This is a genomic window from Ruegeria sp. F5, from assembly GCF_056533845.1.
In genome coordinates this window covers 57672-114317 of the sequence record NZ_JBQFOU010000013.1, presented here as the reverse complement: position 1 = coordinate 114317, position 56646 = coordinate 57672, and the positions used below count along the sequence as shown (strand labels likewise).

Below are 56646 nucleotides of genomic sequence, written 5' to 3'. Positions count from 1 at the left end.
CTCGATATCGATCTCGACAGGGCGGCCGCCGACCTTGACCTGCAGGCGCGGATAGCCCTCGTCCCTTTTCTCTTTCGCCAGCCTGGCAATGTCATCCGGCGCCCCGATGCCGGTGGCATAGTAGGAGGGCACCCGATCCGTCTGCGCCCCGCCCAGCAGGTCCGCGACATTGACGCCCAGCTTCCTGCCGATCAGGTCATGCGCCGCGATATCGATGGCCGCCTTGGCATAATTGTGACCGTTCAGCAGGCTGTTCATCTTGTGAGTCAGCGCCACCGGCCAGAGATCGGCCCCGATCAGCCCCTTCGCCATCTCGGTCAGCGCGGCCAGTGCCCCTTTTGCATGCGCCTCGGCATAGGTCGGGCCGACCGGGCAGGTCTCGCCCCAGCCCACGGTGCCGCTGTCGTCTGTCAGTTTGACCAGCGTTGTCTCCAGCGCCCGGACCTCGGCATTGGCCATGGTGTAGGGACCGTTTTTGACCGGCAGTTCATGGGCGTAGATGTGGATTTCCTTGATCTTCACGTCCGTTCCTTTTGTCGTCCTGCCGGTTGATCCGGTTTAATGAATATTCGCAGCCCCAAGCAGCGCCCGGGCGCAGCGCAGCGTCGCCGCCGAGGCCTGCCTGACCCCGATCAGGCGCGCGGTTTCCGTCAGCCCCTCGTGCAGGACGAACAGGGCTTCCGCCAGAGCGTCGGCATCGCAGCCGGCGTCGACCTTCAGCAGCCGCGCGCGGAACATGTCCCGGACATGCGCCTTGTGAATCTCGACAGCGTCGCGGATCGGTTCGCTTTCAGGATAAGCCGCCAGAGCGTTGCGAAACAGGCATCCGGTGTTGGATACTTCAACTAGCCAGTCCGACAGGCGGACAAGCACATGCAGCACATGATCCGCGCCTTCGGCATCATCGTGACCGATCCAGTCCGAATAAGCGACATCCCGGTGGGTCAACGCCCCGATCACCATCGCCTCGCGGCTGGGAAAATATTTGTACAGGGTCCGAAGCGAGACATTGGCACCAACGCGCAACGCTTCGACACCCTGGGTTGCAAAACCCATTTCGGAAAACTGACGGTCAAGATTCTCGGCAATCTGCGTTTGTGTATCATTCATAGAGGCCAGGGTAGAGCGATCGCTCTACCAATCTTGCCAGTTTGCGACACCACTGTCTGCGCAACGACAAGGCGCTGAATTGAAACCGTCTTTCAGCAGTCCGGCCCAATTCGAAATGTCACCAACGTTGCAATCGAAAACGTCATTGTTATGATTCCCCCCGTTACGATTTGCCTTGGTTATTAGGGTCAGGACCCATTGATTTCCGTTTTGCGGCGTGATTCACGGTTCAAAAACGAGCGGTGAAAACGAGCGGTGAACATGTCTGATCTCTTATGGCTTACGGATGCGCAAATGGCGCGTCTGGAGCCCTTCTTCCCGAAGCCCTACGGCAAGCCGCGCGTCGATGACAGGCGTGTGTTGAGCGGGATTATCTTCATCAATCGCAATGGTTTGCGGTAGCGGGATGCCCCTGCTGCCTATGGACCGCACAAGACGCTGTACAATCGATGGAAACGGTGGAGCGACATGGGCATCTTCGCGCGAATGATGGCCGGCCCGGCCGCCGAGCACGGCGAACAGAAGACTGTGATGATCGACGCGACCTATCTGAAAGCTCACCGGACAGCGACCAGCATGGGCGTCAAAAGGGGGGCGTGGACGCCTGATTGGTCGAACCAAGGGCGGCATGAACACCAAACTGCACGCCATCTGCGACAGTCAGGGACGCCCGCTGAACCTGTTTATAACCGCAGGACATATCAGCGACTACATCGGTGCTCGGGCTCTGTTCAGCGGCATACCGAATGTCGATTGGCTACTCGGAGATCGCGGATACGATGCCGATTGGTTCCGAGAAGCGTTACAAGACAAAGGGATACGCGCTTGTATCCCCGGTCGGAAGCAGCGCAAGACAACGGTGAAGTACGACAAGCGCCGATACAAACGCCGCAACCGGATCGAGATCATGTTTGGCAGGCTCAAGGATTGGCGCCGTGCGGAAACCCGTTACGACAGGTGCCCGAAAGTCTTCCTCTCAGCAATCGCCCTCGCAGCTCTCGTCATCTATTGGCTATGAGCCCTGAACCTAACGGGGTGTCACGCCCGACGCGGCACGAGATCGCAGCCGGTGGCGCGGCGATCCGGACGTGTTGCAATACGGTTTTGCATCATTCCTCTTTTTCCCCGGTTTCCGAAAAGGCGACAAGTGCGTTCGCGACAAAAAGGCCTGCAAGCGACAAAAATTATCGCTGCAGGCCCGAAAGCCGCCGGTTCAAAAGACCGTCGGGTTGGGATTGCGCCACTATTCGTACCACCAGCGTTCGTGGGTTTTGGCACCATCCGTTTCCCACTACGCGACGCACTGCCATTCAGCCGTCTGCTGCGCCCCTGAACTGCAAACGGTGTGTCGGACAGGAGGCCACTTTATGCTTTAAGTCTAAAACATTTAATCTTGAAATATTTTGCCGCGCGTGTACGCTCCCAACAATCAGATTCAGGCGCAGGAGCCTGCGGCTTTTGAACGGGAGGGTGCCATGCCTATTGCTTGTCTGGGCGGTGATCGTGGTGTTGGGCGATGCCTCGACCATCCCGTGGTCGGCCGAAAACGCCTTGCGCGCGGCGACCCGGGCCGGGATGGGTGTGATCCGGGTATGAATATGGATGGCAAACATATGAGCGTTCCGGTCGACAGTCGCCCCGCGATGCCGAACACCGAAACCGGCAAGGTTCAGCGCTTTCGGCTAGGGTTGGACGGATGACCGGTCAAACTGAATATCAGGACCACGATGGAGGCAACGTAATGAAGCCCAAAGTGATTCACCCCGAAGGATGGGCGCGTGCCCTTGGTTACGCCAACGGCATGCTGATGCCGGATGGAACCCTGCATGTGGGCGGGCAGATCGGTTGGGACAAGGACAAGAAATTCGCCAGCGGCGGCTTTATCGGGCAGATGGAACAGGTCCTGACCAACATCGCCGAGATTGTCCGCGCGGCGGGCGGCGATGTCACCGATATCGGGCGCCTGACCTGGTATGTGAAGGACAAGCGCGAATACGTGACCAGGCAACGGGAAATTGGCCAGACCTATCAGCGTATCTTTGGCAAGCATTACCCCGCCATGTCCCTGCTGTTCATCAAGGATTTTGTCGAGGACGAGGCCCTGATCGAGATCGAGGCCACCGCCTATATCGCACCTGCAGAGTGACAGGCACCGGCGTGCGCCAATCGGCTGGGGGCAGTGATTGCCTGTGCGTCTGTTGCAGGATGGTCGCGACCCGGACCATGACCTTCAGAACCGGACTTAGTACCCTCTACCAGATCGGCGGGGTCGTCGCCCAGATGACCCGGCATTTCCCGTTGCCAAGGTTGCGGAACCGGTGCGGAAGCTTGCTTTCGAAGTGAAACGAGTCGCCCTCGTTCAGCGTATAGGCGCGGCCGTCGATCAGCAATTCCAGGCAGCCTTCAATCACGACGCCGCATTCTTCGCCCGCATGTGAAAAAGGTTCGTCGCCGGATCCGCCGAACTGGTCCAGTTCAAGATCCATGACCTGAAGCTCGCCTTCGTCATGCGCCGTCAGAAAGGATTTCATCATCCCCTTGCCGCTCAGATCGATGGATCTGCGGCGGTTGGCGCGCACGATATAGCCGTCGTCATGGGCCGGGCCGCCTTCTTCGCCGCCGAACAGATACAAGACCTGCACCTGCAAGGCGGAACTGATCGCGCGCAGCACCCGGACGGAGGGCGAAGAGATGCCGCGTTCGATCTGACTGAGCAGACCGACCGATATCCCCGCCGCGTCGGACACCTGTGCCAGCGACAGGCCAAGCTCCTTGCGCCGGTCGCGTATGGTGCGGCCCAGATGCCGATCCTCGTCCGTCGGCGCGTGCTCGGTCGGTTCTGCGTGATCTGCGGTGTGTGACATGGCGATGATGTACCGGTTGCTTCCAGAGTGCTGCCCGTTCAACCTATCGGCTGGAATTGTTCATGTCCATGAAAATGGATTGATAATTGACGTCAATACAAGGCTAACCATTGGTTATCGCCTCCTGATTTCAAATATGTGAAAATTTTGTTGACGTATATTCACTTTCCTATAGCGTTCCCCGTGAACCTTTCATAGGCGGCATATCCATGGTGCTGATAAGAAAGGTACAATCCAGCTGGGAGAATTTTTATACACGTGAATAAACTCGTCGCCCTGGCCGCGTCAGCCTATCTGTCCCTGGGCGCCGCCGCCCTTGCCGAGACCCTGAATGTGGGTGTGACAACAACCGGTGTTCCCTTCACCTTCGTCGACACGTAAACGCAGGAACCGACCGGCGCGATGGTCGATATCGCCAATGCGATCGGGTCGGAAATCGGGGTCGATATCAACTTTGAGATCACCGCCTTTTCCGCACTTATTCCCGCCCCGAACACCGGCAAGATCGACCTGATCTCGGCCGGGATGCTGATCACCGACAGGCGCGCGCAGGTCGTGGATTTCTCGGAAAGCCCCTACAGCTATGGCGATGCCATGTTCGTGGCGGCGGATAACCCCGAGAATTACACCCGCGACGATCTGGCCGGCGAAGTGATCGGGGCGCAGGTTGGAACGGTATATGCCGACGCGCTGACCGAAATCGGCGGGTTTGGCGAAATCAAACTGTATGACTCGATTGCCGACATCATGCGTGACGTTCAGCTGGGCCGGATCAAGGCCGGGTTCGTCGATGGCCCGATCGTGGGTTATCAAAATTTCCAGAACCCCGATCTGGGTGTCCGGCTGGTCGAAGGATACGAGCCGATGAAACCGGGCAATGTCGGTCTGACCGTGGACAAAGGCAATGCCGAATTGCTGGGCCAGGTGAACGCGGCGCTGGTCAAGATGCAGGACAACGGAGAGCTGCAGGCCATCTTCGGCAAATACGGTCTGTAACAGGCTACCCGGAAATGACGGCGGCGGTCGCGGCGGAAAAACGCTGCGGCCGTCATCGCAGCAGGACCAAATACCAATGTCTTCCTTCTTTGAGCGCTCGGTCGAGTATATGCCGCTGTTGTGGAGCGGCCTGAAACTGACGATTGCCGTCACCATTCTGGCGCTGATCCTGTCAACGCTGCTGGGGCTGTTCTGGGCGCTGCTCAGAACCTCGGGCATCCCGGCGCTGGCCAAGGCCATCCGCTATCTGACCGAGTTCATCCGCGGCATCCCGATCCTGGTGGTGCTGTTCTACATCTACTTCGTCATGCCCGAGATCGGCATCGACCTGACTGCGTTTCAGGCCGGGGTGATCGGATTGGCGCTGACCTATTCCTGCTATATCGGCGAGACCTTCCGGGCCGGGATCGAGGCGGTGGATCGCGGCCAGATCGAAGCGGCGAAATCCATCGGGATGAAACATGGCATGATGATGCGCCGGGTCGTGCTACCGCAGGCGTTCCGGATCATCCTGCCGCCCTACGGCAACAACACGATCACGCTGCTCAAGGACAGTTCGCAGGTCTCGGTGATTTCGGTCGCGGAACTGACCATGCGGGGCAAGACCCTGGCGTCGTCGACCTTTGACAACATGACCGTATTCACGCTGGTGGCGTTCCTCTACCTCTGCCTGACCATCCCCCTGAACATCGCCATCCGGCGGGTCGAAGCCAAGCTGGACGGCGCGAAATGATCGAATTCAACAACGTACACAAGTCCTTTGGCCCGCTCGACGTTCTGAAAGGCGTCAATGCCAAGGTTGACGCGGGCGAGGTCGTCTGTCTGATCGGTCCGTCCGGGTCGGGCAAATCCACGATGCTGCGCTGCGTCAACGGGCTGGAATCCTACGAGGCCGGCGATCTTTTCATCGACGGGCAGCGCGTGGACGTCTCGTCCCCCGCGATCCACGGCTTGCGGGCGCAGGTGTCCATGGTGTTCCAGCGGTTCAACCTGTTTCCGCACCGCACCGCGCTTGAAAACGTCATGGAGGGTCCGGTCTACGTTCTGAAACAGGACAAGGCCGAGGTGCGCGACCGCGCCATTGCCCTGCTGGAACGGGTCGGTCTGGCTGAAAAGATCGACGCCTATCCGGCCTCGCTGTCCAGCGGCCAGCAACAGCGGGTTGCCATCGCCCGCGCCCTTGCCATGCAGCCCCGTGCCATTTTGCTGGACGAACCGACCTCGGCGCTGGATCCCGAGATGGTGGGTGAGGTTCTGCAGGTCATGCGCTCGCTGGCCGAGGAACACATGACCATGCTGGTGGTGACCCACGAGATTCAGTTCGCGCGCGAAGTCGCCGACCGGGTTCTGTTTCTGGACAAGGGGCAGATCGCCGAACAGGGACCGGCAAAAGAGGTGCTGCACAACCCCTCGCATCCCCGCACCCGCGATTTCCTCAGACGGGTCACGCACCCGGAAGCGGGGTAGGACCGTGGCCCCACACGCCGCGGCCGTTTTTTGAACCGACAGACATTAGGGCAACAGCATGATCAGCCTTTCCGGCATCAAGGACCTGAGCACCGTTCAGGTCGCCGACTTCGCAGCGAAACCCACAACTTTGACCGACGGCCAGCGCGAAGCCAAAGCGCCGTTGCACAGCTCGCCCACGGGCGGCACGAAAATCGGCATTTGGGAATGCACGCCCGGAGAATTCACCGCAGACCGGGCGGATGTTGCCGAATACTGCCATATCCTTTCGGGCTCGGCGACGGTCACGGATGCGGATGGCGGGCATTCCGTCACGCTGGGCCCGGACGACTTTCTGATCCTGCCGAAAGGGTGGAAAGGCAGCTGGATTGTTCACGAACATGTCCGAAAGCTGTATTTCCTGATCGAAGACAAAAACTGACCCGCCGCGCCACCCGCCTGAGACCGAACCCGCCATGCACCCTTCCATCTGGTCTGCCACCGCAAACCCGGCGTCACAGTTCCCGGCCCTGAGCGGCGATCACAGAACCGACGTCGCGGTGATCGGCGCGGGGTATACCGGCCTGTCCTGCGCGCTGGCGCTGGCGGAAGCCGGGGCTTCGGTCATCGTGGTCGATGCCGAACAGCCCGGTTTCGGGGCCAGCGGGCGCAACGGCGGTCAGGTCATTCCCGGCCTGAAATACGACCCCGACACGCTGGACCGCCGGTTTGGCGAGGCGACAGCCGACTTTGTCGGGAAAGCGGCCGATCATGTCTTTGAGGTGATCGAAAAGCATCGGATCGCCTGTGATCCGCGCCGGAAAGGGTGGATTCAGACCACCGTCAAGACCTCGCATATCGCGACCCTGCAAAGCCGGATGGAACAATGGGTCCGCCGTGGAACCGCCGCCGAATGGCTGGATGCCGAGGCGGTCGCTCGGCAGACCGGCGCAAGCGGATTTGTGTCGGGGTGGAAGGATTTGCGCGCCGGATGCGTCCACCCGCTCAACTACGCGATGGGGCTGGCCGAGGCGGTTTCCAGGGCCGGTGGCCGTGTTCACGGCAACAGCGCCGTCAGCGGCATAAAGCGGGATGGCGGGCGCGCAGGGGCACATCACCTGCGATCAGGTCGTGCTGGCCACCAATGGCTATTCCGGCCACCTGTGGCCCGGGCTGCGGCAAACCATGGTGCCTGCAAACAGTTTTCAGGTCGCCACCACTCCGCTGCCGGATGAGGTCAGCCGGACAATCCTGCCGCAGGGCGCGGTGGTGTCGGACACCCGGCGGCTGGCCAATTACTTCCGCATCGGTCCGGGCAACCGTCTGATGGTGGGGGGCCGGGGCCATTTCGCCGAACCGGGCGGGCCGGCCTCTTACCGGCGCATCCGGGCGGATCTCGAACATCTGTTTCCCATGCTGCGGGATCAGAAACTGGAATTCACCTGGTCCGGCCGCGCCGCGATGACGCTGGATCATCTGCCGCATGTCTACCACCCCCGCGCCCGGCGTCACTGCCGCGCTGGGGTATAACGGTCGCGGCCTTGCCCTTGGCAGCGCATTGGGCGCCGCAATTGGGCGGCATCTGGCGACACCATCCGTTCCCCTGCCGCTGCCGGTGGACCCGATCAAAAAGCTGCCCCTGCACCGGCTGCACCCGATCTACGGAACAGCCGCGATCTGGTACTTCCGCCTGCGCGACGCGCTTGAGCGTTAAATTGCACGCCGTGCCCGCCGCAATGACGGGTGCGGCCTTTTGATCAGCCGCGTTGCAGGCGCGTGGTGATTTCCGACAGGCGCGACCACGATTGCAGCGTGACCGGCAGGGCCAGCGCGGATTCGGCGAACTCCCATGTATAGCTGACAATCGAGAAGATCGCGCCCGGTGTCGCCTCAAGATTTTGCGTTGCAAACCAAAGGTTGAACAGGATCAGGCCGATAAGCAGGATGAAGATCACCCCATACAGGACCGCCTCGGTATCCGAGAGTTTCACTTCGTGTTGGCGCAGCCGTTTGAGGTGAACCAGAATAGGGCGGTCCTTGCGTTGCTCCAAGATGCTGACCTGCTGCTCCATCTGATGATTCAGGGCCCGGTTCCATTCCCAGAACGTCGTGTGGAACAGGGCGTAGACGGTCAGCATGGCAATCAGGGCACCGCAGGCCGACAGGGCCAAGACCGGCGAGAAATAAAACAGCAGGATTGCGGATATGACGAACTGCACGACACCTGCGATTGCCGTGGGCAGGACGTCCTCGAGAAAATTGGCCAGCTCCCGCCCCATTCCGACGCGGGCGTTCAGCGAGGATACGGGCAGGGTCGAAAACCGGGATGCAAGCGCCTTGCCCAATTCAACGCGGATCGTGCCATAGACCCGCGTGTCATAGATCCGGCGGATCACGCCGATTAGGGTCAGAACAGCCATAAGTGCCCCGAGATGGACAAGGGGTATGACATTCCCGTCGAGCAGCCCATCGATGGCAAAACCCATATAAAGCGGGATCATGACGGTCAGCCCGGTCTCGGACAGGATCAGGCCCCACGTCACACCGACGCGCCGGCGAAACACGCTGAGCAGCGTACCAATCGTCAGTTTTTGATCTTTCAGCATCTGGGTTACTGGCCGTTGCGATTGCGAAGGTTGTCGGGATGCGGGGCACTGGTCGGGCCGAGGCCGTGCGGACGGGGCGTTTCGGTCATGCTCAGACCTGCTGCCGCAGGAGGGGTTTGACGCGAGGTTCGGATTATGCGTTTTTCCTTTTCGGTTCTGTATCTGTGGGGAGGGGTCTGAAAACGGCGATCACATCCTCGGTGATTGCGACCAGCACCGGCACCAGCAGCAGCATCAGGGCGGTGCCGAAGAGCTCGCCAAAGGCCAGAGAGATCGCCGCCGGGATCAGATATTGCGCCTGTTCCGAGGTTTCGGTGAGCAGCGGCAGCAGGCCGATCACGGTCGTCGCCGTCGTCAGAAAGATGGCCTTGAACCGTCCGATGCCCGCACCGTGCAAGGCCAGATCCACGGGCTGGCCTTCCTCCCGGTTCTGGTTGTAGCGTGTGATCATCACCAGGCTGTCATTCACGATCACACCGGTCAGCGCCAGCATTCCGAAGAAGGAAAACAGCGACAGCGAAACCCCCATGATCAGGTGGCCGACCGCAGCAGCGATAAATCCGAACGGAACGATGGCCAGAATGACGAAGGGCTGCCAGTAGCTTTTGAGCGGCACCGCCATCAGCACATAGATCAGCACCGCCGCCAGCAGCAGCGCGCGTTTCAGCCCGTCGCTGATATCTGCCATCTCCTCCAGCTCTCCGGCGGGCAGGACGGTGACGCTAGGATATTTCGCGCGCAGTTCGGGGACCAGTTGTTCGAAAACGGCCTGACCGACCTCTTCCGGGGCGACGCGGTCGCGGTCGATGGAAGCCGCGACGATATTCATCCGCTTGCCATCGCGGCGATTGACGATGCCCGAGGCGTAGGCCCCTTCGATTTCGGCGACCGTCTCGAGCGGCACCCAGGAGCCAGATGCGCTGCGCAAGCGGGTTTGCATCAGATCGGACACCGCATCGCGGTTTTCACGCGCGTTCCGCACGACCACCCGTATTTCAGACCCGTCCCGCCTGACCTTGGTCACCTCGGCACCGCCGAACCCATAGCCGATCTGACGGGCCAGGCTGTCGGCGTTGAACCCCAAATGGCGCGCGTCCGGGCGCAGGCGCAATCGCAGCTCGGGCTGCCCCCCGACCAGCCCGTCGCGGATATTTGCAACGCCCTCGATTTCAGACAGAAAGGCTTTTATCTCGGCGCTGGCATCCTGCAACAGGTCTTCGTCTTTCGAGGCCAGCCGGATGCGGAACCCACCGGCCAGCGATTCCGATCCGGTGAATTCCAGCTCGGTCGCGCCTTCGACCTCGCCCACCCGGTCGCGCCATGCGCGCACCACGTTCAGGATGGGCACATCCGGGCGCTCGGCAACCGGGATCATCTCGGCATAGATCTGCGCGCTGCCGGCGCTGTTGATGATGGTAAAAACCGTCTGGACGGGCGGCGTGGTCATGCCCGCGTCCCGGGCCAGTTCGGCGTTCAGATCGTTCAGATTGCGTTCAATTCGATCCACGTTGGCGCGGGTCAGGCTGAACGGCGCGCGGGCGTCCATTTCCAGATTGACGGTGATGATCTGCCCCGGCACTTCGGGGAAAAACACCGTCCGGACCTTGCCCTTGTACATCAAGCCAAGCCCCAGCGTCGCGGCGGCAACAAACAGGATCAGCACCGCATAGCGGTGGCGCAAGGCGGCCACCAGAACGGGCTGATAAAGCCGGTCCCGGACCCAGTTCAAACCGCCCTGCGCCCCGTCCTGCACGCGACCCCACAGACGGGTGATCAGATATCGCCGCTGCTGCCGCATCGGGGTATGCGCCAGATGGGCGGGCAGGATGAATTTGCTTTCGATAAGCGAGAAGATCAGCGCCAGAATCACGATACCCGAAAACCCGGCCAGCACCTTGCCCAGCGGGTTGTCGATCAGCAGCATCGGGAAGAAGGCAGCGATGGTGGTCAATACGCCAAACACCGTGGCGATGGCCACGCGGTTGACGCCGCGCTCGGTGTCCTTGATCGGGTCGTGGCCCTTCCGGCGTTCTTCGAAAACGCTTTCGCCAACAACGACGGCGTCATCGACAAGGATGCCCAGGGCGACGATCAGGCCGAATGTGGTGACATCGTTCAGCGAATAATCCACCCATTTCGACCCCGCGACGGCAATCGCCCCCATGACCGAGATCGGTATGCCCATTGCCACCCAGAAGGCCAGCCGCACGTTCAAGAACACCGACAGCATCAGCGTGACAAGGATCAGCCCCTGCACGCCGTTTGACCGCAGCAGCGCCAGCCGGTCCGAGATATAGCCGGCGCTGTCCCCCCAGACATCGATGTAAACCTGCGACGGCAACTGGCGGCTGAACCCATCCACCGTGCCGCGCACCACGTCGCTGATCTGCAGCAGGTTTTCCTTCTGCCCGACCAGAACCTCCATCCCTACGGTTGGTTTGCCATTCAGCCGAAACAGGTACTCGCCATCTTCAAACCCATCCTCGATCCGGGCGATATCGCCCAATGGCACAACAGAGCCGTCGGCGCGCTGGATGACGGGCAGGTCCGCATATTCCGGCGCGTATCTCGCCCGGTCATCGGCCCGCAGAAAGATGGTGCCGCCATCGGTGCGCAGATGCCCGGCCTGAAAGGTCAGCGAGTTTTCCTCGATGGCGCGGGTCACGTCTGCCACGGTCAGGCCATAGTGGCGCAGCACCGCCGGGTCGATTTCGATGCGCAGCTCTCGTGGAATCAGGCCCCAGATTTGCAGGCGGGACAGGTCCGGCTGTGCCAGCAGCTCTTCTTTCAGGCGCTGCGCCAGGTTTTGCAATGTGGCCGGGTCGGTTTCGCCATAGAGGTTCAGATAGAGCGCCGGGAAATCAAACCCCGAAGCCTCGATCACCGGGCGGCGGGCGCTGTCGGGCAGGTCGGTCAGCCCATCGATCCGAATGCGCACCCGGTCCAAAACGGCCTGCAGATCCTCGCCCCCGGCCCGGCGGACCGTGACAAGGCTGAGGTCGTTCTGGGATTGCGAGGTGACATTGCGCACGCCTTCCAGCCCTTCAAGAGCCTGCTCGACCTTTTGCGTGATCAACTCGTCCACCTGTTCAGCCGTCGCGTCCGGAAACTCGATCGCGATTGTCACGCTTTCGGGCGGGATGCGCGGAAAGCCCTCGATCCGAATGGTCAACAGCGTCTGAACGCCCAGGAACAGGATCAGCGCCATCATTAGATTTGCGGCGACGGGGTTGCGGATGAACCAAGAGGTCAGGACATGCATGGCTCAGCCCTCAACCGCTTGCGGCGTGACCTGCTGGCCGGGCAGAAAAGAGGCCAAAGGCGTTCTGGCAACGCGCCATGGCCCGGGCCCTTCGGGGGCAGAGATCGTGATGGTGCCTTCGTTGCGGAAAAGAATGGTCGGGGTGATCCTTTGCAGATGTCCGTCGTCATTCACCAGCCAAACGGTCCCGGCGCGGGTCAGGGTGCTTTCAGGCAGGGTCAGCGCATTCCCAATGGCTCTCCCCGGCAGACGAACCCTCAGAAAATCTCCGGCCAGTATCCGGTCATCGGGAGTTGCCACATCCAGAAACACACGCACCTGTCGCGTGTCCTGATCCAAGAACCCGCCGCCGCGACGTACCTGCGCCTGACCCAGAATGGCACCGGCGCGATCAAGCAGCTCTGCCGTTTTGCCCGAGATCGGGTGATCCAGCAGCGCCCAATCCGCCTGACTGAACCCGGCCACCAATTCGATATGCCGGTTATCCGAAAGATGTATAAGCGCTTCACCCGGAGCGACCGTCTGGCCAAGGCTGGCAAAGCGGCGGGTGACAAAACCCGAAAACGGCGCGGTGACATCCGCATCGGCCAATTCATTGCGCGCCGCATTCAGACGCGCTTTGGCCGTCGCAACGGATTTTTCCGCAATGCGCAGCTGCGGCAGGTTCAGCGCCAGATCGTTGGGGGGCTCCACACCGTCCCGTTTGAATTGCCGCCGTGCAACCGTAACATTGTTCTGCGCCCGCAACAGCGCCAGTTCCGCCTCTTCCAATTCCATTTCCGCTGCGGCCACGGCGCTTTGATAGGGGGCGTTTTCGATTGAAAACAAAAGCGCGCCGCGCGTCACCTTGGACCCGGCCAGCGCGGCTTCGTGCACTTTGACAATGCGCCCGGATACGGCTGCGCGCAGCTCGGCATCCCATCGCGGCCGAACCGCAGCAAAGGCCGAGACCTGCGCCTGCACCGTTTCCGGCGCAACCGTGACGACCGAGACCACCGGCGGCGGCGCAGGGCCCCGGGACGCGTTCACATCGATGGTATCTTCGGTGTCGAACAACACGACGACAACCGCGATCAGCAGTGCCAGTGACACTGCGATCCAAAGCCATCGGCGGGTTGGGTTTTGCGGGTTTTCAGGCGCGTTGTCCGTCATGGTTCCTAGATTTCCTGCACAATCGAATCCGCATCGGCTTGCGGTGGGTGATGAGATGTCATATACTATGAACGATCGTTCGTTCAATATTGAAAAGCAAAAAATGTCAAAATCCGAAAACACTCAGGGCTCCTCACGGCAGAGGGCGACGGCCAAGCGGCGCAATCAGATATTGGAAGCCGCCGTCATTTGCTTTCTGGAAAAGGGCTATCATCAGACCGGCGTGCGGGACATTGCGGCCAAAGCGGGGGTCAGCCTTGGAAATCTCTACAACCACTTTCGCGGAAAACACGATGTGCTGGTGGAAATCGCAATGCTGGAACGGCGTGATCTGGAACAGTTCCTTGGCATTCTGACCTCGGGCGCATCGGCACCCGAGGTCTTGAAGACATTCATCAACGCTTATGCCAACTACCTGGCTGCACCGGAAAACGTCATCCTGACACTGGAAATTTCCAGCGAAGCCATTCGTCAGCCCGATATTGCCCAACTGTTTGTGGAAAACCAGGCGCTGCTGACCGATGCGCTGGAAGCCGTCATAAAGCGCGGGATCACAGACGGAGACCTGCGCGCTGTTCCGGATTCCCTGCAGGCTGCGCAAATGATGATCGAGGTGCTTGAGGGCAGCGCCTATCGCAGCGTTCTGTCAGAAGTACCGATGACCGGGATCATCGGCTGCGTGGAGGATTTCATTTTGCATTCCCTGTTGGCGCGCCGATGACCGGATCGATGTGACCGATCCCGGTTGATCACTGGCGCTCGATCAGCCGGTTCCTGCAGCGTTGCGAGCCGCGTTATTTTCTGCGCAGAACGACGATAAGGTGCCAGACTTCACAGGCGTATCTGTTCGTTTCCTGCTCATAGAGTTGCGCAAGGCGAGCGTAGAATTCTGTCATGAGCTGATCGAGCTGTTCTGAACCTTCACAATTGTGGCCGAACAGATGCGTTCTTAACGTGGAATCGCCAAAGGCCCGGATATACCCGACATATTTTTGGGCATAGGTGCGGGGGTCGCCGATATAGTCTTCGAAGATGTCACCGGCTTTGATCGGGGCGGGTTCGACGCTGATGCGGCAGATGCCGAACTCGGTCCTCAGCTCGGTGTTGTCTTCCAGAGCCTGGCGCGCCTCGGCTTCGGTCATGAACCAGAGCGAAAACAGAAACGACCCCAGGCTTTCGGGGCTGATCAGGCCATCCTCGGCCATAGTTTGTGCAACAACCTGAATCGCGCGGTATATGCCGCGCCCGGACGCGGCGTTCTCGTTCTTCTCGGACGGGTCGGGGACCGAGCCGAGCGTTCCGACAACAAGATATCCCCCGCCGCGCAGTTCCCGGGCGCGATGCAGCAGGAACCGGGTCCAGTCCCTTTGCGCGATCCGGTCGACAACATCCCGCGCATCCCCTTGCAGATCGGCAAACCAGACGGTTCCGGCCGAATCCAGTTGAATACCCCGGCTCAGCCAATGGCTTGCGAAAACGCATGTCCCCAGGGAAACCGATGCGGGGGATGTGACCTGATCGTAAAAGGATCCGATGGCGGCTTCGGTGCGGATATCTTTGGCGATGTGTTGGTAACCATCAGGGCCCGAAACCAGTTTGAACAGGGTGTTCCAGTCGTTGCCAACCTGATCGGAATGGCACACGACAATCGGAGTCTCGTTAAATGTCTCCTGACAGGCCGCGATCACCGGTTTGACCATCTCGATGGAGTTGACACCCGGCCCGCACCCGTAATCCACGATCCTGAACTCGGCGCCGGGCGGGTCCATCGAAGCCACCAGTTCCCGAACAAGCGGCGACAACAGACGCACCAGCTGCAGCTGCGCCGAGGAGTTTTCGTTGTAATCCAGCATGCCTTCGGTCGATTTTCCCGATTGCTGTTCCGTGTTGGTCATTGTTCTGGTCCTCACGTCGAACCGGGCCATCAAATGTCAGAACAATACGGGTCCGGCAGCGACTTGTCAGGTGAATCCGCGGGCGACGTTCACGGAAGCAGGGTAGGGGTCGTTTGAGTACGAGAATTCAGCCATTCATGGTTGGCAAATCTGCGACGCCCTTTCCTGACCCTGTTCCGCCGTCGTCAATCCTGCCCCGGACCGGAAATCGACCTGAGAAAAGCAGCACTTGTTTCATCGGACGGAAAGAACAGTTCGATCTTCAGATCGTCCAGCGTCACATCCGTGACGGTGCTGAATTGCGCGACGGTGCCGAACATTGAAATCCGCTGGTCTCCAAAACGATAGATCGCCGGGACGGTGGGCCCAAAGGCCCTGTCACTATGGGCTTTCGCCCAGGTCGCAAGCGCCTGTGCTGCCGCGTCCAGTTCGGGCAGCCCTCCGGCATTGGCGCTTTCCGAACGCAGCCTGAGCATCATGTGATGCGCAACCTCGGGCCAGTTTTCGACAAGTTCCGCCATGACCGGGCTGGTCAGAAGCGACAGCAGGCTTTGCCCGGTTTCGACCCCCAGCGGCGCAAAAAGCAGTTCGGCGGGCCGGTTGAGCCGGACGATCCTCCAGACCCGGTCCAGCACCATCCCCGGAAAGGGGTCATGCCGTTTCAGCGTCCATTCGACGGCGTCGCGGATCGGTGCCATGGCGGCATCATCAAGGGGGGTCGCGGCAAAGCGGGCCGCGAAGCCTTCGGCGCGCATCATCTGGTTTCTGGCCTCGACCGGGATGTCCATGACGTCGGACAAGTGAAGGATCATGTCCGGGCTGGGCCGGGACCGGCCGGTTTCGAGAAACGAGATGTGGCGCGCGCTGACATCCGCCTCGGTCGCCAGATCAAGCTGGCTCATCCTGCGGCGTTTTCGCCATTCCTTCAACAAACTGGGATAGGGGCTCATGGCGCGAGTTTAGCAATCGCCTGAACGGAAATCACTTACCTCTGACGTAATTGATCTGCATACGCCCCGGGTAGCATGAAGGGCGGGCTTCAAAGGAGGACATCATGACCCAACAACAATCCGCCATGCGTCTGTCCGGCATAGTTCTGGTCGTCATCGGGGTACTGTTTGTACTCACCGCATTGCCCGCTTTGCACGGTCCCGCGCATGTCTTGCTGACAGTGGCCTACTGGCCGTTCTATACCATTCCGTCAGGCCTGCCGATCCCGTCGCCCTTGCTGCTGGCGATTGTCGGCGGCCTGACCGCCGGGTTGGGCGCGATGCAGTGGGCATTGGGAACTTACGTCGCACCCGTTTCCCCCTCGGCGGCGGCCAAAGTTGCGAAGATGGCGGCGTGGGTCTGGTTTTGCACGGACAGCGCCGGATCCGTTCTTGCCGGCGCACCGGCCAATGTTGCCTTGAACCTTTCCTTCCTGCTGCTGATCCTGCTGTCCAGCCGGTTGCAGCCGGAAAGCGATCTGGACAAGACCTGACGTTGCCGGTCGGGGCTGGACCGGGTCGCCGGCTTGCCAAATAGCCGGTTCGTCCCTATCGTCGACCGCACGGTCACATTCAACAACGGGAGGGCACGAGCTGAACATGCGTATCATCCGCCGACTTCAGCATGGCCCGCGTTTTGCCCTGCAGATCCGTTTGCAGGGCTGACCCGAGACAAACCTTATCGACGGTCTGCCCATAGCCGCGCTGCGGCCATACCTTTGTGACCCGAGATAACCTATGACCCTTCTCAACATCTCTGCTTTGGGCGTGACCCTTGGCGAACCGCTTTTTTCTGGCCTCAACCTGACAATCGCAAAATCCAACCGGATCGGGTTGGTTGCCGCAAACGGACGCGGCAAATCCACCTTGCTGGCCTGTCTGGCGGGCGAGCATGACCCGACCAGCGGCGACATCACCCGCGCCCGTGGCCTGCGGGTCGGATATGTGAAACAATATGTCCCGCGGCAGGCGCAAGCGCTGACGCTGTATGACTACGTGCGGGCGGCGCTTCCGGGGGATCAGGCGGACTACGAAAGCTGGCGCGTCGATGTGGTGCTGGATGACCTCGGCGTGCCCCATGAGCTGCAGCACAGGCCCCTGTCCGACCTGAGCGGGGGCTGGCAGCGCACGGCGATGCTGGCGGCGGTTTGGATCAATGAACCGGACATGTTGCTGCTGGATGAGCCGACCAACCATCTGGATCTGAACCGCATTGCCCTGCTGGAACGCTGGCTGGCGGCGCTGCCACGGGAAACGCCTGCGCTGATCACCTCGCATGACCGGGCGTTTCTGGATGCCACGACCAACCGCACGCTGTTCCTGCGTCCGGAAAATTCGCGTTCGTTTCCGCTGCCCTATTCCGCCGCCCGGGCCGCGCTTGACGCGGCAGATGCGGCGGATGAAAGGCGGCTGGCCAATGATATGAACAAGGCCCGGCAGCTGCGCCGACAGGCGGCGGCGCTGAAAAATGTCGGGATCAACTCGGGGTCAGATCTGTTGCTGACCAAGACCAAACAGCTAACCGACCGCGCCAACCGGCTGGAGGCCGCGGCCAGACCGGTCCACCGCGAACGCTCGGCGGGCGATATCCGGCTGGGCAACAGCGGCACCCATGCCAAGGCGCTGATCACGCTGGATGATCTGGCGGTCGAGACACCGGATGGGCGGCTGCTTTACCGGACGGGCCATAAGTGGATTGCTCGGGGCGACCGCATCGTTTTTTTGGGCAGGAACGGGGCAGGGAAAACCCGGCTGGTCCGGATGATCCAGCAGGCCCTGACCAGTGCGGATGACAGGGTCAAATGCGCGCCCTCGGTTGTTCCGGCGATCTCCGATCAGCATCTGAGCCAGCTGGACAAGGGCGAAACGCCGCTAGGTCTGGTGACCGCCGGATTCGACATCGGCGATCAACGCGCGCGGGCGGTTCTGGCCGGGGCGGGCATCATTTTTCAGATGCAGAGCACTAAGATAGCCGCGCTGTCGGGCGGACAGAAGGCCCGGCTGGCGATGCTGATGCTGCGGCTTGAAAACCCCAATTTCTACCTGCTGGACGAGCCGACAAACCATCTGGATATCGACGGGCAGGAGGCGCTGGAGGCCGAGCTGATCGCCCACGGCGCGTCCTGTTTGCTGGTCAGCCACGACCGCAGTTTCCTGCGCAACGTGGGCAACCGCTATTGGTGGATCAACGGGCGGAAGCTGGAGGAAGTCGACAGCCCTGAGGCGTTTCTGACCGCTGCGGCCAGTGAAGGGCAGGGGGGTTGAACGAACGTATCGGTTGGTGGCGGCATGGCCCCGCGACGGGACGCCACGGTTTGAGGGGGTCATGTGCGGGGGGATCCCTTGTGCTTGCTGTATATGTTATGATATTACGTTGCAAATTGATTACCCAACCGCCAAAAAAGCGAGATATCCCCCAGCCATGACCGATACCCGTCTTCCCGTCACCGTCCTGTCCGGCTTTCTCGGCGCTGGCAAAACCACCCTTCTGAACCGCGTCCTAAACAACCGCGAAGGCCGGCGCGTCGCCGTCATCGTCAATGACATGTCCGAGGTGAATATCGACGCCGACCTCGTGCGGGCGGAAACCGAACTCAGCCGCACCGACGAGACATTGGTTGAGATGTCCAACGGCTGCATCTGCTGCACTCTGCGCGATGATCTGCTGGCCGAGGTGCGGCGGCTGGCGGCGGAAGGCCGGTTCGATTACCTGCTGATCGAATCCACGGGGATCTCGGAACCTCTGCCCGTCGCGGCGACCTTTGATTTTCGCGACGAAGATGGTGACAGCCTGTCGGATGTCGCCCGTCTCGATACGATGGTGACCGTCGTGGATGCGGTGAACCTGCTCAGGGACTTCTCGAGCCACGATTTCCTGCATGACCGGGGCGAGACGCTGGGTGAAGAAGACGAGCGGACACTGGTGCACCTTCTGACGGATCAGATCGAATTTGCCGATGTGGTCGTGCTCAACAAGGTCAGTGATGCCGGGCCCGAGCGGACCGATGCCGCCCGCAAGATCATTCGCAGCCTGAATGCGGATGCGAAGATAATCGAAACCAACCACTCCGACGTGGCCAGCGACGCCATTCTGGACACCGGGCTGTTCGATTTCGAAGCGGCCCATCAGCATCCGATGTGGGCAAAAGAGCTTTACGGCTTTGCGGATCATGTTCCGGAAACCGAAGAATACGGTGTTTCCTCATTCGTCTATCGCGCCCGCCAACCCTTCAAGCCCGAGAAAATTCTGGCTTTGCTGAACGGCGACCTGCCGGGCGTGATCCGGGCCAAGGGGCATTTCTGGATCGCGACACGGCCTCAATGGGTTGCGGAATTCTCGCTCGCGGGCGCGCTGTCGAGCGTTCAGCCAATCGGCACCTGGTGGGCCTCGGTTCCGGAAAGCCGGTGGCCGGAACACTCGTCTGTCCTCAGCTATATCAAACAGCATTGGTCGGACCCCTGGGGTGATCGCAGGCAAGAGCTGGTCTTTATCGGCGCGGGCATCGACTGGCCGCCGCTGAAATCGCGGCTTGATGCCTGTTTGCTGCCCGAAACCGTCGCTTCGGGCCCAGACTCGCTGCCGACTGATTTGCCGGACCCGTTCCCGCTCTGGCGTCGGGTGGAGGATGCCGCATGACCTTTGTGAGCGCCAACATCGAACAATCAACCGCTAGCGTCGGCATTGCCGACACGGCTGAGGGTCTGGCCCGGATCGGAACGCCCGGATGCGCGGCGGCGATCTGGCGACGCCAGCTCAGCCCCGCGTTTCAGAAATGGATCAATGCGCTCGACCCGTCACATCTGCCCAGAGGGCGCCTGATCCTGCGCCCCGCCGCCATTCCCGGGGCGGTACGGCACCTGTGCGATATCGCAGCTATGTACACCACGCCCGAACGCGGCTGGCTGGAAAACGATATCGCCGATCTGGCCACAAGCTTTGCCGGGATCATGCGCGCGCCGTATCTGCGGCTTCGTCTGGATGCGATCAGCACAAATGCCTGCCGCAAGTTCCATATCGACGCGATCTCGGCGCGCCTGATCTGCACCTACCGGGGCACGGGCACGCAATACGGGATTTCGCGCGATGGCCAGGACCCGAAGCGGATCTTCACCGTCGCGACCGGAGCCCCGATGGTCATGCGTGGCACGCTGTGGCCGGTGAACCCGCCATCGGGTCTGTTGCACCGGTCTCCGCCAATCGCGGGCTCGGGTGAAACCCGTCTGGTTCTTGTGCTCGATCCCGTTCACGATCCGGAAGACGCCGATTGATGCGGTGAAACCCGGTCAGGCAAAGCGGCGCTGCCCTACCCGATGCCCGTATGCGCGGCCAGAGCGTCGCGCATACGGGCGTTGAGCGCTTTATCCACCGGTCCCGAGTTGCCACAGGATCGCTAGCGCCAGCACCGTCATGGTCAGGGTTGTGAGCGCCGCGCCAATCGCGCGCCCTTTGCCCTCGGCCGAGGCGCGCAGGCTGAAATAGTGGATCAGGCGGGCCAGCAGCAGCACGCCGCCGCACAGGGCCACAAGCCAGGGCTCGGTTCCCGTAACCTCGGCCCCGGCAAGGGCCAGCAGGGCCAGCGGGACATATTCGATGAAGTTGCCATGCGCCCGCATCAGGCGCAGCAGCCCTTCATCCTCGCCATGCAGCAAGGGAATGCCGGTTCTGGCGCGCCTTACCCCGACGGCCATCGCCATCGGAATGCTCATCAGGACAAACACCGCCGTCACGGCCAGCGCGATAGAGGGGAGTTGTTGCATCTGATTGTTCCTTCCAGACTGCGCTCAGGACGCCATGCTTTCATAGGTGATCAGCGCGAACCGCGCCCCCTGCGGGTCGGTCAGCGTGGCCATGCGCCCGACGCCGGACATGTCCATCGCCGGTTGGACAACGGCGGCCCCCTGCGCCTCGGCTTTGGCGACGCTGGCATCCACGTCGGCCACGGTGAAGAAGATTGTCCAGCTTCCACTGTCCTCGGGCATCGGGGAAAAGCCGCCAATGGCGGTTTCGCCCACCACTGCCGCCGAATAGCTTGACCCGTCCTGCATCGGCATGTCGTTGATCGCCCAGCCCAGCACCGCCTGGTAGAAAGCTTTGGCCTTGCCCTGATCCGGTCCAGAATGTCCGATCCAGCCGGAATTGCCGACAGTGGTCATCTCAAGAATACTCATGTGTATCTCCCTTGGTTGCGCCCCGCCCCGTGCGGGTCTGATCCAAGGACGCGCGAGGGGGGCGGTATCCCTACACGCCGCCCAGTTCTTTTTTGCTGATCCCGATTTTGTCCATGATCGCAACGCGTTCAGGGTCCGTGGGGGCGAGGGTCAGCGCGGTTTCAAAGGCTGCAATCGCGGGTCTGTGGTCACCTGCTTGCTGCAACAGCCCGCCGCGCATGGTGTGAAACCAACGATAAGCGGATAGATCCGCTTCCAGAGCCTCCATCGCTTTCAACGCATGGCGCGGACCCCGCAGCTTGGCCTGCGCCGCGATCTGGTTGAGCCGGATCACAGGGGTTGGCTGCAGCGCGTATAGGGCGGCATAGTGGGCTTCGATCACGGCCCAGTCCGTGTCGTCGACCGAGGCAGCATGGGCATGGGCCGCAGCCACCGCAGCCTGAATGATATAGACGCCGCGATGGCCGATCCGCTGGGCCTTTTGCAACAGGGTCGTCGCCTCGGCAATGTTTGTGCGGTCCCAGAGGTTCCGGTCCTGATCGTCGAGCGCGACAAGCTTGCCGCCCGCGTCAATCCGTGCAGCCCGCCGCGCGTGCTGGAACAACAGAAGCGCCAGCAGGGCGGCCTGCTCGCCCATCGCCGGGAACAACGCCACAAGCAGGCGGGCGAGGCGGATCGCCTCTTCACATAATGTAACCTTCATTTGCCCGGGGCCGGCCGAGGTTGACCACCCTTCGCTGAACATCAGGTAAATCATCAGCGACACTTTACCCAGCCGCGCGCCACGCTCAGCCGGGCTGGGGGTTTCGAAAGCGACCGGGCTGGCTGCAATCTTCTTTTTGGCGCGCGTGATCCGCTGTTCCATGGTCTTGGGCCGGATCAGAAATCCGCTGGCGATCTCATCGACGCTCAGGCCCAGAACCACGCGCAGCGCTATGGCGATCTGGTCGCGTCGATCCAGTTCCGGATGGCAGCAGATGAAAAGCAGCCGCAGAACATCGTCGCGCATCTCGTCCGGGTCAGGCGTTTCGGCGGGCATCGGCTGAAACTCTGCCGTATGGCGCGACAGGATGGCGGCCCGGCGTTGCGACTTGCGCAGATGGTCGAGCGCCGAGTTGCGCGCCGTCGTCAGAAGCCACGCCAGCGGATCGCGGGGCGCGCCGTCCCGCGGCCAAACCGTCAGCGCCTTCAGGCAGGCGTCGGCAAAGGCCTCTTCCGCCGTGTCGATATCCCGAAACACCCGCGTCAGCGCTGCGATGGCCCGTGGGCGTTGTTGCGAAAATGTGGCCTCGAGCCAGTCCGACATTGGCTATTCCGATGAAAGGACACCCCCGGCCCAGGCGACGGGCCGCACTTCCAGCCGTGCAACGGGCGACGAGATCATCTTGGCATATTCCAAAGCCTCATCAAGGTCTTTGAATTCGGCGGCGTAGAACCCGAGGAAATTCTCTTTTGTTTCGGAAAACGGCCCGTCAGTGATCAGCGGCGCCGCGCCCTCGGCGGTGGCGGGTTCGACCATCACGGCCGAGGTGGGCGGCATCAGCTTCATCGTCACAAACTCACCCCGGTCCTGTAAAGCCGATTGCAGTGCCCCGTGGCCCGACATCACCTCGTCCTGGCGATCTTCGGGCAGCGCTTCAAACACACCGGCTTCGCCATAAATCGTGATTGCGTAGATCATCTTTCCCTCCGTGCATGGATCGCATGGTGCAAGGACGCACGAAGACATGCAAATCCGACAAAGGGGGTGTTGCCGCGGACCGTCGTAAAGTCGCGCGGCTGGGTTCTTCGGTTCAGTAGGATGAAATTGCGGGGGCAATTCAGTTTGAGGATGAACCCAACCCGGTAACAAACTGGTAAGATGCCTCGACCAGATCGAATACGACCTCCAGTTCCTCGGGGTTTGCCGGGGTGAAGATCATGACAAATCCGCCCCAGCCAGGTCTTTGATCCGCCCATGGATGGCTGACGGCCCAGCCTTTTTCAGCCGCCACTTTCGCGAGCGCCGGTGACAGCGCGGCATGCAGGCTGCCATCGGGGTGGATATGGGCAAACTCGCGACCGCCCACAATGACATCCGGCCGCGCCAGCGCCGTGTCTTCGGTGATCCAGAAGCCCAAAGCGCCGGGCAGCGAGACGACCGTTGGCCTGATCTCGACCCCGGGCAGGTCCGATACCCTGTTCAGAAGCGCCTCGGACAATTCCGGATCCGGCTGGACGCCGATCTGAACATGCGGGACGCCATTAGTCGTGCGCGGAACCGGCGTTTCACGGGCTGGCAGATTGGGAAGGTCGGCCAACCCATGCGATGCCCCGCTTACGCAGGCGATGGTCGCCAGACTGAGAAGGTGGCGCAGTTTCATGGTCGATCTCCCTTCGGGCGGCTTGGGCCATGATAGACCCGATTGCTCGGAACCGGAACGGGCCGGAGTGCCGGATTACCGGCCAGCAAGCTGTTGCAGCGCCCCCGCCCAGTCTTCGACATGGTACGAGCGGATGATCTTGCCGTCGTCCAGTTCGTGGATATCGATCGTCATGATGTCAAAGCTGCGCCCCTGTCCGTCGACACCGAACATCGGTCCGGCGGGCGTGCCGGTGGCGCGGCTGCGGACGGTCACGAAGTCGCCCGCCTGATGCATGGCCTGCACCGACCATTCGAGGTCGGGAATGAGTTTCCCGAACCCGCCGATCTGACCCAGAAAGGCTTCGCTGGATTCGCTGAACCCGGAATAGTCGCCAATGCTTTCCCAATTGTCTGCGACCGAGGCCTGAAAGGCGGCCACGTGGTCTTGTGACGTTGGATTGCTCAGCAAGTCGTAGAAGATTTGGACGGTCGCTGTGTCGTCCGCCAGTGCTCCGCCTGCGATTGACGCGAATGCGGCGCTCAGCGCCAGGGTCTTGAGGGTCATAACATGCTCCGGGCTTCGGGTGAGGGGGGTTATCCCGCTTGCACACAAGGTATTTTCGCTGCACTGTTTTGGGAATTGGCTGAAATCCGAAGATATAGTTCCGCAAAACAGAACAATGATCGATCATCTCAAGCACATGGCCGTCTTTGCCCGCGTGGTCGACGAAGGATCGTTCCGGGCCGCCGCGAAAAGCATCGGCGTGGCGCCGTCGCGGATCAGCGAGACGGTGACGGACCTGGAGAACTTTCTGGGTGTCACCCTGTTGTACCGCACCACGCGGAAGATCGCGCTGACCAATGAAGGGCGCGTGTTCTATACCCGCGTGGTGGACATGATCCGCAGCGCCGAAACCGGATTGAATGAGTTGAACACCCTGACGCTGGAACCTGCCGGCGCGCTGCGGGTCTCGGTGCCTGCTTTCATGTCATCGTCGCAGCTTTTGACCGCGATGGGCGCGTTTGCGCGGAAACACCCGAATGTGGCGCTGTCCCTGTCCTTTACCGATCATCCTGTCGATCTGTTGGAGGACGGGTTTGATCTGATTATCCGGGTAGGCTGGCTGGATGACAGCGCGATGATGTCCCGGAAACTGGGTGAAATTGACCGGGCTCTGGTTTCGGGCAGCGAATATGCGGCATCCCGGCCAAAGCCTGGGCACCCTGGTGATTTGGACGGTTGGGATTGGATCAGCTATGCGCAGCGGTCTGATATCATTGAGTTTATCGGGAAAAAAGGACAGACCGTGAAAGTGGCGGGCGAGGCGCGGGTTCAGGTCGATAACGTGGATGCCTTGCACCACCTGACGCAGCAGAACCTTGGAATCACCGTGCTGCCCCGGTACCTGGCCGAACGCGGCCTGAGATCGGGAAGTTTCGTGGAACTTCTGCCCGGCTGGAGGCTCCGCCCACTTGGGATCTACGCGGTATGGCCCGACCAGTCGCGGCGCGAGAACCTGACGGTTCATTTCGTGCGGTATCTGGCGGCGGCCTATCCCGGTTGAGCCGGAACAGACCGGTCGTGGCATTTGCAACCACCCCCCTGATGGCAAAAGCTGCCAAAAAGGAACTTACGACACCACCGGAAGCTCAAGCGTAAGGCTCGCCCCCCGCCGGGCACGATTGATTGAGACCTGCCCACCGTGGCGTTGTGCGACCGCCGAGACGATCGACAACCCCAAGCCGCTTCCATCGGACGGCTCCAGTTGCGAAAACCGTCCAAAGGCGGTTTCGCTATGCTCGGGGGACAGGCCCTTGCCATCGTCGGTCACCGTCAAGGATACCGTGTCGGTCTTGCGCAGAACGGTCACCGACACCGCGCTCAGGTCTTTACCCCCATGCTTGAGCGCATTGTCGAGAAGGTTCTTGATGGCCTCGCTCAGGAAAACCCTGTCGCCGGACACCGGAATCGCCATGTCCGGCTTGTCGAGTCCAAATTCGATACCTTTGGCAAGAAAATGAACGCCCATATCGGTGCAGACATCTTCGACGATGTCACGAAAATCGAACTCCTCGATCCGGTCCAGATGGGTCGGGTTGCGCAAGCGTTCCAGCGACAGCAATTGCTCTGCCACATTCGCCGACCCCTTTGCCGCGACCACCAGATCCGCGATGCGCCTGTCCCTGTCGGTGTCGGTTTTTGCGTTCCGAAGGGCCTCGGCCATGGACTGTACGGCTGCTGCCGGATTGCGGAGTTGATGGGCGGCTTCGGATATGAACGTCTGGTGCGCGGTGATGCTGCGTTCCACCTGCCCGAACAGCCGGTTCAGGGTCTTGACGATGCCCTGAGCCTCAAGCGGGACCGACCGCCTGATCTCGCTCAGGTCATCGGGGGAGCGCAGTTCGATGGCATGCTGCAAATCCAGCAGGGGCCGCAGACCGCGCGCGACGCCGAACCAGACGACGATGGCAAGTGTCGCCAGCAGGATGCCCATCAGGATCGCCGCGCGGATCGATAGCTGGCTGGCAAACGCATTGCGGTCGGCCATGCGCTGCCAGGCGGTGACGGTTGCATCCCCTTCCAGATTTTCCAGCGTCACCCGTTCCGTCATTCTGAGCACGCGCACCGGCTCGGTCCGATAGACAGCCTGAAAGAAAAATGGCGTATACGGGTCTTGCTGGTCCAGTCCTGCCGAGGTCGGGGGATAGGCATAGCCCGTCACGTAGATACCGCCCGGGCCGGTGACGTGATAGAAAATCTCGCCCCCCGAAGCGTCGCGGATCATGTTGCGGGTCGATGGCAGCAAGGCATCGCCGCCCGAGATGGCGACATCGCGGGAAATCGCCAGACCCGCCGACAGCAGGCTGTCGTCAAAAAGTTCCTGCGCGGTCCGTTGGGCGACCGAGAAGCGCCACAGCCCCAGCAGGATCGCCAGCAAGACCAGCGGCGTCAGGATCAGAACAAACAGCCTGAGCCGGAGCGAGCCGAGATGGATCACTGTTCCACCTCGAGCAGATAGCCAAGGCCGCGGGCGGTCTTGATCCTGATGCCCAGGTCCTGCAGCCGTTTGCGCAACCGCGACACATGCGGTTCCACGGCAGAGGGTTCGACATCCGCGCCAACGCCATAGACATAATCGGTCAGCTGGTTTTTCGGCACGATCCGTCCCCGGCGCTCCAACAGGCATTCAAGCACGGCCATTTCCCGGCGCGGAATATCCAGAACCTCGCCCCGGACACTGACCTGACGGGCGGTGCGGTCGAACTCCAGATCCCCGAGTGTTTCGCGCGCGCCGTAATCCAGCTGTTTGCGGCGCGACAGCGCCCGGATGCGCGCCTCGAGCTCGTCCATTTCGAAGGGTTTGACCAGGTAATCGTCCGCCCCCATGTCCAGCCCGGACACCCGGTCGCTGGTTTCGGTCCGTGCGGTCAGCAGGATCACTGGCGCGCCGTCGCCCCGGTTGCGCAGGGATCGCAGGATCTCAAGCCCGGACCGGCCCGGCAGGTTGATATCCAGAACGATCAGATCCGCGCCTTCCTGCTGCAGATACAGATGCGCCGCGTCGCCATCGGTCAACACGTCGGCGGCATGGCCCCGGTCGCGCAGACGATAGGCGATGGCGTTGGCGAGGGGTTCATTATCCTCGACGATGACGATCCGCATCCGCTCTCCTGCAAGTTTCACGCAAGGTTGGCGTTCCATGATTGCCAGATGGGAGGGGGAATCAACCCCGCAGTTCTATTTGCATCCACAGTGGCGCCAGTCGCGTTGCCGTGGTTGTCTGGTCAACAGGGAGGAACCAATGACCATTTCCAATTTCACCCGTCGCGCCGTCGTGGGGCTGATCGCCGCCGCCGGTATCGCCGCGCCCGCTGCCGCTGAAGTTGATTTCTCGGGCAAGACCATCGAATGGGTCATCCCGTTCTCGGAAACGGGCGGGTCGGCCAAATGGGCCAATTTCTTCGCGCCGCTTCTGTCCGAGGCGCTGCCGGGGCAACCGACCGTGGTGGTGAAATTCATGCCCGGTGCCGGTTCGACCAAGGGAGCCAACTGGTTCCAGGAGCAGGAGCACGACGATGGCACCCTGCTGTTCGGCACCTCCGGTTCGACCCAGTTCCCTTATCTGCTGAGCGATCCGCGCGTGCGCTATGAATATAACGACTGGATTCCGGTTATGGCATCGGGAACCGGTGGTGTCGCCTATCTGAACGCTGAGGATGGCGCAAAGTTTGATGGCTCGGCCAATGCGCTGAAAGACACCAACTTCATCTACGGCTCGCAGGGCGCAACCCGTCTGGACCTTGTGCCGCTGCTGGCCTGGCAGATGCTGGGCATGAATGTGGAACCGGTCTTTGGCATCAAGGGCCGCGGTGACGGCCGCCTGATGTTCGAGCGTGGCGAAGCCAATATCGACTATCAGACCTCCTCGGGCTATCTGGGCGGTTCGGCCCCGCTGGTCGAGGCCGGTCAGGCCGTGCCGATGATGACATGGGGCGCGCTGGATGCCGATGGCAACATCGTGCGCGACCCGACATTCCCGGATATCCCGACCTTCAAAGAGGTCTGCGAAGCCACCGATGGCTGCGAAACAAGCGGTGAGGCATGGGATGCGTGGAAAGCCTTTTTCGTCGCGGGTTTCCCGGTGCAGAAACTGGCCTTCCTGCCCGGTGACACACCGCCAGAGGTCGTCGATGCCTACACCGCCGCTTTCCAGGCCGTGACTGAGCGTGGCGACTTTGCCGATATCTCGTCCAAGCGCGTGGGTAAATATCCGGTGTTTGTCGGCGATGGGTCCAAATCGGCGCTGCAGACGGCGACCAATGTGGACGACAACGCCAAGCAATATGTCCTGAACTGGCTGAAAGAGGCTTACGGCGTCGAGCTGAACTAAGCCGACACGCCGTAGCGCGTGCCCCAAACGAAGGGCGCGCGATTTTCTGCACACAAGACAAACAATGAAAGGCGGCCGCTATGGAGGTTTTCGCCACCGCTCTACCTGCGCTCAGCGACGCGTGGGGTCTGATCCTGCAACCTGTCGTTCTGGGCTACCTTATTCTCGGCGTCGTGATGGGTCTGGCCGTGGGCGTCTTTCCGGGGCTGGGCGGCATCGCCGGTCTGTCCCTGTTGCTGCCTTTCATGTTCGGGATGGACCCGATCCTGGGTCTGGCGCTGATGATCGGGATGGTTGCCGTTGTGCCCACCTCGGACACGTTCGCCTCGGTCCTGATGGGGATACCCGGCAGTTCCGCCTCGCAGGCGACGGTGCTCGACGGTTTCCCGATGGCGAAAAAGGGCGAGGCCGCGCGGGCGCTGTCGGCGGCCTTTTCCTCGTCCCTGTTCGGCGGTCTGGTGGGTGCGACCTTCCTGACCATGTTTATCCTGATCGCGCGGCCCATCGTTCTGGCCTTCGGTCTGCCCGAGATGTTGATGATCACCATTCTCGGCCTGTCGATGGTTGCCATCCTCGCCGGGCGCATCCCGCTGAAAGGCGTCGCCGCCGCCGGTCTGGGCCTGATGGTCGGCACGATTGGCGAAGCCGATGCGGGCGGATCGCTGCGGATGGCGACCTATGACATTCCCTATCTGACGGACGGTCTGAAACTGGTCATCGTCGGTCTGGGCATCTTTGCGGTACCCGAGATCGTCTCGCTGCTGCGGCAGGACCGGTCGATTGCCAAAGGGGCCTCGCTGGGGGCCGGATGGCTGGACGGGGTCAAGGACTGGGCCGCCAATATATGGCTGTCGGTCCGTTGTTCGATCATTGGCGTGGTTGTGGGCGTCATACCCGGCCTCGGCGGCTCTGTTGTCGACTGGATCGCCTACGGCCATTCAGTGCAGTCCACCAAAGACAAAAGCAATTTCGGCAAGGGCGAAGTGCGGGGCGTGATCGGGCCGGAAAGCTCGAACAACGCCAAAGAGGGCGGCGGGCTGGTGCCGACGCTGCTGTTCGGCATCCCCGGCTCGGGCTCGATGGCGATCTTCATCGGCGCGGTGGCCCTGTTGGGGTCCGGCGATATCGAGGTCGGCCCGAGCATGCTGAAAGACAACCTCGACATCACCTATTCCATCGTCTGGCTGCTGGCGCTGGCCAATGTCGTGGGCACCATCCTGTGCATCGCGGCCTCGGGCGGGATCGCCAAGCTGACCACGATCCGCTTCACCTATCTGGCGCCGTTCCTGTTCATGCTGATCAGCTTTGCCGCCTTCCAGTCGGGGCAAAACTTCGAAGACCTTCTGGCCCTGTTCGTGATCGGCCTGATCGGCATCTTCCTGCGCCGGTTCGACTGGTCGCGCCCGGCCTTCCTGATTGGGTTCGTGCTGTCCAACCCGGTTGAGAAATTCACCAATCAGGCGTTCCAGATCGCCTCATTCCGGTTCCGCAAGAGCTTTGGCGAAGGTATGGAGTATGTCTTCAGCCCCATCGTCATCGTGCTGATCGTGGTCACGGTTGTCTCGGTCATTCTGGGTATTCGTCAGGCCAAGATGATCATGGCCGAAGGCGACGTGCAGGCCGGGCACAAACGCGCGCCGCTGGTCTTCCTGCTGGTGATCATGGCCTATCTGATCGTCGCCTTGGTGAACGCCAACATGATCCCCGACTACAACATGACCGACAAGATCATCCCGTTGGTGATCGGCAGCGTCTCGCTGTTCTGCTGCGTGATCCTGTTGATCCAGATGATGCGGCGGCCCGAGGGCGATGCGATCTTCGCCGACAAGGAAATCGCAGGCGAGGACGCCAGCGCCCCCCACGGTCTGTGGACCACGCTGGCCTGGTTCGCGAGCCTGATCGCGGCCACATGGGTCGTCGGCTTCATCCTTGCGCTGCTGGGCTTCCTGATCGCCTTCTTCCGCATTCGCGCCGGGTCCAGCTGGCAGATGACCCTGATCCTGACCGCCTGCGGTATTGGCTTCATGTGCGTCATGGCAGGCGCGCTGAACCGGGATTTCCCACCGGGGCTGTTGCAGGACATGGTCGATCTGCCGTGGCCGCTGAAATGAGCCGTGCCATGACGCAAACCGCAATCCCCTATATCTTCATGCGTGGCGGCACCTCGCGCGGACCCTATTTCCGCAGGTCCGATCTGCCCGGGGATCAGGGGGTTCTGGCCGACGTCCTGATCGCCGCGGTCGGGGCCGGTCACCCGCTGAATATCGACGGGATCGGCGGCGGCGCGGCGGTGACAACCAAGGTGGCGATGCTGTCGGTCAGCGGTGATGACTGGGCGGATATCGACTATTTCTTCGCCCAGGTTTCGGTCGAGGAAAAGCTGGTGGATTTCAAACCGACCTGCGGCAACATCCTGTCCGGGGTTGGCCCGGCCGCAATCGAGATGGGTCTGATCCGGCCCAACGGGGATCAGACCGAAATCCGCATCCGCGCTGTCAATACAGGCGCACAGGTTGTCGCCCAGGTGCAGACGCCGGGCGGTGAGCTGACCTATGACGGGGGTGCCGAAATCGCCGGTGTTCCGGGGCACGCCGCGCCGGTGCAGCTGAGCTTCATGGGGGTTGTCGGATCATCGACCGGGGCCTTTCTGCCCACCGGACATCTGCGCGACACAGTTCAGGGGGTCGAACTGACTTGCATGGATGTCGCCATGCCGATGGCCATCGCCCGCGCGGCCGATTTTGGCCTGACCGGGTATGAAAGCGCGGAAGAGCTGGACGCCAACCGCGCCTTCTTTGACCGGATGGAGGCCATTCGGATCGAGGCGGGGCAGTTGATGGGCATGGGCGATGTCTCTCAGTCGGTCACGCCCAAGTTCGGGCTTCTTGCCCCAGCCCGGGACGGAGGTACGATTGCTGTCAGGTATTTCATGCCGTGGAAAACGCACCCGACAATGGCGGTCACCGGCGCGCAATGCATGGCGTCCTGCGCCCTGACGCCCGGAACCGTCGCGGACGGGCTGCTGAACCGGGGCAACGCGCGGCCGGCACAGGTGGTTCTGGAACATGCCTCGGGGACCATCGAGGTTCTGGTGGATTTCTCGACCGACACGGGGTTTTCGCTGAATTCAGCCGGTCTGATACGCACCGCGCGCAAGCTGGCGGACGGGCATATCTATGTCCCGAGCAGCGTCTGGAACGGGAGTTGATTGGCATCCGTCAATTCGGTATACTAAGGTATACAATAAGGAGGCCCTTATGACGGACTATTCTGAATGCCTCGACATCGCCCGGCAGGAGCTCAAGCTGGCACAGGCCGCGCTGCGGCGGGACATGGCGCAGTACCCGACACCGATTGCCGGATGCGACGCGCAGTTCAATCATCTGCTGGATCAAAGCGAACGGGTTCGCAACGCGCTGGCCGCCCTTGAAGCGCCAAATTTTGTTCCGACACCAAGAAACCTGACCCCCGGGCGGAGCATCGAAAGCCGATGAAGGTTCACATTCTGGATGACTGGTTCGACACGCTGCGCGGTTTGCCCTGCTTTGCGAAGCTTGTCGAACATGAGGTGACGGTCTGGACCGATCACGTCGAAGACCCCGCCAAACTGGCCTCGAGGTTGCAGGAGGCCGAGGCGGTGGTTCTGTTCCGCGAGCGCACCAAAGTGACGCGGGACCTGCTTGCGGGCCTGCCCAATCTGAAACTGATCAGCCAGCGCAGTGTTTACCCTCATGTCGACGTGCAGGCCTGTTCGGATCATGGCGTGCTGCTGTGCTCGAACATGCATGCGGGCACTCCGTCCTATGCGGCGGCCGAGTTGACCTGGGCGCTGATCATGGCCGGGATGCGCGATTTGCCGGGGCAGATGGCCTCGGTCAAGGCGGGGCGCTGGCAGGCCGGGGTCGGCAAGACGCTGCGCGGGCGGCAGCTGGGGCTTTACGGTTATGGCCGCATCGCCCGCGCGGTTGCGGGCTATGCCGATGCGTTTGGGATGAATGTGATCTGGTGGTCCTCGGAGGACGGCCGGGCGCGGGCGCAGGCCGACGGTATGCAGGTCGCACCCAGCCGTCAGGATTTCTTTGCGGACAGCGATGTGGTCTCGGTCCATGTGCGCCTGAAACCGGACACGCGCGGGATCATCGCCGCGTCGGATTTCGCGCAGATGCAGCCGGGCGCGCTGTTCGTCAACACCTCACGGGCCGGGCTGATCGCACCGGGTGCCTTGCTCGAGGCGCTCGATGCCGAGCGCCCCGGCAAAGCGGCGATTGACGTCTTCGACGCCGAGCCGCTGACCGATCCGAACGATCCGCTGCTGTCGCATCCCAACCTGATCGCGACGCCGCATATCGGTTTCGTGACCGAGGACGAGTTCGACCTGCAATTCGCCGACATTTTCGATCAGGTGAATGCCTACGCCAAGGGCGCGCCGATCCACATGATCAATCCCGAGGTTTGGACCGGCGCGTAACCGGACGGGCCACTCCGGCTGCGACAGCGGTCACAGGCATGATCCGCATCCAAGGCCGGGGAAACCCGGAACGATCCCGCGCGCCTGCGGGGCCGGGTGTTACGGCCCGAATCACTTTCCCGGAATATAAGGCGGTCTGTTTCTGGAAGTTCCGGATTCCGGCGGTTTTGATGGTGTTGACTCCCCATGTATCCATATGTATACAATCGGACGCAACGAAAGCTTGAACCCGACCGCGCGGTCGATGAAACCCAGTAGGTAGACAGGATATGGCCCCCCAAAAGGAAGCTTACGATATCGCTGTGATCGGCGGCGGCAACGCGGCCCTCTGCGCCGCGATGACCGCCGCCGAGGCCGGTGCCCGCGTTCTGATCCTTGAAACGGCGCCGAAACCCTATCGCGGGGGCAACTCTCGCCACACCCGCAACTTTCGCTGCATGCACGGCGCGCCTTTGGGTCCGCTGATCGAGGCATACAGCGAAGACGAATACCTCTCGGACCTGCTAAAGGTCACGGGGGGCAAAACGGATGAACATCTGGCGCGCTTGGCAATCCGCACCTCGGAAGAATGCCTGCCATGGATGGAGGCGCACGGGGTTCGGTTTCAGCCATCGCTTTCGGGCACATTGTCGCTGGCACGCACCAACGCGTTCTTCATGGGGGGCGGGAAATCTCTGGTGAACGCCTATTACCGAACGGCGGCGGGTCTGGGCGTGGATGTGCTGTATGAAGCGGCGGTCACGCATCTGGAGCTGAATGGCGATCAGATCGACTGGGTGGACTATACCTATGAAGGGCAAACCCACCGGATCACGCCCAAGGCCGTCATCGTCGCCTCGGGCGGGTTTCAGGCCGACACCGACTGGCTGACTCGCGCCTGGGGCGCGCCTGCAAAGAACTTCCTGATCCGGGGCACCCCCTACAACCGGGGCGTGGTGCTGGCCGACCTTCTGGATCAAGGGGTCCAAAGCGTCGGCGATCCGACCCAGTGCCACGCCGTCGCCATCGACGGGCGCGCGCCGAAATTCGATGGCGGCATTGTCACCCGGCTGGACTGCGTGCCGTTTTCCATCGTCGTTAACAAGGATGCCGAGCGGTTCTATGACGAGGGCGAAGATGTCTGGCCGAAACGCTACGCGATCTGGGGGCGTCTGGTGGCGGCCCAGCCGGATCAGGTGGGCTATGTGATCATCGATGCCAAGTCGCTGAACCTGTTCATGCCCTCGGTCTTTCCGCCGCTGAAAGCCGATACTCTGGACGAACTGGCGGGAATGCTGGACCTGCCCGCCGACAAACTGACGGCCACCGTCAGTGAATTCAACGAAGCCTGCGGCGACACCAGCGGGTTCCACCCGACCGAACTGGACGGTGTTTCGACCTCGGGCCTGACCCCGCCCAAGACCAACTGGGCCCGCCCGATCACAAAGCCGCCCTTCTATGGCTACTCGCTGCGCACCGGCGTGACCTTTACCTATCTGGGGCTGAAGGTCGACGACACGGCGCAATGTTCGACCCCGGGCGGCAAGATCAAGAACCTTTGGGCGGCGGGAGAAACCATGGCCGGGTCGATCCTTGGGCAAGGGTATCTGGCCGGGTTCGGCATGACCATCGGAACCGTTTTTGGACGCATCGCAGGACGTGAGGCCGCCGCTTATGCAAACTGAACTGATACAGGAAGCCCGCCGTCAGGCCGAGATCTGCAACGCCTGCCGCTATTGCGAGGGCTATTGCTCGGTCTTTCCATCCCTGCATGCGGAACGCGCGTTTTCGGATGGTGATATCACCCAACTCGCCAACCTCTGCCACAACTGCCGGGGCTGCTATTACGCCTGCCAGTACACGGCACCGCATGAGTTCGATCTGAACCTGCCCAAGGCCCTGGCCGAGGTGCGGCGCGACGGTTGGGAAAGCTTCGCGTGGCCGCAGCCGTTGGCGCGCCGGTTTCACACCCATGGCGGGGCCATAGCGCTGGCGCTTGTGATCGGGTTTGCCCTGCTGTTCTGGGCCATCCGCGCCATCGGATCGAGCGGAGGTCAGGGGTTCTACGCCGTCCTGTCCCACAATGCGATGGTCGCGATCTTTGCACCCGCGTTCCTGCTGCCGCTTTTCAGCATCGGCATCAGCCTGCGGCGCTACTGGGCCGAGGTCGGCGGCAATCCCATCCAAATGGCAGACCTGACCGCCGCTCTCAAACGCGCGGGCAAGATGCAGGATCTGGCCGCAGGCCATGGTGAGGGCTGCAACTTCGAGGACGAAGACCGGTTCAGTCAGGCGCGACGTCATATTCATCACGCCATCATGTATGGCTTCCTGCTGTGCGTCGCATCGACCTCGGTCGCGACGGTCATGCATTATGGCTTAGGATTGCACGCGCCCTACGGGTTCTGGTCCTTGCCCAAACTGTTCGGGATTTCCGGCGGGCTGTTGCTGACAGTGGGTTGTGGCGCCATGGCCCTGCTCAAGCAGAAATCCGACCGCGAGCTTGGCGATCCGTCAGCCTGGGGCGGGGATATCGGGTTCATCCTGTTGCTCGGCTTTGTCGGGTTCAGCGGATTGGTTCTCTATGCCCTCGGCTCAACACCGTTGATGCCCGCGCTGCTTGCCATTCATCTCGGATCAGTCCTGACGTTTTTCCTGCTGACGCCCTACACCAAGATGGCGCACGGGTTTTACCGGTTGGCGGCCCTGATCAGGGATGCGCAGCGCAAGCGGGGCTGACATGCCGAACGGACACACTGAGGGGGCCCTACGCGCTGGCGTTGGATTTCCGGACCGTACTGCCGGGTATTAGCCGGAAACCGACATCTTTTGTGGATTTCACCGGCTCGTTGTTGATCTGTGCCAGCACCATCTCGGCAGCGATCTGGCCGATTTTCAGATGTGGCACGGCAATCGAGGTCAAACGGTAGGGCTGGATCGCTGAGATCGGCAGGTCGCCCCAGCCCGCGATGCCGATATCGTCCGGCACCCGCAGCCCGATCTTCTGCGCATATTGCAGGCCGCCAATCGCCATGTTGTCGTTTTGATAGAAAATCACCTCGATATCCCGGTGCGCGGCCAAAAGCTGCTCGGTCCCGTAGAACCCAGTATAGAATCCGGGGGTGTCCTTGAGAAGCAGCTGTTTCTCAAGCTGCCCGTTTGCATCTTCGATGGCTTTTGAGAACCCCTGCAGACGCGCCGTTGCAGCATTGGCAACGTCATGGGATGTGCCGACATAACCGAATTTCCGATAGCCCATCCCGGCAAGATAGCGGCCCATGCTGTAGCCGCTGTCAAAGTGGTTCAGGCCGACACACATATCCAGAGGGCTTGAATTGAAGTCCCAGATCTCGACCAGAGGAATGCCCGCGCCGCGCAGCATCTGAATGGCCTTGGGGCTATGAGAGCGGCCGGTTACGATCAATCCGGCCGGCTGCCAGGACAGCACTGTTTCGATCCACTTTTCCTCGTGATCGATTTCATGCTCGGTCAGGCCCAGAACGGTTTGATGGCCAAACGCGCCCAGCTTGCGGTCGATGCCTTCCAGAACCTGCGCGAAGATTTCGTTGCCCAGTTCGGGGATGCTGACACCTACAAATGTCGACTTCTTGTCGCCCGCAAACACCGTCGCCAAACGATTCGGCAGGTAACCCAAACGGTCGACTTCGGCCATCACCTTGGCACGGGTCTTTTCCGAAAATCCGCCTTCGTCGCGCAGGACCCGGCTTGCCGTCATCTTGGAAACGCCTGCGGCCCTTGCAACCTCGGCAAGGCTTATTTTATTGTTTTTATTGTATTTTTCCGGATCGCTGCTCATTTACGTTACGGGTAACTCTTTTTTATTGACATCCGAGTGGCCTGCAAGAATGCTAACGTAACGTTACGGGTAACTCAAGGCGCTGTTGAGGAGCAGCAGAGTTACCGCGATCTGGGAGGTGGCCTCGGTGCCCGGCACTGCACAAAACAATCTCTTCTTTGACGGTATAAAGAAGCATTTCGGAGGCACCTATGCCCTACGCGACGTGTCGCTGAACATCGAGCGTGGTGAAATCGTCGCTTTGCTGGGTGAAAACGGGGCCGGGAAATCCACACTGATCAAGATACTCGGCGGCATCCACAAGGCGGACGAAGGACGCGTTCTGATCGACGGTCATCCCTACGAGCACCGGCCAGGCGGTTTCGGTGAACGTCAGTCGGTGGCCTTCATCCATCAGGATCTGGGCATGATCGAATGGATGACGGTGGCGGAAAACATCGCGCTGGCACTGGGATATGCGCGCAAAAGCGGGCTGATCAACTGGAAATCCGTCGAAGGTTTCGCGCAACAGGCACTGGACAAGGTCGGATGTGAATTTGACCCCAGCACGCGGGTACAGGACCTGTCGCGGACCGAGAAATCGCTGGTTGCCATCGCACGAGCGCTGGCGGTGGATTGCGACTATCTGGTTCTGGACGAACCCACAGCATCTTTGCCTGCAGATGAGGTCGAACGGCTGTTCGAGGCACTGCGCCCCCTCAAGGAGCAGGGTGTCGGGATGATCTATGTCTCGCACCGTCTGGATGAGATTTTCCGAATCGCGGACCGCGTCGCCGTGTTGCGCGACGGCGAGATGGTCGGGCTGCGCAGCATTGATCACACCACCCCCGAGGAGTTGGTCTATATGATTGTCGGTCGCAAGACGCGGCAGGTGATGAAACCCGACACGCCCCCGGGCGATACGATTTTGCAGGTGTCCGGCCTGAATATGGAGGCCGCACATAATGTCAGCTTCCAGCTTCAGGCCCGCGAGATCGTGGGTCTGGTTGGCCTCCGCGGGGCCGGGCACGAGCATGTCTCGCGCGCGCTGTTCGGGTCCGAGATGTTCAACGGCGAGATCACGTTGCATGGCGAAAGCCCCGATCTGTCATCACCGCAGACGGCCATGGCGTCAGGCATCGGTCTGGTCGCGCGCGACCGGACCGAGGAATCGGTGGCCATGTCGCTGACCATTCGCGAGAACACGTTTCTGAACCCGGCGGCTATCGGGCGCTCGCTGCTGTCTTTCATGAGCACCCGCGCGGAAACCGAAAGCGCTGCCCGGATCGGCAAGGGGGTCGCCCTGTCGCCCAATGACCAGAGCATGGCCATCGAAAGCCTGTCGGGCGGCAATCAGCAAAAGGTCGTGATCGGACGCTGGCTGGAAACAAAGCGCAAGCTGCTGATTTGCGAAGACCCGACCGCCGGAGTGGATGTGGGGGCCAAGGCCGAAATCTATGCCTTGCTGAACCGCGCCATGGAAGAGGGCGTGGGCATCATCGTTGTCTCGACCGATTTCGAAGAGGTCGCCGCGATCTGCCACCGCGCCATCGTGTTCAGTCAGGGCCAAATCGTGAGCGAATTGTCGGGCACGGAACTGACCACTGAAAACCTCATACAGGCTGCCTCGGCCTCGAGCGCCGTGGCGAGTTAAGGAAAACGAATATGCAATCGCTTGAATCCAACGCGCTGGAACCCACCAAGGCCGAATTGAAAAACGCCTCGCTGAAAACGCGCATTCTGCGGTTTCTGCCGGTCTATGGTCTGGTTCTGCTGACTGCGTTCCTTATCATCCTGTTCTCGATCCTGCTGCCCAACACCTTTCCGACGATGCTGAACCTGCGGGCGATCATCTCGGACAAGGCGATCATTGCGCTGTTGTCGCTTGGGGCGATGATCCCGATGGCGGCGGGCCGGATCGACCTGACGGTGGGGTATGGGATCGTGCTTTGGCACATTCTGGCGATTTCCCTGCAGACCATGTTCGGCATTCCGTGGCCCATCGCCGTGGCCATCGTTCTGTCACTGGGCCTGCTGACAGGGTTCCTGAACGGGCTGCTGGTCGAGGTCGCCAAGATCGACAGCTTCATCGCCACGCTGGGCACTGGCACCGTTTTGTATGCGCTGGCCCTGTGGCACACAGGCGGCCGTCAGATGGTGGGCGCATTGCCCGAAAGCTTCTATGCCATCAACGGCACCTTTGTTTTCGGCCTGCCGATCACCGGGTTCTACGTGCTGGCGATTACCGTGGCGATGTGGCTGATCCTGGAATACACGCCCATCGGTCGATACCTCTATGCGATTGGCGCCAACCAACGCGCCGCGCAGCTGAACGGTATACCGACGCGCAAATTCGTCATCGGCGCTTTCATGTCATCGGGCCTGATCACCGCCTTTGCCGGGGTGCTCTTGGCCTCGAAACTTCGGATCGGGCAAGCCTCGGTCGGTTTGGAATTCCTGTTGCCTGCTTTGGTCGGGGCCTTTCTGGGGTCAACAACCATCAAGCCGGGACGTGTGAATGTCTGGGGAACAGTCGTGGGTGTCGCGATCCTGGCTGTTGGTATCTCGGGCATTCAACAATTCGGTGGATCCTTCTGGGTCGAGCCGATGTTCAACGGTGTCACGCTTCTGATCGCAATCGGCATTGCCGGTTACGCCCAGCGGCGCAAGGGCGCCAGCAAGTAAAAGCATAAGGGAGGAGATTATGCTGAAACGGACGTTCATGGCGGTATCCGCCGCTGCCCTTCTGACCGGTCTGGGGATGCCAGCGATGGCCGAGACCGCCTTTGACGGGCCAACCGCGGGGCCAACCGCGGCCGAGGGAAAATCGATTGTTGTCGTCGCCGCCGACCTGAAGAACGGCGGCATTCTGGGCGTGACCAACGGCGTGGAAGAGGCCGTGGACACCATCGGCTGGGAGGTCCGCGTGCTGGACGGCGCAGGTTCGATTCAGGGCCGCACAGGGGCGATTGGTCAGGCGCTGGCCTTGCAGCCGGACGGGATCATCATCAACGGCTTTGACGCAGTCGAACAGCAGGCCGCGCTGGAAGGCGTGGTCGAGGCCGGTATCCCGATTGTCGCATGGCACTCGGGTCCAAAGATCGGCTGCGATGCGCCGGGCGGTATATTCGCCAATGTCTCGACCGACGCGATGACCGTGTCCGAGGTGGCTGCGGAATGGGCGATGGAGGATGGCGGTGACGAGGTCGGTGCGATTATCTTCACCGACTCGACCTATCAGATCGCCATCGACAAGGCCGACCGCATCAAGGAAACCATTGAAGCCGCAGGCGGCACGGTGCTGGAATATGTCGATACGCCCATCGCAGACACCTCGGCTCGGATGGGGCCGCTGACCACCAGCCTGTTGCAGAAATACGGGGATCAGTGGACGCATGCGCTGGCGATCAATGACCTTTACTTCGACTTCATGGGTCCGGCGCTGGCCGCCGCTGGCATCTCGTCCGAGGATGGTCCGCAGGCGGGGTCCGCTGGCGATGGCTCCGAGGCTGCGTTCCAGCGCATCCGCAGCGGCAACTACCAGACCATCACCGTGGCCGAGCCGCTGAACCTGCAGGGCTGGCAACTGGTGGACGAGCTGAACCGCGCCATTCAGGGCGAGGCATGCTCGGGCTATATCACCTCGCCGGCGCTGGTGACCGAGGCGGGGCTGGCCAAGCTGGGCGATACCAACCAGTTCGACCCCGACAGCCCATACCGGGAGGCCTATTCGAAAATCTGGGGCAAGTAAGCCCACGGGTGGCCCCTGACAACGGGGGCCGCTTTCGGCAGGGATGAAACGCGCAAGAACCTGCGAGCGGTCGATTGACCGCCATGGCGGAGCTATGCGCAGAGGAGGAAACTATGAGCGACACGCCATTGGTTCAAATGCAAGAAATAACAAAGCGCTTTGGCGGTGTGACGGCGCTGCAGGATGTGGACCTGACCGCCTATGCGGGCGAGGTTCTGGCCATTGTCGGCGACAACGGGGCCGGAAAATCCACGCTGATCAAGATCCTGACCGGGGTCTATCAGCCGACCGAAGGCCGGATTCTGCTGGACGGCCAACCGTTGGAGATGTCCAGTCACTCGGACGCCATCGCAAACGGGATTGATGCTGTTTATCAGACATTGGCGCTGGCCGATCACCTGTCGCCCGCTGCGAACATGTTCTTGGGCAACGAATTGACCACGAGCTTTTTGGGCATCCCGTTTCTGGACAACAAACGCATGAAGACTGAGGCCGCGCGGGTGCTGGAAGAACGCCTGGGCGTGCGTCTGAGGTCAATGGATGTGATGACCGAAAGCCTGTCGGGTGGTCAGCGTCAGGCCGTTGCGATTTCCCGTGCCGTGTATCACGACGATCTGCGCCTGCTTGTGATGGACGAACCCACCGCCGCGCTGGGGCCGCAGGAAACGGCACGGACGCTGAAACTGATCAAGGCGCTGCGCGAGCAGGGGCTGGCGGTGATCCTGATCTCGCATTCGCTGGATGATGTGTTCGAAGTGTCGGATCGCATTCACGTCCAACGCCGTGGCCGCGCGGTTGGCGTTGTCAAAACTGCGGAAAGTTCCGTGCAGGATGTTCTGGGCCTCATCGTGGGCGCTCAGGATGCGGCTGCGTGAGGAGTAAAGAGATGTCTGCAACAACCACGCATCCCGAAAAGACACTGATGGACCGGCTGGAACCTTATCTGGCTTTCATCGGTCCCATGGTCATGATCCTCGCGATCCTGATCTTCATGGGGATCGCCGAACCGGCGCGGTATTTCCGACTGACCAACCTTAACCTGATCCTGCTGGACGCGGCGCTTTACATGCCGATGGCGATGGCGATGACATTTGTCATCACCCAGCGGGGTATTGACCTGTCGATTGGCTCGGTCGCGGCGCTGTCGGCCATTCTGATGGCCTTTCTGGTCAAGCAATACGGCTTTCCGGCTTGGATTGCGGTGCCTCTGGCCATTTTGATGGGCGCGATCATGGGCCTGATCAACGGTCTGGTTATTACCCGGTTCAAGGTGCCGGACCTGATCGGTACGTTGGCGATGGACCTTGTCTATCGCGGTCTGGCGCTGGTGATTGCCAAAGGTCTTGTGCTGGCCCGTTTCCCTGACCTGATCACCGAGATCGGGCGTGGCCAGATCCCCGGTTTCATCCCGGTGCCGGTGGTACTGGGCCTGATCACCATGGCCGTTGGCTATGTGGTCCTGACCCGCACCTATTTCGGGCGCTACACCATCGCCATCGGCTCCAACCCCGAAGCCAGTGAGATGACCGGCGTCGCGGTCGATCGCCACAAGATCTACGCCTATGTGCTAATGGGCGCGGCGGCGGCGATGGCGGGTGTGATGCTGACCGGAAAGCTGAATGCGATTCAGGCGACCTCGGCCCCGTATTTCAACCTGCACGTCATTGCGGCGGTGGTTGTGGGCGGCACGTCCCTGTTCGGCGGGCGCGCCTCGATGCTGGGATCATTGGCCGGTGTGCTGCTGCTGTCGATGATGATCAATGCGCTGGTGACCCTGCGGATCGAGTTCTTCTGGCAATCCGTCGCCTCGGGCGTGGTGATCGTCAGTTCGGTCGCTCTGTACACCTGGATGCAGAAAAAAGACCGGGATGGCGCGCATGGCCTGCTGGCCGGGCTGCGCAGCAAAGAAGCCCAAAAGCTACTTCGTTTTTCAGCCGCGCTGATCGGCGCCCTGATCCTGTTGCTGGCCCTCGGGGCGGGACTGGCAACCGAGCCTGTGCCTAGCGGCTAGGGCAACAAAAGTGGTGCGCCGGGGGATAGGAGCCCCGACGCACCTGCAAGACCCCACTTATTCGCGAAAGGGAGGACTTACCGTGAAACAATTGAACAAAGCACTACTGACGACAAGCGCGTTTTGCCTGTGTGCCGCCGCGGCCTGGGCCGAGGGCAACCTGCCCCTGAAAGAGCTGCCGGGCATCGAAGACAGGGATTACTGGGTTCCGGGCGAGGTGAACGCCGACGGCAAGCTCGAGGCGCTTCAGGCGACAACGGGGGCCGAGGCGGTGAAATACAGCGGCACGCAGGACGGCCCGCTGCAGATCGCGCTGATCTATCCGTCGGCGGATACCTCGGATTTCTGGGCGCGCAACTATCTGGCGATGACGAAACGGCTGGAAGAGTTGGGGATCGAATACGAGACCACAGAATTCGCCAGCCGTCAGATCGAGCACAGCCTGCAGTCGACCTATGCCAATCAGGTGGTTCAGGATGCGGACCTGTATGATTTCGTGATCTTCGGGCCGTCAGAACTGGCGATTCAGGCAGACAATATCGACAAGATGGCAGGCAATGATGGTTTTGCCACCTTTGTCTGGGCTTTCCACACGCCACCCAAGGACCTGAAGAACCAGCCGGATGCGTGGTTCGACTTCAGTTCGGCCGCCGGTGCGCTGACCATGTGCGACTATATGCTGGAACGTCTGGGCAACGATGTGACCATGGCGATGAACCGGGGCATTCCGGGCATCACCGACGATCAGCGCTCGGGCGATTTCAAGGCCTGCGTTGAAGAGAAAGGCAACTGGACCACCGTTTACGAACATTACGGTGAGTACCAGCGCGAAGGCGGCTTTGAAGGCACCAGCCTGATCCTGCAGGCCTATCCCGAAGCCACGATCATCCATAACGCCAACACCGCGATGGCCATGGGCTCGGTCGAGGCGCAGGTCGCCGTCGGCAAAGAGAAAGACGTGTTCTCAACAGGTTGGGGCGGCACGGGTCTGGAGCTGGACGCCATCCGCCGGGGCGAGTTGGACGCAACGCCGATGCGCATGGGCGATGACGTGGGCGCAGCCACGGCCGAAGCGATCAAGGCACATCTGGAGGGCCGTCAGGACGAGCTGCCCTTTGTCTTCCTTGGCCGCATCACGGTGGCCCACGATCGGATGAGCGCGGATGAGCTGAACGCGCTGGAGCAGGAAGCGTTCCGCTTCTCGGGCGTCGGCGCGCTGGAACGCTGATACCCCTCTCTGTGACCGGCTGGCGAATGGCCGGTCACGGAACCCAATTTAAGACGGCCACCGGAGGGAGATCGAATGGCGCAATCCATGATGCTGATTGAAAAATGCAGCCATTGCGTAAGCTGGTATGACATTGAAACGGGCGCCCGGCAGGGGCGTTTGGATTTGCCGCATTTCCCCCATGAATTCGTGGTCGATGATGAGTTTCACTATGCCTATGTCGGGCATTATGGGGTGCAGAACTCGGGCATTGAAGGGCTGGAGGGCCGCTCGGTCATCGTGATCGACATCCGCAAGCAGGAAATCGTGCACACCTATGATCTGGGTGAACACCGCCGCCCGCATGGGATCGGGCTGGACGGGCAGGGGCGGCTTTATGTGTTGTCGGAATGGACCGGGCATCTGCTGGTCAAGGAAAACCCGCGTGCCTTCGATCAGGGCTGGGACCATATCACGCCGACCGGCGGCACCAAATGCCATCTGTTTGCGCTGACCCGGGGCGGGCATACGGCCTATTCGATGAACCTGACCTCGGGCGATGTGACCGTGTTCAAACCCTATGATGCCTCGGTCACGCCGATCTCGATCAAGACCGGGCAGAAACCCGAGGGGCGCTGCCTGCGCGAAGAGGCGCGGACGCTTTACACCTCGCAACGGATTTCCAACACGGTGGCGGTGATCAACATCGACACGCTAGAGATCGAGCGGACCTTTCCAACGCCGGACGATCCTTGCCGCATCTACTATGACAAAAGGCGCAACCGGCTGGTGACAATGAACCATTTCGGCGGGTCGTTTTCGGTGTTCGACGAAGCGACCGGAGAGATGTTGCACGAACAGAAAACACCCGCCAACCCGCTGGCGCTGTGCATCGATGATGAGGCCGCATTCGCCTATATCGCCATCGATTGCGAACAAGTGCAGCGCTTCAACCTCGATACGTTCGAAGTGGTGCAGACCTTTGACACCGGCAAAGAGCCGGACGTGATGGTCATCCTGCCGGACGGGTTTTCCAATTACTGGGAGGGCGCGGCATGACCAAACCCCGTATCGCCATTGTCCCCGGCGACCCGTCCGGCATCGGACCCGAGTTGATCGCCAAGCTGCTCAATCAGGACGGCGTGCAGGACGCAGCCGATATCGTGCTGGTGGGCGACAGCCACCTGTGGCAACGCGGCGCGAAACAGGCCGGGCTGGATGTGCCGCTGAACACGGTGGGCGCGGTGGCGGACCAGACGGGCCTAATGCATCTGGAACTCGACACCATTGCGCCCGAGGACGTGCAGATCGCTGAGGTCACGGTCGAGGGCGGCACGACCTCGCTGCGCTGTCTCGACAGGGCGATGGATCTGGCGATGACAGGGCACGTGGATGGCATCCTGTTCGGCCCGTTCAACAAGGCTGCGATGACCGCCGCCGGGCTGAATGCCGAAGATGAGCACCGCTATATGGCGCGGTATCTGGGCCATACCGGCTATCACTCGGAACTCAACGTTCTGGATGAGCTGATGACGACCCGCGTGACCTCGCATATCGGGCTTAAGGATGTGGCGGCCAATATCACCGAAGAGGGGATATTGAAAGCGGTTAACCTAGCCAACGACACTTTGCGCAAGGCGGGCAACACGCGCCCCAATATCGCGGTGGCGGCGCTGAACCCACATGCCGGGGACAATGGCAAGTTTGGCCGGGAAGAGATCGAAATTCTCGAACCCGCCGTGCGCAAAGCGCAGCAAAAACAGATGAGTGTGAGCGGTCCATGGCCCTCGGATACGGTGTTCCTAAAGGCGCAGCGGGGCGAGGTCGATGCGGTTGTGACCATGTATCACGACCAGGGCCAGATCGCGATCAAGCTTATGGGGTTCGAACGCGGTGTGACCGTCGCGGGCGGGCTGCCCATTCCTGTCGCTACCCCTGCCCATGGCACCGCTTTTGATATCGCCGGACAGAACAAGGCCGATCCGGGCGCGACACGGCAGGCGTTCGATCTGCTGGTGCGCATGGCGAAAACACATCGCGCCGAACGCAGCGCGGACTGAGAGGACAAAGATGACCAAGATCAAATCCGTACGCACCCGCGTCTGGAACTGGACCGGACCGACCGTGCCGCCCACCGGCAATTTCTGCACCAATGCCTCGGACGCACTGTATGAAAAGGGCGATGCGATGTCGTCCTTCCGTTTTCACCAATGGCTGACATGCGAGATCGAGACCGAAGATGGCACCGTCGGCATCGGCAACGCGGCCCTTGCGCCCTCGGTGGTCAAAGCCGCCATCGACGAATGGTTTGCGCCCTTGGTGATCGGTGAGGACCCGTTCGACTACGCTTACTTATGGGAAAAGATGTACCGCCGCAGCCATGCCTGGGGGCGCAAGGGGATCGGGATGATAGCGATCTCGGCGGTTGATCTGGCCATCTGGGACCTGATGGGCAAGCTGGCAGGGAAACCAGTGTTCAAACTGTTGGGCGGGCGCACCAAGGAGAAGATCCCGGTCTACTATTCCAAGCTCTATTCCGGCCCCATCGACGTGATGCAGGCCGAGGCCGCCGAGGCGCAAAAGAACGGCTATTCCGCCTACAAGATGCGGTTCGGCTGGGGGCCCAAGGATGGCATGGCGGGGATGCGCAAAAACCTCAAACGGGTCGAGGCCGTGCGTGAAGTCATCGGCTATGACGTCGATCTGATGGTCGAATGCTATATGGGCTGGAACCTCGATTACACCAAGCGGATGCTGCCCAAGCTGGTCAAATATGAACCCCGCTGGCTTGAGGAGCCGGTGATCGCCGATGACGTCGAAGGCTATCGCGAGCTGAATGCGATGAACATCATCCCGATCTCGGGCGGTGAGCATGAATTCTCGATCATCGGCTGCAAGGACCTGATCGAGAAAAAGGCAGTCTCAGTCCTGCAATACGACACCAACCGGGTGGGCGGCATCACTGCGGCGCAAAAGATCAACGCGATTGCCGAGGCGTTTCAGGTTCCCGTCATCCCCCATGCGGGGCAGATGCACAATTATCACCTGACCATGGCCAACGCCAATTGCATGATCAGCGAATACTTCCCCGTCTTCGACGTCGAGGTCGGGAATGAGCTGTTCTACTACATCTTCGAAGGCGACCCCGAGGCGTTGGACGGCTTCCTTGATCTGGATGATGACAAGCCGGGTCTGGGGATCGAGATCACGGACAAGCACCTGAAACATTTCGAAATTACGGAGTAACCCATGACCTATACCGGTATCTGGCCCGTTGCGCCGACGCCGTTTCATGAGGACGGAACGCTTGATCTTGAGGGGATGAAACGGGTTCTGGATTGCCTGATCGATCAGGGCGCGGATGGCATCTGCGTGCTCGCCAATTTCTCGGAACAGTTCCTGATCTCGGATGAGGAACGCGCAATCCTGACCCGGCTGAGCCTCGAGCATGTCGCCGGCCGTGTGCCGATGATCGTGACGATCAGCCATTTTGCCACCCAGATCGCGGTGGAGCGGGCGAAATTCGCCAAAGATCTGGGCGCGGACATCGTGATGATGATGCCGCCCTATCATGGGGCGCTGCTGAAAGGGAACGCGCAGCAGACCTATGATCAGTTTGCCGCCGTAGGCGAGATCGGTATCCCAATAATGGTGCAGGACGCACCCTTGTCAGGCGTTGATCTGCCTGTTCCCTTGTTGGTGCGCATGGCGCAAGAGATCGAAATGGTGAAGCTGTTCAAGATCGAATGCCCTCGGGCGGCCAACAAGCTGCGCGCGCTGATCGCCGAAGGCGGTGATGCGATTGAAGCGCCCTTTGACGGCGAGGAAGGCATCACCTTGTTGGCCGATCTGGATGCGGGGGCCACGGGGTCAATGACCTCGGGCATGATCGTGGATCAGATCAAGCCGGTGATCACGCACCACCTGGCAGGCCGCGTGGACGAGGCGACCGCCGCCTATGGCCGTGTGGCGATGGTGATCAACCATGAAAACCGCCAATGCGGCTGGCAATCCTGCAAGGCCGCGATGGTCGAAGGGGGCGTGTTCACCTCGGATTTCTGCCGTCACCCGATCGACCCGTTGCAACCGGCCATCCGCGACCGGCTGATCGGTCTTTTGAAACCGCTGGACCCGATGGTCCTGAATTGGGGAAGATAACATGATCCTTGGACAAAACCTGATCGATGGCACCTGGGTCGGGTCCGACAACCTGCGCGCATCAGACGACCTTGGAGGGCAGAGCTTTGCTCAGGCCACCGCCGCGCAGGTGGATGCGGCCTGCCGCGCTGCCCGACGAGACTTCCGCGCCTATTCGGGTAAATCGCGGGCCGAGCGCGCCGCGTTCCTGCGCGCGATTTCAGACCAGATGGATGTGCTGGGCGATGAGATTACCCGAACCGGCATGGCCGAGACGGGTCTGCCCGAGGCGCGACTGGTGGGTGAGCGTGGCCGCACCACCGGCCAGCTGCGCATGTTCGCCGATCTGATCGAAGACACCGGGTATCTCGATATCCGCAGAGTTGGCGCGCTTCCTGACAGGACGCCACTCCCCCGTCCTGATCTGCGCCTGACGCACAAAGCCATCGGCCCCGTGGCCGTCTTTGGTGCGTCGAACTTCCCGCTCGCCTTTTCCACGGCGGGCGGGGATACCGCTTCGGCTTTGGCCGCAGGGTGTCCGGTGATCGTCAAGGGCCACAGTGCCCATGCGGGCACGGCTGAACTGGTGGCGCAGGCCATCGCCAGGGCCATCGAGATATGCGGCATGCCTGTGGGCACCTTCCAGATGGTGCAGGGGTCGGGGCGCGAGGTCGGCGTGGCGCTTGCACAGCACCCCGAGATCACCGCCGTGGGTTTCACCGGATCGCTGGCCGGGGGCAGGGCGCTCTATGATCTGTGCCATGCGCGCCCGCAGCCGATCCCGTTTTATGGCGAGCTGGGTTCCGTCAACCCGATGTTCTGCCTGCCTCAGGCGATGTCAGCACGCGCGGCCAAGATCGGCACGGGCTGGGCGGCCTCGCTGACCATGGGCGCGGGGCAGTTCTGCACCAATCCCGGCGTGGCGGTTATGGTTAAGGGGCCTGGGGCCGACGCATTGGAAGCGGCCTGCGTTGCGGCCCTGAATGACACGGCAGAGCAGAAGATGCTGACCGACGGCATTCACGACGCCTACGAACAGGGCGTCCGCGCCTTCCGCGACCTGATGACCGTGGTCACATCCTGCGGCGCGGCCACCGGCAATCGTTCGGCCATGCCCGCGCTGTTCAAGGCCAGCGCCGCCGAGTGGATGGCAGACCCCAAACTGCAGCATGAGGTCTTCGGCGCAGCGGGTATCCTTGTGCGCTGCGACGACGCGGATCAGATGAAGGCTCTGGCCGAAGGGTTGGAGGGTCAGCTGACCCTGACCCTGCACATGGACGATGGCGATACCGCGCTGGCGCAGGATCTGATGCCGGTTCTCGAAGAAAAGGCCGGTCGTCTGCTGGTCAACGGTTTCCCGACGGGGGTCGAGGTCTGCTCGGCCATGATGCATGGCGGGCCTTACCCGGCCAGCACCGATGTTCGGGCAACCTCGGTCGGGACGCTGGGTATTGTCCGCTGGCTGCGGCCGGTCAGCTATCAGAACATGCCCGACGCGCTGCTGCCGCCCGAGCTGCGGGGCTAGAACGGCCTGAGGATAACAAGTTTGCATATGACATCGGACGATCCGGGGCCTCGACCCCGATCTGCCGGGAAACAGGCGGGCGCAACCGGGCTGGGCCCCGGTCAGACCCGCAGATAAAGGAGCGGATGGATGTTTGGTATTCTGGACGGAACCGGGTTCGAGGTGATCGAAAAGGAGTTCGAGGCCTGTTTCATCGGCCATGCCCGGGTCGAGCGTCTGTGGACCGGTGCGCGCTGGTCCGAAGGTCCAGCCTGGTTTGCGGCTGGCAGGTATCTGGTCTGGTCGGACATTCCCAACAACCGCCTAATGCGCTGGGATGACACGGACGGCTCGGTCTCGGTCTTCCGCCAGCCATCGAACAATGCCAATGGCAATACGCTGGACCGGCAGGGGCGGCTTGTATCCTGCGAACACCTGACGCGCCGCGTGACCCGCACCGAACATGACGGATCGATCACCGTTCTGGCCGATACGTGGCAGAACAAGCGGCTGAATTCGCCCAACGATGTCGTGGTGAAATCCGATGGCTCGGTCTGGTTCACCGATCCGTCCTACGGGATCATGATGGATTACGAGGGCGAGCGTGCCGAAAGCGAAATCGGCGCCTGCCATGTCTACCGCATCGATCCGGATACGGTTGAAGTGACGGCAGTTGCCACGGATTTCGTGAAACCCAACGGTCTGGCGTTTTCGCCGGACGAAAGCTGCCTGTTCATCTCGGACACCGGGGTCACCCATGACCCGGACGGCCCGGCGCATATCCGGCGGTTCGATCTGTCCTCGGATGGCAAGTCTCTGAGCAACGGCGAGGTGTTCGCAGAATGCACCAACGGGCTTTTCGATGGTTTCCGCCCCGACCGGGCCGGTCGGATCTGGAGCTCTGCCGCCGACGGGGTGCACTGCCTGAACCCCCAGGGTGATCTGATCGGCAAGGTGCATATCCCGGAAATGGTGGGCAATGTCTGCTTCGGCGGGGCCAAGTTGAACCGGCTGTTCATTGCAGGCACAAGTTCGCTTTATGCCATCTATTTGAATGTGAACGGGCTGGATCAGACCGCTTGAAACGCTGAACCGAATAAGGAACGCACAGGTCCGGAATGCCAGCGCTCCGTCAGGGCTTCCAGATGGCCTTTCGGACACCCAAAACCCTGCCTCAGACCCTCGCAAAGGCCATATCCGGCAAATCTGTCGCATATAGGATGGTTTTCGTCCGAAATAACGCGCGAATTGATCGGCGGGCAATGCTCAGGTTGCCGTAGACAATAAGCGAGAGCCTTCATGCGATTTTCGGTGCTGAGACTGATCAAAGAGGCCGTCACCGGCCACAAGGGCTGGGGCCCGCAATGGCGCGACCCTGCGCCTGCGGACGCGTATGACTATGTCATCGTGGGCGGCGGCGGGCATGGTCTGGCAACGGCCTATTACCTGGCCAAGGAATTCGGCGCGGTGCGTATCGCGGTGTTGGAAAAAGGCTGGATCGGCGGCGGCAATGTGGGGCGGAACACCACGATCATCCGCTCGAACTATCTGCTGGACGGGAATGAGCCGTTCTATGAGTTCTCGCTAAAACTGTGGGAGAACCTGGAACAGGATTTCAATTACAACGCCATGGTCAGCCAGCGCGGCATTCTGAATCTGGTTCACACCGACGCGCAGCGCGATGCGGCGCGGCGGCGGGGCAATGCGATGATCCTGAACGGGTCGGATGCCGAATTGCTGGATACCGAAGGCGTGCGCGCGATGTATCCGTTCCTGAACTTCAAAGACGCGCGCTTCCCGATCAAGGGGGGTCTGCTGCATCGCCGGGGCGGCACCGTGCGACACGATGCGGTGGCCTGGGGCTATGCGCGCGGCGCGGACATGCGTGGCGTCGACATCATCCAGAACTGCGAAGTGAACGGCTTTCGCATCGAAAACGGCAAGGTTCTGGGGGTTGAAACCTCGCGCGGGTTCATCGGGGCGGGGAAGGTTGGCGTGGCGGTCGCAGGCAGTTCCAGCCGCGTGATGGAGAAGGCGGGGATGCGCCTGCCCATCGAAAGCCACGTTCTGCAGGCCTTTGTTTCCGAGGGGCTGAAGCCCATCATCGACGGTGTGATCACCTATGGCGCGGGGCATTTCTATTGCAGCCAGTCCGACAAGGGCGGGCTGGTCTTTGGCGGCGACATCGACATGTACAACACCTATGCCCAACGCGGGAACCTGCCGGTGATCGAGGACGTGATCGAAAGCGGCATGGCACTGATCCCCGCACTGGGCCGCGCCCGCCTGCTGCGCAGCTGGGGCGGGCTGATGGATATGTCGATGGATGGCTCGCCCTTTATCGACAAGACCCACATAGACGGGCTCTATTTCAACGGAGGTTGGTGCTATGGCGGCTTCAAGGCGACACCCGCGTCCGGCTATTGCTTTGCCCATTTGCTGAAAACCGACCGCCCGCATGAAACGGCAACGGCCTATCGGCTGGACCGGTTCATGACCGGGCACATGATCGACGAAAAAGGGCAGGGCGCCCAACCGAACCTGCATTAGGGGGCTTATCCGATGATTATCGACCATCCATTGCTTGGCCCGCGCGACGCGCAGGAGTTCACCTATCTGGGCGATGCGTGCCTTCTGAACCGTCCCGACTGGCAGGCGGACAATGCGGCGCAGGCCTTTCACGACTACCTGTATCTGCGCGACAACCCGGCGGGCGAACATCGCGAGCTGTGGTTCCACGAACAGGGCGACCGCTCGTGGCTGGTGGTCACGCGCAACACGCTGACCCATGAAATTCTGAAGGTCGAACTGGCGCGGGATGTGGCAAGGGCGGCAGGGAAGGCGGCGCAATGACACAAAGCAATCGTCTGACCGGCGGGCTGATCGACCGCAATACCAGCCTGAACTTCACCTTCGACGGCAAATCCTATCAGGGGTTCGGGGGCGACACGCTGGCCTCGGCTCTGCTGGCCAACGGCGTGCGCCTGATGGGCCGGTCTTTCAAGTACCACCGCCCGCGCGGGGTGCTGACATCGGGCAGTGAAGAACCCAACGCGCTGGTCGAACTGCGCACGGGCGGGCGGCAGGAGCCCAACACCCGCGCCACCGTGGCCGAGCTTTATGGCGGGCTGAGCGCCAAGTCCCAGAACCGCTGGCCCTCGCTGGACCGCGATGTCATGGCGATCAACGACCGGTTCTCGAATTTCCTGACGGCGGGGTTTTACTACAAGACCTTCATGTGGCCCAAGGCGTTCTGGGAAAAGCTGTATGAGCCGATCATCCGCAAAGCCGCCGGTCTGGGCAGCCTGACCGGAGAGGATGATCCCGACCTTTATGACAAAGGGTTCCTGCATTGCGATCTGCTGATCATTGGCGCGGGTCCGGCGGGTCTGTCGGCGGCGCTGACCGCAGGGCGGGCGGGGGCTCAGGTCATTCTGGCGGATGAGGATTTCCGCATGGGCGGGCGTCTGATTGCCGAGACCGGCGCGCTGGTGGACATGTCCGGCGCAGACTGGGTTGCGCAGGCGCTAGGTGAACTGGCGGCGCTGAAGAGCGTGCGTGTAATGCCGCGTACGACCGTGTTCGGGGCCTATGACCATGGCATCTATGGCGCGGTCGAGCGCAACGCGGATCACCTGATCGCGCCTAAGGCGGACAAGCCGCGCCAGACTCTGTGGCGCATCTACTCCAAGCGCGCGCTGATCGCGACCGGGGCCATTGAACGCCCCATCGCGTTCGAAAACAACGACCGGCCCGGCATCATGCTGGCCGGGGCGGTGCGGTCCTATGCCAACCGCTGGGCCGCAACGCCCGCGCAATCGGTCGTTGTCTTTGCCAATAATGACAACGCGCATCAGACGGCGCGCGATCTGATGGCGCAGGGCATCAAGGTTCCGGCCATTGTCGATACCCGCCCCGACGCGCCGGATGTCGCGGGCACCGAGGTTCTGAAAGGAGCCCGGATTATCAACACTTCGGGCCGTCTAGGGCTGAGCTCGGTTCAGGTGCGCACAGACAAAGGGTATACAACCGATCTGCATTGCGAGGCGCTGGCGATGTCCGGCGGCTGGAACCCGAACCTGGGCCTGACCTGCCATCAGCGCGGCCGCCCGGTCTGGAACGCGGATATCCACGCCTTTGTTCCGGGTCAGGGGCTGCCCGTCGGTCAGATCGTCGCTGGCGCTGCCAAGGGTGAGCTGACCACCGATGCGGCATTGCAGGGCGGCGCGGCGGCGGCTGTGACTTCACTGTCAGATCTGGGGATCAGCGCATCGCCCGCCGATCTGCCCGCTGCCACGGATGCCCGGGTTTCGATCAGCCCTTTCTGGCATGTCCAAGGCGCAAAACGTGCGTGGCTGGACTTTCAGAACGATGTCACCGTCAAGGACGTCAAGCTGGCACATCAGGAGAACTTTACCTCGGTCGAGCACCTGAAACGCTATACCACGCTGGGCATGGCGACCGATCAGGGCAAGACCTCGAACGTTGGCGCGCTGGCGGCGATGGCGGAACTGACCGGCAAATCGATTCCGGAAACCGGCACGACAATCTTTCGCCCACCCTATACGCCGGTGGCGATGGGGGCCTTTGGCGGCCGCGCGGTCGGCAAGGCGTTCCACCCGACCCGCCTGACGCCCAGCCACACATGGGCCGAGGAACAGGGCGCGGTATTTGTCGAAGTCGGCAATTGGCTGCGCGCGCAGTGGTTCCCGCGCACGGGCGAATCCCATTGGCGGCAATCGGTGGACCGTGAGGTGCTGCAGACCCGCAATTCGGTCGGGGTGTGCGATGTGACCACGCTGGGCAAGATCGACGTGCAGGGCGCGGATGCAGCGGCTTTCCTGAACGTGATCTACGCCAACGCGTTTGGGAAACTGCCCGTGGGCAAGGTGCGCTATGGGCTGATGCTGCGCGAGGATGGCATTGCCTATGACGACGGCACCGCCGCCCGGTTTGCCGAGGATCATTTTGTCGTGACCACTACCACCGCCAACGCGGTTCTGGTCTATCGCAACATGGAATTCGTACGCCAATGCCTGTGCCCGGACATGGATGTGCAGCTGATCTCGACCACCGAGGCCTGGGCGCAATATGCCGTGGCCGGTCCCAATAGCCGCAAGCTGTTGCAAAAGATCGTGGACCCCGAGTTCGACATCTCGAACGAGGCGTTTCCCTTCATGGCCTGTGGCGAGATCACCGTCTGCGGCGGCCTGCGGGCGCGGCTGTTCCGCATCTCGTTCTCGGGCGAGCTGGCCTATGAGATCGCGGTGCCCACACGGAACGGCGACGGGCTGATGCGCGCGCTGATGGAAGCGGGTGAAGAGTTCGACGTTGTACCCTATGGCACCGAGGCCCTGGGCGTCATGCGGATCGAAAAGGGCCACGCCACGGGCAACGAGTTGAACGGCACCACCACGGCGCTGAACCTGGGTCTTGGCCGGATGGTGTCGAAGAAAAAGGATTGTATCGGCAACACCTTGTCCGAACGCGAAGGGCTGAACACGCCGGACGCGCTGGCGCTGGTGGGCCTGAGGCCGGTGGATGCCAAGGATACCATCGCTGCGGGCGGGCATCTGATGAACGCCACCGGGCCGGTCGATGCGGCCCATGATCAGGGCTATGTCACCTCGGCGGCTTATTCACCGATCCTGCACAGCTCGATCGGGCTGGGCTTTGTCAAAGGCGGGTTCGACCGCATGGGCGAATCCCTGCGTCTGGTCAACCCGCTGGAAGGGCAGGAGATCCTGGTCGAGATCGTCAGCGCTCATTTCCTGGACCCGGAAGGGGAGAAGCTTCGTGCATAACATAAAACCCATCACCCCGCTGGGCAGCGACACGCCACGCACCGACACCATCGGCACGATCACGATCACCGAGGTCGTGGATCAGGCGCTGGCCTCGGTTGCGGCGCGCAACGAACAGGCAGGTGCGGTGCAAAAGGCGCTGGCTGGCAAGATCGGTCTGACTTTGCCCGGCGTCGGTCAATCCTCCGAGGCCGCACCCTTTGCCGCATTCTGGACCGGTCCGGATCAGTGGATGGTCACCGCCCCGCAGGGCAGCCACGAATTGCTGGCGTCCGAGTTGAAACAGATCCTCGGCGACACTGCGTCGGTGGTCGAACAGACCGACGGCTGGTGCCGGTTCGACGTGCAAGGCGCGGCGCTGTGCGACCTGTTCGAACGGCTGACCAACGCCCCGGTCCGGACGATGGACACCGGCGCTGCGATCCGCACCACGGCGGAACATCTGGGCGTGTTCCTGTGGCGGCTGGCAGAAGATCGCATGGCTGTCATCGCCCCCCGCTCCTCAGCCGCGTCCCTGCATCACGGTCTGCTGGCAGCGGCGAAATCCATCGCCTGACCCTCAGCCCGAGGGCAGCACATCATCGCTGCTCTGCGGCCCGGCCCCGGTTACGTCGCCGGGGCCATCCGGATGCGGCCCTGTTCCGCCAAATCCCTTTACTCGCCGTATGGAATCCAGACGTTTTTGACCTCGGTCGCCTGACGCAGAAATTCCTCACCCTCGGCCTGGACCGCGTCGAACCAGTCGATCGCCTTGCCATAATTCACCCAGGTGCGTTTGAGGTTCGCCGCCGAGGCCTTTTCGACCATCGCCGACCCTTCGCCAGTGCCGTGGTACCAGACGCCGTCGATCCCGTAGTGATCGGCGAGCGTCTTGGTCAGCTCGTCCTTGCCGCCGGTGACGATGTTGACCACACCGCCCGGCAGGTCCGAGGTATCGAACACCTGATACAAGTCGGTCGCGGCCAGCGGGTAGACCTCGGACGGGACGGCAACAACCGCGTTGCCCATGGCAATCGCCGGGGCCACCAGCGAGACAAAGCCCAGCAGCGGCGCCTCGTCCGGGCAGGCGATGCCCATGACACCCACCGGTTCCTTCATGGCAACGGTGACGCCGCGTACGGGCACCGAATGCACCTGACCGTCATATTTGTCGGCCCAGGCGGCATAGGTGAACAGCCGGTCGATCGCGGTTTCAACCTCGGCCGCTGCGGTCTTGGCCGAAGCGCCGGTCATCTGACGCAGGCGGGCTTCGAACTCTTCCGCG

General features: G+C 61.6%; 54 protein-coding genes and 3 pseudogenes (2 of these 57 running past the window's edge). 39 read left to right on the top strand and 18 right to left on the bottom strand.

The window, feature by feature from the left end; translation table 11 throughout:
- Both ACR0K1_RS18465 and ACR0K1_RS18460 read right to left on the bottom strand, forming a co-directional pair.
- On the bottom strand, positions 1-522 hold the 5' end (the start) of the coding sequence (locus ACR0K1_RS18465) for a mandelate racemase/muconate lactonizing enzyme family protein (RefSeq protein WP_480851467.1). It extends 582 nt beyond the left edge of the window; the window shows 522 of its 1104 coding nt (coding positions 1-522); the start codon lies at positions 520-522; its stop codon lies beyond the left edge, outside the window.
- A gap of 36 nt (positions 523-558) precedes the next feature.
- Positions 559-1110 carry a TetR/AcrR family transcriptional regulator gene (locus ACR0K1_RS18460; protein ID WP_480851466.1) on the bottom strand — a complete coding sequence of 184 codons (552 nt, stop codon included), beginning with the start codon at positions 1108-1110 and terminating at the stop codon, positions 559-561.
- A gap of 261 nt (positions 1111-1371) precedes the next feature.
- On the opposite strand from ACR0K1_RS18460, the pseudogene ACR0K1_RS18455 reads away from it, so the two are divergent.
- The 3 genes and pseudogenes from ACR0K1_RS18455 to ACR0K1_RS18445 all read left to right on the top strand — a co-directional run bounded on the left by ACR0K1_RS18455 (position 1372) and on the right by ACR0K1_RS18445 (position 3256).
- Positions 1372-2128: pseudogene (locus ACR0K1_RS18455) on the top strand (IS5 family transposase).
- A gap of 452 nt (positions 2129-2580) precedes the next feature.
- A complete protein-coding gene (locus ACR0K1_RS18450) occupies positions 2581-2706 on the top strand; it encodes a hypothetical protein (RefSeq protein WP_480851465.1) in 126 nt (41 codons plus the stop codon).
- A gap of 145 nt (positions 2707-2851) precedes the next feature.
- Positions 2852-3256, top strand: coding sequence for a RidA family protein (locus tag ACR0K1_RS18445; protein ID WP_480615957.1), 405 nt, complete (start codon positions 2852-2854; stop codon positions 3254-3256).
- A 106-nt stretch (positions 3257-3362) separates the two neighbouring features.
- On the opposite strand, the gene ACR0K1_RS18440 is transcribed toward ACR0K1_RS18445, so the two are convergent.
- A complete protein-coding gene (locus ACR0K1_RS18440; protein WP_480851464.1) occupies positions 3363-3974 on the bottom strand; it encodes a cupin domain-containing protein in 612 nt (203 codons plus the stop codon).
- 258 nt (positions 3975-4232) lie between these two features.
- On the opposite strand from ACR0K1_RS18440, the gene ACR0K1_RS18435 reads away from it, so the two are divergent.
- The 7 genes and pseudogenes from ACR0K1_RS18435 (at position 4233) to ACR0K1_RS18405 (ending at position 8130) form a co-directional block, all read left to right on the top strand.
- The gene (locus tag ACR0K1_RS18435; RefSeq protein WP_480851463.1) at positions 4233-4355 is read left to right on the top strand and encodes a hypothetical protein; all 123 of its coding nucleotides are present in this window, start codon (positions 4233-4235) and stop codon (positions 4353-4355) included.
- Between the two features lie 15 nt (positions 4356-4370).
- Positions 4371-4970: pseudogene (locus ACR0K1_RS18430) on the top strand (substrate-binding periplasmic protein); the annotation flags it as partial.
- A gap of 76 nt (positions 4971-5046) precedes the next feature.
- Positions 5047-5703, top strand: a complete 657-nt coding sequence (locus ACR0K1_RS18425; RefSeq protein WP_480851462.1) for an amino acid ABC transporter permease — start codon at positions 5047-5049, stop codon at positions 5701-5703.
- A complete protein-coding gene (locus tag ACR0K1_RS18420) occupies positions 5700-6437 on the top strand; it encodes an amino acid ABC transporter ATP-binding protein (RefSeq protein ID WP_480851461.1) in 738 nt (245 codons plus the stop codon). Before ACR0K1_RS18425 ends, ACR0K1_RS18420 begins: the two co-directional genes overlap by 4 nt.
- Before the next feature lie 58 nt (positions 6438-6495).
- Positions 6496-6858, top strand: a complete 363-nt coding sequence (locus tag ACR0K1_RS18415; RefSeq protein WP_480851460.1) for a cupin domain-containing protein — start codon at positions 6496-6498, stop codon at positions 6856-6858.
- A gap of 34 nt (positions 6859-6892) precedes the next feature.
- Positions 6893-7946: pseudogene (locus tag ACR0K1_RS18410) on the top strand (NAD(P)/FAD-dependent oxidoreductase).
- Positions 7900-8130 carry a hypothetical protein gene (locus tag ACR0K1_RS18405; protein ID WP_480851459.1) on the top strand — a complete coding sequence of 77 codons (231 nt, stop codon included), beginning with the start codon at positions 7900-7902 and terminating at the stop codon, positions 8128-8130. Before ACR0K1_RS18410 ends, ACR0K1_RS18405 begins: the two are co-directional and overlap by 47 nt.
- A gap of 43 nt (positions 8131-8173) precedes the next feature.
- Here the strand turns inward: ACR0K1_RS18405 and ACR0K1_RS18400 are convergent, their stop codons facing one another.
- From ACR0K1_RS18400 to ACR0K1_RS18390, 3 genes are all read right to left on the bottom strand, one after another.
- Positions 8174-9022: an ABC transporter six-transmembrane domain-containing protein gene (locus ACR0K1_RS18400; RefSeq protein ID WP_480851458.1), complete on the bottom strand. Its 849-nt coding sequence runs from the start codon at positions 9020-9022 to the stop codon at positions 8174-8176.
- 133 nt (positions 9023-9155) lie between these two features.
- Positions 9156-12284, bottom strand: coding sequence for an efflux RND transporter permease subunit (locus ACR0K1_RS18395; protein ID WP_480851457.1), 3129 nt, complete (start codon positions 12282-12284; stop codon positions 9156-9158).
- A 3-nt stretch (positions 12285-12287) separates the two neighbouring features.
- Positions 12288-13436 carry an efflux RND transporter periplasmic adaptor subunit gene (locus ACR0K1_RS18390; RefSeq protein ID WP_480851456.1) on the bottom strand — a complete coding sequence of 383 codons (1149 nt, stop codon included), beginning with the start codon at positions 13434-13436 and terminating at the stop codon, positions 12288-12290.
- 103 nt (positions 13437-13539) lie between these two features.
- On the opposite strand from ACR0K1_RS18390, the gene ACR0K1_RS18385 reads away from it, so the two are divergent.
- Complete coding sequence (locus tag ACR0K1_RS18385; protein ID WP_480851455.1) at positions 13540-14157, top strand: TetR/AcrR family transcriptional regulator; 618 nt, start codon at positions 13540-13542, stop codon at positions 14155-14157.
- Between the two features lie 73 nt (positions 14158-14230).
- Here ACR0K1_RS18385 and ACR0K1_RS18380 read toward each other — a convergent pair whose 3' ends face one another.
- Both ACR0K1_RS18380 and ACR0K1_RS18375 read right to left on the bottom strand, forming a co-directional pair.
- Complete coding sequence (locus ACR0K1_RS18380) at positions 14231-15331, bottom strand: class I SAM-dependent methyltransferase (RefSeq protein WP_480851454.1); 1101 nt, start codon at positions 15329-15331, stop codon at positions 14231-14233.
- Between the two features lie 185 nt (positions 15332-15516).
- Complete coding sequence (locus ACR0K1_RS18375; RefSeq protein WP_480851453.1) at positions 15517-16281, bottom strand: helix-turn-helix domain-containing protein; 765 nt, start codon at positions 16279-16281, stop codon at positions 15517-15519.
- 104 nt (positions 16282-16385) lie between these two features.
- Between ACR0K1_RS18375 and ACR0K1_RS18370 the strand changes: the two genes are divergently transcribed.
- From ACR0K1_RS18370 to ACR0K1_RS18355, 4 genes are all read left to right on the top strand, one after another.
- A complete protein-coding gene (locus ACR0K1_RS18370; RefSeq protein ID WP_480851452.1) occupies positions 16386-16814 on the top strand; it encodes a hypothetical protein in 429 nt (142 codons plus the stop codon).
- A 244-nt stretch (positions 16815-17058) separates the two neighbouring features.
- The gene (locus tag ACR0K1_RS18365) at positions 17059-18585 is read left to right on the top strand and encodes an ABC-F family ATP-binding cassette domain-containing protein (RefSeq protein WP_480851451.1); all 1527 of its coding nucleotides are present in this window, start codon (positions 17059-17061) and stop codon (positions 18583-18585) included.
- A gap of 157 nt (positions 18586-18742) precedes the next feature.
- Positions 18743-19957, top strand: coding sequence for a GTP-binding protein (locus tag ACR0K1_RS18360; protein WP_480851450.1), 1215 nt, complete (start codon positions 18743-18745; stop codon positions 19955-19957).
- On the top strand, positions 19954-20589 hold the full coding sequence (locus tag ACR0K1_RS18355; RefSeq protein WP_480851449.1) for a DUF1826 domain-containing protein: 636 nt from the start codon (positions 19954-19956) through the stop codon (positions 20587-20589). Before ACR0K1_RS18360 ends, ACR0K1_RS18355 begins: the two co-directional genes overlap by 4 nt.
- Positions 20590-20679: 90 nt before the next feature.
- Here ACR0K1_RS18355 and ACR0K1_RS18350 read toward each other — a convergent pair whose 3' ends face one another.
- The 6 genes from ACR0K1_RS18350 to ACR0K1_RS18325 form a co-directional block, all read right to left on the bottom strand.
- The gene (locus tag ACR0K1_RS18350) at positions 20680-21078 is read right to left on the bottom strand and encodes an MAPEG family protein (protein WP_480615922.1); all 399 of its coding nucleotides are present in this window, start codon (positions 21076-21078) and stop codon (positions 20680-20682) included.
- 24 nt (positions 21079-21102) lie between these two features.
- A complete protein-coding gene (locus ACR0K1_RS18345) occupies positions 21103-21489 on the bottom strand; it encodes a VOC family protein (protein WP_480851448.1) in 387 nt (128 codons plus the stop codon).
- A 70-nt stretch (positions 21490-21559) separates the two neighbouring features.
- Entirely contained in the window at positions 21560-22795 is a 1236-nt protein-coding gene (locus ACR0K1_RS18340) for an RNA polymerase sigma factor (protein WP_480851447.1), read from the bottom strand.
- A 3-nt stretch (positions 22796-22798) separates the two neighbouring features.
- On the bottom strand, positions 22799-23170 hold the full coding sequence (locus ACR0K1_RS18335) for a YciI family protein (RefSeq protein WP_480615917.1): 372 nt from the start codon (positions 23168-23170) through the stop codon (positions 22799-22801).
- Positions 23171-23309: 139 nt separating this feature from the next.
- On the bottom strand, positions 23310-23852 hold the full coding sequence (locus ACR0K1_RS18330; protein ID WP_480851446.1) for a luciferase domain-containing protein: 543 nt from the start codon (positions 23850-23852) through the stop codon (positions 23310-23312).
- 75 nt (positions 23853-23927) lie between these two features.
- Positions 23928-24398, bottom strand: coding sequence for an ester cyclase (locus ACR0K1_RS18325; protein WP_480851445.1), 471 nt, complete (start codon positions 24396-24398; stop codon positions 23928-23930).
- A 115-nt stretch (positions 24399-24513) separates the two neighbouring features.
- Between ACR0K1_RS18325 and ACR0K1_RS18320 the strand changes: the two genes are divergently transcribed.
- The gene (locus ACR0K1_RS18320) at positions 24514-25398 is read left to right on the top strand and encodes a LysR family transcriptional regulator (protein WP_480851444.1); all 885 of its coding nucleotides are present in this window, start codon (positions 24514-24516) and stop codon (positions 25396-25398) included.
- Between the two features lie 66 nt (positions 25399-25464).
- Here ACR0K1_RS18320 and ACR0K1_RS18315 read toward each other — a convergent pair whose 3' ends face one another.
- Positions 25465-26832, bottom strand: coding sequence for a sensor histidine kinase (locus ACR0K1_RS18315; protein WP_480851443.1), 1368 nt, complete (start codon positions 26830-26832; stop codon positions 25465-25467).
- A complete protein-coding gene (locus ACR0K1_RS18310) occupies positions 26829-27497 on the bottom strand; it encodes a response regulator transcription factor (protein WP_480615993.1) in 669 nt (222 codons plus the stop codon). The genes ACR0K1_RS18315 and ACR0K1_RS18310 overlap by 4 nt, the downstream gene beginning before the upstream one ends.
- A gap of 139 nt (positions 27498-27636) precedes the next feature.
- On the opposite strand from ACR0K1_RS18310, the gene ACR0K1_RS18305 reads away from it, so the two are divergent.
- From ACR0K1_RS18305 to tcuB, 7 genes are all read left to right on the top strand, one after another.
- Complete coding sequence (locus ACR0K1_RS18305) at positions 27637-28725, top strand: tricarboxylate transporter (protein WP_480615907.1); 1089 nt, start codon at positions 27637-27639, stop codon at positions 28723-28725.
- 80 nt (positions 28726-28805) lie between these two features.
- Positions 28806-30836 carry a tripartite tricarboxylate transporter permease gene (locus ACR0K1_RS18300; protein ID WP_480615905.1) on the top strand — a complete coding sequence of 677 codons (2031 nt, stop codon included), beginning with the start codon at positions 28806-28808 and terminating at the stop codon, positions 30834-30836.
- Positions 30837-30844: 8 nt separating this feature from the next.
- Positions 30845-31933: a 4-oxalomesaconate tautomerase gene (locus tag ACR0K1_RS18295; protein ID WP_480851442.1), complete on the top strand. Its 1089-nt coding sequence runs from the start codon at positions 30845-30847 to the stop codon at positions 31931-31933.
- Positions 31934-31982: 49 nt separating this feature from the next.
- On the top strand, positions 31983-32219 hold the full coding sequence (locus ACR0K1_RS18290) for a hypothetical protein (protein ID WP_480615903.1): 237 nt from the start codon (positions 31983-31985) through the stop codon (positions 32217-32219).
- Entirely contained in the window at positions 32216-33193 is a 978-nt protein-coding gene (locus ACR0K1_RS18285; protein ID WP_480851441.1) for a D-2-hydroxyacid dehydrogenase family protein, read from the top strand. Before ACR0K1_RS18290 ends, ACR0K1_RS18285 begins: the two co-directional genes overlap by 4 nt.
- A gap of 269 nt (positions 33194-33462) precedes the next feature.
- Positions 33463-34857, top strand: coding sequence for an FAD-dependent tricarballylate dehydrogenase TcuA (gene tcuA / locus ACR0K1_RS18280; protein WP_480615899.1), 1395 nt, complete (start codon positions 33463-33465; stop codon positions 34855-34857).
- Complete coding sequence (gene tcuB, locus ACR0K1_RS18275; protein WP_480615897.1) at positions 34847-35911, top strand: tricarballylate utilization 4Fe-4S protein TcuB; 1065 nt, start codon at positions 34847-34849, stop codon at positions 35909-35911. The genes tcuA and tcuB overlap by 11 nt, the downstream gene beginning before the upstream one ends.
- Before the next feature lie 28 nt (positions 35912-35939).
- On the opposite strand, the gene ACR0K1_RS18270 is transcribed toward tcuB, so the two are convergent.
- Complete coding sequence (locus ACR0K1_RS18270; RefSeq protein WP_480615895.1) at positions 35940-36989, bottom strand: LacI family DNA-binding transcriptional regulator; 1050 nt, start codon at positions 36987-36989, stop codon at positions 35940-35942.
- Positions 36990-37074: 85 nt separating this feature from the next.
- Here ACR0K1_RS18270 and ACR0K1_RS18265 point away from each other — a divergent pair, with 85 nt between their 5' ends.
- From ACR0K1_RS18265 to ACR0K1_RS18190, 16 genes are all read left to right on the top strand, one after another.
- Positions 37075-38622, top strand: a complete 1548-nt coding sequence (locus tag ACR0K1_RS18265; RefSeq protein ID WP_480851440.1) for a sugar ABC transporter ATP-binding protein — start codon at positions 37075-37077, stop codon at positions 38620-38622.
- A gap of 11 nt (positions 38623-38633) precedes the next feature.
- Complete coding sequence (locus tag ACR0K1_RS18260) at positions 38634-39653, top strand: ABC transporter permease (protein ID WP_480615891.1); 1020 nt, start codon at positions 38634-38636, stop codon at positions 39651-39653.
- 19 nt (positions 39654-39672) lie between these two features.
- The gene (locus ACR0K1_RS18255) at positions 39673-40719 is read left to right on the top strand and encodes a substrate-binding domain-containing protein (RefSeq protein ID WP_480615889.1); all 1047 of its coding nucleotides are present in this window, start codon (positions 39673-39675) and stop codon (positions 40717-40719) included.
- Positions 40720-40832: 113 nt separating this feature from the next.
- Entirely contained in the window at positions 40833-41594 is a 762-nt protein-coding gene (locus ACR0K1_RS18250; protein ID WP_480615887.1) for an ATP-binding cassette domain-containing protein, read from the top strand.
- Positions 41595-41605: 11 nt separating this feature from the next.
- Positions 41606-42730 (top strand): ABC transporter permease, encoded by a 1125-nt coding sequence (locus ACR0K1_RS18245; protein ID WP_480851439.1) that lies wholly within the window; start codon positions 41606-41608, stop codon positions 42728-42730.
- Between the two features lie 82 nt (positions 42731-42812).
- Positions 42813-43958, top strand: a complete 1146-nt coding sequence (locus ACR0K1_RS18240; RefSeq protein WP_480615883.1) for a substrate-binding domain-containing protein — start codon at positions 42813-42815, stop codon at positions 43956-43958.
- Positions 43959-44033: 75 nt separating this feature from the next.
- Positions 44034-44996 carry a YncE family protein gene (locus ACR0K1_RS18235; RefSeq protein WP_480615881.1) on the top strand — a complete coding sequence of 321 codons (963 nt, stop codon included), beginning with the start codon at positions 44034-44036 and terminating at the stop codon, positions 44994-44996.
- Positions 44993-45997, top strand: coding sequence for a 4-hydroxythreonine-4-phosphate dehydrogenase PdxA (locus ACR0K1_RS18230; protein ID WP_480615879.1), 1005 nt, complete (start codon positions 44993-44995; stop codon positions 45995-45997). Before ACR0K1_RS18235 ends, ACR0K1_RS18230 begins: the two co-directional genes overlap by 4 nt.
- 10 nt (positions 45998-46007) lie before the next feature.
- The gene (locus tag ACR0K1_RS18225; RefSeq protein ID WP_480615877.1) at positions 46008-47183 is read left to right on the top strand and encodes an L-rhamnonate dehydratase; all 1176 of its coding nucleotides are present in this window, start codon (positions 46008-46010) and stop codon (positions 47181-47183) included.
- Between the two features lie 3 nt (positions 47184-47186).
- Positions 47187-48095, top strand: a complete 909-nt coding sequence (locus ACR0K1_RS18220; RefSeq protein ID WP_480851438.1) for a dihydrodipicolinate synthase family protein — start codon at positions 47187-47189, stop codon at positions 48093-48095.
- A gap of 1 nt (position 48096) precedes the next feature.
- On the top strand, positions 48097-49599 hold the full coding sequence (locus ACR0K1_RS18215; protein WP_480851437.1) for an aldehyde dehydrogenase (NADP(+)): 1503 nt from the start codon (positions 48097-48099) through the stop codon (positions 49597-49599).
- A gap of 129 nt (positions 49600-49728) precedes the next feature.
- Complete coding sequence (locus ACR0K1_RS18210) at positions 49729-50661, top strand: SMP-30/gluconolactonase/LRE family protein (protein ID WP_480851436.1); 933 nt, start codon at positions 49729-49731, stop codon at positions 50659-50661.
- A 216-nt stretch (positions 50662-50877) separates the two neighbouring features.
- Complete coding sequence (locus ACR0K1_RS18205; RefSeq protein WP_480615869.1) at positions 50878-52128, top strand: sarcosine oxidase subunit beta family protein; 1251 nt, start codon at positions 50878-50880, stop codon at positions 52126-52128.
- Positions 52129-52140: 12 nt separating this feature from the next.
- Positions 52141-52431 carry a sarcosine oxidase subunit delta gene (locus ACR0K1_RS18200; protein ID WP_480615867.1) on the top strand — a complete coding sequence of 97 codons (291 nt, stop codon included), beginning with the start codon at positions 52141-52143 and terminating at the stop codon, positions 52429-52431.
- Entirely contained in the window at positions 52428-55382 is a 2955-nt protein-coding gene (locus ACR0K1_RS18195) for a sarcosine oxidase subunit alpha family protein (RefSeq protein WP_480851435.1), read from the top strand. The genes ACR0K1_RS18200 and ACR0K1_RS18195 overlap by 4 nt, the downstream gene beginning before the upstream one ends.
- Positions 55375-55938: a sarcosine oxidase subunit gamma gene (locus ACR0K1_RS18190; protein ID WP_480851434.1), complete on the top strand. Its 564-nt coding sequence runs from the start codon at positions 55375-55377 to the stop codon at positions 55936-55938. Before ACR0K1_RS18195 ends, ACR0K1_RS18190 begins: the two co-directional genes overlap by 8 nt.
- Positions 55939-56036: 98 nt before the next feature.
- Here the strand turns inward: ACR0K1_RS18190 and ACR0K1_RS18185 are convergent, their stop codons facing one another.
- On the bottom strand, positions 56037-56646 hold the 3' portion of the coding sequence (locus ACR0K1_RS18185; RefSeq protein ID WP_480615861.1) for an aldehyde dehydrogenase family protein. It continues 1772 nt past the right edge of the window; 610 of the gene's 2382 nt are visible here — the last part of the coding sequence; its start codon lies beyond the right edge, outside the window — the gene reads right to left on this strand; its stop codon occupies positions 56037-56039.

What these genes read in the sequence shown, in the direction of transcription:
- ACR0K1_RS18405 (WP_480851459.1), top strand. Translation starts at nt 7,900, where the DNA reads ATGTCTACCACCCCCGCGCCCGGCGTCACTGCCGCGCTGGGGTATAAC.
- ACR0K1_RS18270 (WP_480615895.1), bottom strand. Translation starts at nt 36,989, where the DNA reads ATGAGCAGCGATCCGGAAAAATACAATAAAAACAATAAAATAAGCCTT.
- ACR0K1_RS18220 (WP_480851438.1), top strand. Translation starts at nt 47,187, where the DNA reads ATGACCTATACCGGTATCTGGCCCGTTGCGCCGACGCCGTTTCATGAG.
- ACR0K1_RS18260 (WP_480615891.1), top strand. Translation starts at nt 38,634, where the DNA reads ATGCAATCGCTTGAATCCAACGCGCTGGAACCCACCAAGGCCGAATTG.
- tcuB (WP_480615897.1), top strand. Translation starts at nt 34,847, where the DNA reads ATGCAAACTGAACTGATACAGGAAGCCCGCCGTCAGGCCGAGATCTGC.
- ACR0K1_RS18255 (WP_480615889.1), top strand. Translation starts at nt 39,673, where the DNA reads ATGCTGAAACGGACGTTCATGGCGGTATCCGCCGCTGCCCTTCTGACC.
- ACR0K1_RS18380 (WP_480851454.1), bottom strand. Translation starts at nt 15,331, where the DNA reads ATGACCAACACGGAACAGCAATCGGGAAAATCGACCGAAGGCATGCTG.
- ACR0K1_RS18415 (WP_480851460.1), top strand. Translation starts at nt 6,496, where the DNA reads ATGATCAGCCTTTCCGGCATCAAGGACCTGAGCACCGTTCAGGTCGCC.
- ACR0K1_RS18200 (WP_480615867.1), top strand. Translation starts at nt 52,141, where the DNA reads ATGATTATCGACCATCCATTGCTTGGCCCGCGCGACGCGCAGGAGTTC.
- ACR0K1_RS18210 (WP_480851436.1), top strand. Translation starts at nt 49,729, where the DNA reads ATGTTTGGTATTCTGGACGGAACCGGGTTCGAGGTGATCGAAAAGGAG.
- ACR0K1_RS18395 (WP_480851457.1), bottom strand. Translation starts at nt 12,284, where the DNA reads ATGCATGTCCTGACCTCTTGGTTCATCCGCAACCCCGTCGCCGCAAAT.
- ACR0K1_RS18305 (WP_480615907.1), top strand. Translation starts at nt 27,637, where the DNA reads ATGACCATTTCCAATTTCACCCGTCGCGCCGTCGTGGGGCTGATCGCC.
- ACR0K1_RS18345 (WP_480851448.1), bottom strand. Translation starts at nt 21,489, where the DNA reads ATGAGTATTCTTGAGATGACCACTGTCGGCAATTCCGGCTGGATCGGA.
- ACR0K1_RS18425 (WP_480851462.1), top strand. Translation starts at nt 5,047, where the DNA reads ATGTCTTCCTTCTTTGAGCGCTCGGTCGAGTATATGCCGCTGTTGTGG.
- ACR0K1_RS18250 (WP_480615887.1), top strand. Translation starts at nt 40,833, where the DNA reads ATGAGCGACACGCCATTGGTTCAAATGCAAGAAATAACAAAGCGCTTT.
- ACR0K1_RS18230 (WP_480615879.1), top strand. Translation starts at nt 44,993, where the DNA reads ATGACCAAACCCCGTATCGCCATTGTCCCCGGCGACCCGTCCGGCATC.
- ACR0K1_RS18370 (WP_480851452.1), top strand. Translation starts at nt 16,386, where the DNA reads ATGACCCAACAACAATCCGCCATGCGTCTGTCCGGCATAGTTCTGGTC.
- ACR0K1_RS18285 (WP_480851441.1), top strand. Translation starts at nt 32,216, where the DNA reads ATGAAGGTTCACATTCTGGATGACTGGTTCGACACGCTGCGCGGTTTG.
- ACR0K1_RS18460 (WP_480851466.1), bottom strand. Translation starts at nt 1,110, where the DNA reads ATGAATGATACACAAACGCAGATTGCCGAGAATCTTGACCGTCAGTTT.
- ACR0K1_RS18390 (WP_480851456.1), bottom strand. Translation starts at nt 13,436, where the DNA reads ATGACGGACAACGCGCCTGAAAACCCGCAAAACCCAACCCGCCGATGG.
- ACR0K1_RS18195 (WP_480851435.1), top strand. Translation starts at nt 52,428, where the DNA reads ATGACACAAAGCAATCGTCTGACCGGCGGGCTGATCGACCGCAATACC.
- ACR0K1_RS18420 (WP_480851461.1), top strand. Translation starts at nt 5,700, where the DNA reads ATGATCGAATTCAACAACGTACACAAGTCCTTTGGCCCGCTCGACGTT.
- ACR0K1_RS18325 (WP_480851445.1), bottom strand. Translation starts at nt 24,398, where the DNA reads ATGACCCTCAAGACCCTGGCGCTGAGCGCCGCATTCGCGTCAATCGCA.
- ACR0K1_RS18385 (WP_480851455.1), top strand. Translation starts at nt 13,540, where the DNA reads ATGTCAAAATCCGAAAACACTCAGGGCTCCTCACGGCAGAGGGCGACG.
- ACR0K1_RS18295 (WP_480851442.1), top strand. Translation starts at nt 30,845, where the DNA reads ATGACGCAAACCGCAATCCCCTATATCTTCATGCGTGGCGGCACCTCG.
- ACR0K1_RS18320 (WP_480851444.1), top strand. Translation starts at nt 24,514, where the DNA reads ATGATCGATCATCTCAAGCACATGGCCGTCTTTGCCCGCGTGGTCGAC.
- ACR0K1_RS18355 (WP_480851449.1), top strand. Translation starts at nt 19,954, where the DNA reads ATGACCTTTGTGAGCGCCAACATCGAACAATCAACCGCTAGCGTCGGC.
- ACR0K1_RS18225 (WP_480615877.1), top strand. Translation starts at nt 46,008, where the DNA reads ATGACCAAGATCAAATCCGTACGCACCCGCGTCTGGAACTGGACCGGA.
- ACR0K1_RS18400 (WP_480851458.1), bottom strand. Translation starts at nt 9,022, where the DNA reads ATGCTGAAAGATCAAAAACTGACGATTGGTACGCTGCTCAGCGTGTTT.
- ACR0K1_RS18205 (WP_480615869.1), top strand. Translation starts at nt 50,878, where the DNA reads ATGCGATTTTCGGTGCTGAGACTGATCAAAGAGGCCGTCACCGGCCAC.
- ACR0K1_RS18310 (WP_480615993.1), bottom strand. Translation starts at nt 27,497, where the DNA reads ATGCGGATCGTCATCGTCGAGGATAATGAACCCCTCGCCAACGCCATC.
- ACR0K1_RS18350 (WP_480615922.1), bottom strand. Translation starts at nt 21,078, where the DNA reads ATGCAACAACTCCCCTCTATCGCGCTGGCCGTGACGGCGGTGTTTGTC.
- ACR0K1_RS18235 (WP_480615881.1), top strand. Translation starts at nt 44,034, where the DNA reads ATGGCGCAATCCATGATGCTGATTGAAAAATGCAGCCATTGCGTAAGC.
- ACR0K1_RS18340 (WP_480851447.1), bottom strand. Translation starts at nt 22,795, where the DNA reads ATGTCGGACTGGCTCGAGGCCACATTTTCGCAACAACGCCCACGGGCC.
- ACR0K1_RS18335 (WP_480615917.1), bottom strand. Translation starts at nt 23,170, where the DNA reads ATGATCTACGCAATCACGATTTATGGCGAAGCCGGTGTGTTTGAAGCG.
- ACR0K1_RS18245 (WP_480851439.1), top strand. Translation starts at nt 41,606, where the DNA reads ATGTCTGCAACAACCACGCATCCCGAAAAGACACTGATGGACCGGCTG.
- ACR0K1_RS18290 (WP_480615903.1), top strand. Translation starts at nt 31,983, where the DNA reads ATGACGGACTATTCTGAATGCCTCGACATCGCCCGGCAGGAGCTCAAG.
- tcuA (WP_480615899.1), top strand. Translation starts at nt 33,463, where the DNA reads ATGGCCCCCCAAAAGGAAGCTTACGATATCGCTGTGATCGGCGGCGGC.
- ACR0K1_RS18440 (WP_480851464.1), bottom strand. Translation starts at nt 3,974, where the DNA reads ATGTCACACACCGCAGATCACGCAGAACCGACCGAGCACGCGCCGACG.
- ACR0K1_RS18445 (WP_480615957.1), top strand. Translation starts at nt 2,852, where the DNA reads ATGAAGCCCAAAGTGATTCACCCCGAAGGATGGGCGCGTGCCCTTGGT.
- ACR0K1_RS18360 (WP_480851450.1), top strand. Translation starts at nt 18,743, where the DNA reads ATGACCGATACCCGTCTTCCCGTCACCGTCCTGTCCGGCTTTCTCGGC.
- ACR0K1_RS18375 (WP_480851453.1), bottom strand. Translation starts at nt 16,281, where the DNA reads ATGAGCCCCTATCCCAGTTTGTTGAAGGAATGGCGAAAACGCCGCAGG.
- ACR0K1_RS18330 (WP_480851446.1), bottom strand. Translation starts at nt 23,852, where the DNA reads ATGAAACTGCGCCACCTTCTCAGTCTGGCGACCATCGCCTGCGTAAGC.
- ACR0K1_RS18215 (WP_480851437.1), top strand. Translation starts at nt 48,097, where the DNA reads ATGATCCTTGGACAAAACCTGATCGATGGCACCTGGGTCGGGTCCGAC.
- ACR0K1_RS18300 (WP_480615905.1), top strand. Translation starts at nt 28,806, where the DNA reads ATGGAGGTTTTCGCCACCGCTCTACCTGCGCTCAGCGACGCGTGGGGT.
- ACR0K1_RS18365 (WP_480851451.1), top strand. Translation starts at nt 17,059, where the DNA reads ATGACCCTTCTCAACATCTCTGCTTTGGGCGTGACCCTTGGCGAACCG.